42 protein-coding genes (1 of these 42 running past the window's edge) are annotated in these 57,671 nt (G+C 50.4%); 20 read left to right on the forward strand and 22 right to left on the reverse strand.

Features of this window, described 5'->3' with window-relative positions; all coding sequences use genetic code 11:
• From carB to pyrG, 3 genes are all read right to left on the reverse strand, one after another.
• A partial coding sequence (carB, locus tag B7992_RS01185) for a carbamoyl-phosphate synthase large subunit (protein WP_088665415.1) occupies positions 1 to 1,966 on the reverse strand: 1,966 nt, incomplete at its 3' end.
• 18 nt (positions 1,967 to 1,984) lie between these two features.
• Positions 1,985 to 2,206, reverse strand: coding sequence for a hypothetical protein (locus B7992_RS01190; protein WP_073156554.1), 222 nt, complete (start codon positions 2,204 to 2,206; stop codon positions 1,985 to 1,987).
• 170 nt (positions 2,207 to 2,376) lie between these two features.
• The gene (gene pyrG / locus B7992_RS01195; RefSeq protein WP_073156558.1) at positions 2,377 to 4,047 is read right to left on the reverse strand and encodes a glutamine hydrolyzing CTP synthase; all 1,671 of its coding nucleotides are present in this window, start codon (positions 4,045 to 4,047) and stop codon (positions 2,377 to 2,379) included.
• A gap of 462 nt (positions 4,048 to 4,509) precedes the next feature.
• Between pyrG and B7992_RS01200 the strand changes: the two genes are divergently transcribed.
• Positions 4,510 to 6,279 (forward strand): S8 family serine peptidase, encoded by a 1,770-nt coding sequence (locus tag B7992_RS01200; RefSeq protein ID WP_176421814.1) that lies wholly within the window; start codon positions 4,510 to 4,512, stop codon positions 6,277 to 6,279.
• A gap of 106 nt (positions 6,280 to 6,385) precedes the next feature.
• Here the strand turns inward: B7992_RS01200 and B7992_RS01205 are convergent, their stop codons facing one another.
• Positions 6,386 to 7,423 (reverse strand): FISUMP domain-containing protein, encoded by a 1,038-nt coding sequence (locus tag B7992_RS01205; protein WP_073156564.1) that lies wholly within the window; start codon positions 7,421 to 7,423, stop codon positions 6,386 to 6,388.
• 213 nt (positions 7,424 to 7,636) lie between these two features.
• The gene (locus B7992_RS01210; protein ID WP_369680971.1) at positions 7,637 to 9,694 is read right to left on the reverse strand and encodes a glutamine synthetase III; all 2,058 of its coding nucleotides are present in this window, start codon (positions 9,692 to 9,694) and stop codon (positions 7,637 to 7,639) included.
• 592 nt (positions 9,695 to 10,286) lie between these two features.
• Between B7992_RS01210 and gltB the strand changes: the two genes are divergently transcribed.
• The gene (gltB, locus tag B7992_RS01215) at positions 10,287 to 14,708 is read left to right on the forward strand and encodes a glutamate synthase large subunit (protein ID WP_088665418.1); all 4,422 of its coding nucleotides are present in this window, start codon (positions 10,287 to 10,289) and stop codon (positions 14,706 to 14,708) included.
• A 142-nt stretch (positions 14,709 to 14,850) separates the two neighbouring features.
• Positions 14,851 to 16,191 (forward strand): glutamate synthase subunit beta, encoded by a 1,341-nt coding sequence (locus B7992_RS01220; RefSeq protein WP_088665419.1) that lies wholly within the window; start codon positions 14,851 to 14,853, stop codon positions 16,189 to 16,191.
• A 389-nt stretch (positions 16,192 to 16,580) separates the two neighbouring features.
• Here the strand turns inward: B7992_RS01220 and B7992_RS01225 are convergent, their stop codons facing one another.
• The 10 genes from B7992_RS01225 to B7992_RS01270 form a co-directional block, all read right to left on the reverse strand.
• Positions 16,581 to 17,342: an SDR family oxidoreductase gene (locus tag B7992_RS01225; RefSeq protein ID WP_088665420.1), complete on the reverse strand. Its 762-nt coding sequence runs from the start codon at positions 17,340 to 17,342 to the stop codon at positions 16,581 to 16,583.
• Between the two features lie 12 nt (positions 17,343 to 17,354).
• The gene (locus B7992_RS01230) at positions 17,355 to 20,696 is read right to left on the reverse strand and encodes a DEAD/DEAH box helicase family protein (RefSeq protein ID WP_088665421.1); all 3,342 of its coding nucleotides are present in this window, start codon (positions 20,694 to 20,696) and stop codon (positions 17,355 to 17,357) included.
• Between the two features lie 5 nt (positions 20,697 to 20,701).
• Positions 20,702 to 21,955 (reverse strand): hypothetical protein, encoded by a 1,254-nt coding sequence (locus B7992_RS01235; protein ID WP_088658686.1) that lies wholly within the window; start codon positions 21,953 to 21,955, stop codon positions 20,702 to 20,704.
• A gap of 40 nt (positions 21,956 to 21,995) precedes the next feature.
• Positions 21,996 to 22,187 carry a DUF3791 domain-containing protein gene (locus B7992_RS01240; RefSeq protein WP_088658687.1) on the reverse strand — a complete coding sequence of 64 codons (192 nt, stop codon included), beginning with the start codon at positions 22,185 to 22,187 and terminating at the stop codon, positions 21,996 to 21,998.
• Positions 22,184 to 22,672 (reverse strand): DUF3990 domain-containing protein, encoded by a 489-nt coding sequence (locus tag B7992_RS01245; RefSeq protein ID WP_088658688.1) that lies wholly within the window; start codon positions 22,670 to 22,672, stop codon positions 22,184 to 22,186. Before B7992_RS01245 ends, B7992_RS01240 begins: the two co-directional genes overlap by 4 nt.
• A complete protein-coding gene (locus B7992_RS01250; RefSeq protein ID WP_088658689.1) occupies positions 22,669 to 22,908 on the reverse strand; it encodes a DUF3791 domain-containing protein in 240 nt (79 codons plus the stop codon). The genes B7992_RS01245 and B7992_RS01250 overlap by 4 nt, the downstream gene beginning before the upstream one ends.
• Before the next feature lie 87 nt (positions 22,909 to 22,995).
• Entirely contained in the window at positions 22,996 to 23,694 is a 699-nt protein-coding gene (locus tag B7992_RS01255) for a DUF3800 domain-containing protein (RefSeq protein WP_170932282.1), read from the reverse strand.
• Between the two features lie 134 nt (positions 23,695 to 23,828).
• On the reverse strand, positions 23,829 to 24,935 hold the full coding sequence (locus tag B7992_RS01260; RefSeq protein WP_088665422.1) for a restriction endonuclease subunit S: 1,107 nt from the start codon (positions 24,933 to 24,935) through the stop codon (positions 23,829 to 23,831).
• An 11-nt stretch (positions 24,936 to 24,946) separates the two neighbouring features.
• Positions 24,947 to 26,440: a class I SAM-dependent DNA methyltransferase gene (locus tag B7992_RS01265; protein WP_088665423.1), complete on the reverse strand. Its 1,494-nt coding sequence runs from the start codon at positions 26,438 to 26,440 to the stop codon at positions 24,947 to 24,949.
• 65 nt (positions 26,441 to 26,505) lie between these two features.
• Positions 26,506 to 27,426, reverse strand: coding sequence for a hypothetical protein (locus B7992_RS01270; protein ID WP_088665424.1), 921 nt, complete (start codon positions 27,424 to 27,426; stop codon positions 26,506 to 26,508).
• 301 nt (positions 27,427 to 27,727) lie between these two features.
• On the opposite strand from B7992_RS01270, the gene dapF reads away from it, so the two are divergent.
• From dapF to B7992_RS01300, 6 genes are all read left to right on the forward strand, one after another.
• Positions 27,728 to 28,618 carry a diaminopimelate epimerase gene (gene dapF, locus B7992_RS01275; protein WP_088665425.1) on the forward strand — a complete coding sequence of 297 codons (891 nt, stop codon included), beginning with the start codon at positions 27,728 to 27,730 and terminating at the stop codon, positions 28,616 to 28,618.
• 154 nt (positions 28,619 to 28,772) lie between these two features.
• Positions 28,773 to 29,981: an LL-diaminopimelate aminotransferase gene (locus B7992_RS01280; RefSeq protein ID WP_088665426.1), complete on the forward strand. Its 1,209-nt coding sequence runs from the start codon at positions 28,773 to 28,775 to the stop codon at positions 29,979 to 29,981.
• Positions 29,982 to 30,147: 166 nt separating this feature from the next.
• Positions 30,148 to 31,665, forward strand: coding sequence for a sigma-54-dependent Fis family transcriptional regulator (locus B7992_RS01285; RefSeq protein WP_073233798.1), 1,518 nt, complete (start codon positions 30,148 to 30,150; stop codon positions 31,663 to 31,665).
• Positions 31,666 to 31,748: 83 nt separating this feature from the next.
• Complete coding sequence (locus B7992_RS01290) at positions 31,749 to 33,788, forward strand: NAD(+) synthase (protein ID WP_088665427.1); 2,040 nt, start codon at positions 31,749 to 31,751, stop codon at positions 33,786 to 33,788.
• A 36-nt stretch (positions 33,789 to 33,824) separates the two neighbouring features.
• The gene (locus B7992_RS01295; protein WP_088665428.1) at positions 33,825 to 35,069 is read left to right on the forward strand and encodes a fibrobacter succinogenes major paralogous domain-containing protein; all 1,245 of its coding nucleotides are present in this window, start codon (positions 33,825 to 33,827) and stop codon (positions 35,067 to 35,069) included.
• Positions 35,070 to 35,191: 122 nt separating this feature from the next.
• Entirely contained in the window at positions 35,192 to 35,404 is a 213-nt protein-coding gene (locus B7992_RS01300; RefSeq protein ID WP_073156592.1) for a hypothetical protein, read from the forward strand.
• A gap of 252 nt (positions 35,405 to 35,656) precedes the next feature.
• Here B7992_RS01300 and B7992_RS01305 read toward each other — a convergent pair whose 3' ends face one another.
• Together B7992_RS01305 and B7992_RS01310 are read right to left on the reverse strand one after the other, a co-directional pair.
• Positions 35,657 to 38,269: a DNA gyrase/topoisomerase IV subunit A gene (locus B7992_RS01305; protein WP_073233789.1), complete on the reverse strand. Its 2,613-nt coding sequence runs from the start codon at positions 38,267 to 38,269 to the stop codon at positions 35,657 to 35,659.
• 32 nt (positions 38,270 to 38,301) lie between these two features.
• Positions 38,302 to 38,916: a hypothetical protein gene (locus B7992_RS01310; protein WP_088665429.1), complete on the reverse strand. Its 615-nt coding sequence runs from the start codon at positions 38,914 to 38,916 to the stop codon at positions 38,302 to 38,304.
• 221 nt (positions 38,917 to 39,137) lie between these two features.
• On the opposite strand from B7992_RS01310, the gene B7992_RS01315 reads away from it, so the two are divergent.
• From B7992_RS01315 to B7992_RS01345, 7 genes are all read left to right on the forward strand, one after another.
• On the forward strand, positions 39,138 to 39,575 hold the full coding sequence (locus tag B7992_RS01315; protein WP_088665430.1) for a hypothetical protein: 438 nt from the start codon (positions 39,138 to 39,140) through the stop codon (positions 39,573 to 39,575).
• 45 nt (positions 39,576 to 39,620) lie between these two features.
• Positions 39,621 to 40,652: an NAD-dependent epimerase/dehydratase family protein gene (locus tag B7992_RS01320; protein ID WP_254917574.1), complete on the forward strand. Its 1,032-nt coding sequence runs from the start codon at positions 39,621 to 39,623 to the stop codon at positions 40,650 to 40,652.
• Positions 40,652 to 41,479 carry a glycosyltransferase family 2 protein gene (locus B7992_RS01325; RefSeq protein WP_073284700.1) on the forward strand — a complete coding sequence of 276 codons (828 nt, stop codon included), beginning with the start codon at positions 40,652 to 40,654 and terminating at the stop codon, positions 41,477 to 41,479. The genes B7992_RS01320 and B7992_RS01325 overlap by 1 nt, the downstream gene beginning before the upstream one ends.
• A gap of 270 nt (positions 41,480 to 41,749) precedes the next feature.
• Complete coding sequence (locus B7992_RS01330; RefSeq protein ID WP_073233780.1) at positions 41,750 to 42,661, forward strand: MoxR family ATPase; 912 nt, start codon at positions 41,750 to 41,752, stop codon at positions 42,659 to 42,661.
• 380 nt (positions 42,662 to 43,041) lie between these two features.
• Positions 43,042 to 44,262 carry a DUF58 domain-containing protein gene (locus B7992_RS01335; protein ID WP_176421815.1) on the forward strand — a complete coding sequence of 407 codons (1,221 nt, stop codon included), beginning with the start codon at positions 43,042 to 43,044 and terminating at the stop codon, positions 44,260 to 44,262.
• The gene (locus B7992_RS01340) at positions 44,259 to 46,286 is read left to right on the forward strand and encodes a transglutaminase domain-containing protein (protein WP_088665432.1); all 2,028 of its coding nucleotides are present in this window, start codon (positions 44,259 to 44,261) and stop codon (positions 46,284 to 46,286) included. The genes B7992_RS01335 and B7992_RS01340 overlap by 4 nt, the downstream gene beginning before the upstream one ends.
• Before the next feature lie 54 nt (positions 46,287 to 46,340).
• Complete coding sequence (locus B7992_RS01345; RefSeq protein WP_088665433.1) at positions 46,341 to 47,495, forward strand: phosphoglycerate mutase family protein; 1,155 nt, start codon at positions 46,341 to 46,343, stop codon at positions 47,493 to 47,495.
• 169 nt (positions 47,496 to 47,664) lie between these two features.
• On the opposite strand, the gene putP is transcribed toward B7992_RS01345, so the two are convergent.
• Positions 47,665 to 49,206: a sodium/proline symporter PutP gene (gene putP / locus B7992_RS01350; RefSeq protein ID WP_088658702.1), complete on the reverse strand. Its 1,542-nt coding sequence runs from the start codon at positions 49,204 to 49,206 to the stop codon at positions 47,665 to 47,667.
• A gap of 87 nt (positions 49,207 to 49,293) precedes the next feature.
• On the opposite strand from putP, the gene tsaA reads away from it, so the two are divergent.
• The gene (gene tsaA / locus B7992_RS01355) at positions 49,294 to 50,028 is read left to right on the forward strand and encodes a tRNA (N6-threonylcarbamoyladenosine(37)-N6)-methyltransferase TrmO (protein ID WP_073233772.1); all 735 of its coding nucleotides are present in this window, start codon (positions 49,294 to 49,296) and stop codon (positions 50,026 to 50,028) included.
• 18 nt (positions 50,029 to 50,046) lie between these two features.
• On the opposite strand, the gene B7992_RS01360 is transcribed toward tsaA, so the two are convergent.
• Positions 50,047 to 50,364, reverse strand: a complete 318-nt coding sequence (locus tag B7992_RS01360) for a T9SS type A sorting domain-containing protein (RefSeq protein WP_158236587.1) — start codon at positions 50,362 to 50,364, stop codon at positions 50,047 to 50,049.
• 236 nt (positions 50,365 to 50,600) lie between these two features.
• Between B7992_RS01360 and B7992_RS01365 the strand changes: the two genes are divergently transcribed.
• A complete protein-coding gene (locus B7992_RS01365; protein ID WP_073156622.1) occupies positions 50,601 to 51,131 on the forward strand; it encodes a hypothetical protein in 531 nt (176 codons plus the stop codon).
• Between the two features lie 74 nt (positions 51,132 to 51,205).
• Here B7992_RS01365 and B7992_RS01370 read toward each other — a convergent pair whose 3' ends face one another.
• From B7992_RS01370 to B7992_RS01380, 3 genes are all read right to left on the reverse strand, one after another.
• Positions 51,206 to 53,818 carry a T9SS type A sorting domain-containing protein gene (locus tag B7992_RS01370; RefSeq protein WP_073233770.1) on the reverse strand — a complete coding sequence of 871 codons (2,613 nt, stop codon included), beginning with the start codon at positions 53,816 to 53,818 and terminating at the stop codon, positions 51,206 to 51,208.
• A 160-nt stretch (positions 53,819 to 53,978) separates the two neighbouring features.
• Positions 53,979 to 54,740, reverse strand: a complete 762-nt coding sequence (locus tag B7992_RS01375; RefSeq protein WP_254794857.1) for a hypothetical protein — start codon at positions 54,738 to 54,740, stop codon at positions 53,979 to 53,981.
• 280 nt (positions 54,741 to 55,020) lie between these two features.
• Positions 55,021 to 55,650 (reverse strand): lytic transglycosylase domain-containing protein, encoded by a 630-nt coding sequence (locus tag B7992_RS01380; RefSeq protein ID WP_073156630.1) that lies wholly within the window; start codon positions 55,648 to 55,650, stop codon positions 55,021 to 55,023.
• 297 nt (positions 55,651 to 55,947) lie between these two features.
• Between B7992_RS01380 and rpsO the strand changes: the two genes are divergently transcribed.
• Both rpsO and pnp read left to right on the forward strand, forming a co-directional pair.
• The gene (gene rpsO, locus B7992_RS01385) at positions 55,948 to 56,220 is read left to right on the forward strand and encodes a 30S ribosomal protein S15 (protein ID WP_073156633.1); all 273 of its coding nucleotides are present in this window, start codon (positions 55,948 to 55,950) and stop codon (positions 56,218 to 56,220) included.
• Positions 56,221 to 56,282: 62 nt separating this feature from the next.
• Positions 56,283 to 57,671, forward strand: partial view of a polyribonucleotide nucleotidyltransferase gene (pnp, locus tag B7992_RS01390; RefSeq protein ID WP_369680972.1) — the 5' portion only. Its footprint extends 843 nt past the window's final position; only the first 1,389 of its 2,232 coding nucleotides appear in the window; the start codon lies at positions 56,283 to 56,285; its stop codon lies beyond the right edge, outside the window.

The following is a 57,671-nucleotide window of genomic DNA, read 5'->3' on the forward strand; positions in this document are numbered from 1 at the left end:
TACCGAGAATCTTCACGCCTTCGTCGCTGAGTGCGCGGGCGATGTTCAGCGGAGTCTGGCCACCGAACTGCACGATAACGCCAGCGGGCTGTTCCTTCTTGTAAATCTGGAGAACGTCTTCGAGGGTAACCGGTTCGAAGTACAGCTTGTCGGAAGTATCGTAGTCGGTAGAAACGGTTTCCGGGTTGCAGTTCACCATGATGGTTTCGTAACCCATTTCGCGGAGAGCCATTGCAGCGTGGCAGCAGCAATAGTCGAATTCGATACCCTGACCGATTCTGTTCGGGCCACCGCCCAGGATCATGATCTTCTTCGGGTTGTTGGTGGCGGTAGATTCGTCCTTGCAGTTGTAGGTAGAGTAGTAGTAGTACTGGTCCTTCACGCCGCTAACAGGCACTGCGCACCAGCCTTCAACCATGCCAAGTTCGATACGCTTTGCACGAACGTCCTTTTCACGGATGCCGAGGATCTTTGCGATGTACTTATCGCCGAAGCCGTCCTTCTTGGCCTGGATCAGGAGTTCGTCAGAAGGCATGCGACCCGGAGTCTTGAGCATCTTTTCTTCAAGTTCAACCAGTTCGCGCATCTGCTGCACGAAGTAAGCCTTTTCGTAAGTAGCTGCGAAAACTTCTTCGTCAGTTGCACCCTTACGGATGGCTTCGTACATCTGGAAGTGACGTTCAGAAGAAGCGGTCTTCATCATGTCGAGAAGTTCTTCCTTGGTCTTCTTGTTAAAGTCCTTAGCAAAGCCAAGACCTGCACGGCCGTTTTCCAGACCGCGGATTGCCTTCTGGAGGGTTTCCTTATAGGTCTTACCGATTGCCATGACTTCGCCCACAGCCTTCATCTGGGTGCCGAGGCAGTCATCAACGCCGCGGAACTTTTCGAATGCCCAGCGAGCAAACTTCAGCACAACGTAGTCACCGCTGGGAGTATACTTTTCGAGGGTGCCGTCGCGCCAGTAGTCCATCTGGTCCAGAGTCATGCCAGCAGCGAGCTTTGCAGAAACCAGAGCGATGGGGAAACCGGTTGCCTTGGAAGCAAGAGCGGAAGAACGGGAGGTACGGGGGTTGATTTCGATAATCACCACGCGGCCAGTCTTCGGGTCGTGTGCGAACTGAACGTTGGTACCGCCAATCACGCCGATAGCTTCAACAATCTTGAAGGCGTCGGTCTTCAGCTTTTCTTCGAGCTTCTTGTCGATGGTGAGGAACGGGGCTGCGCAGAAGGAGTCGCCAGTATGAACGCCCACCGGGTCAATGTTTTCGATGAAGCAGATAGCGATCATCTGGTTCTTGGAGTCGCGAACCACTTCAACTTCCAGTTCTTCCCAACCGAGAATGGATTCTTCGATGAGGCACTGGTGAGTCATGGAAAGTTCAAGACCGTTACCGCAAATGGTACGGAGTTCTTCAACGTTGTAGCAGAAGCCGCCACCAGCACCACCCATGGTGTATGCCGGACGAACCACAACGGGGTAGCCGATTTCAGCAACGATCTTTTCGGCTTCTTCAACAGAGTGGCAAATGCCGGAGCGCGGGGTGTCGATGCCCAGCTGCTGCATGGTAGCCTTGAAGATTTCACGGTCTTCGCCGCGTTCGATAGCGTCCAGGTTCACGCCAATGACCTTCATGCCGTACTTGTCCAGAATGCCAGCCTTGTTCAGGGCAGAAGACAGGTTCAAGCCAGTCTGACCGCCGAGGTTCGGGAGCAATGCCTGGGGACGTTCCTTGGCAATGATCTGTTCCAAGCGTTCGAGGTTCAGCGGTTCGATGTAAGTTGCATCGGCCATGACCGGGTCGGTCATGATGGTTGCCGGGTTAGAGTTCACCAGCACGATCTTGTAACCCTGTTCGCGCAGTGCCTTACAGGCCTGGGTGCCAGAGTAGTCGAATTCGCAAGCCTGGCCAATGACAATAGGACCAGAGCCGATGATGAGAACCTTATCGATACCTTCGATCTTCATTTTTTATCTCCGTTTGATTTAACTAATAAATGCCGGATCCTTCGCTCCGCTCAGGATGACGCGGTGGGAGCCGATCAAGATGACACGGGGCGAGGATAAATAAAACGCCGAACTAACAAGTCCGGCACTAATAAAATCAACAGTCTTGGAAATAATGGAAATAGCAACGGCGGAACAATGAATGGCGGAAGCAGCACCGTGGGTGCCAGTTCGCTTCATCATCTTTACATTTTTTGCCATTTTAGCCAATCGCTTATTTCACAAGGGTTAAACTTGTATAAATATAGCTTTAATTACAAAAAATGAAAGGCCTTTTTGGAATATGGGGACATCAAAAAAGTACCGCAGACTTGGGGGGTAAACCTGCGGTATCTTTACGTTATTGGCGTAACTTATTGAACGTCAGTGTGTTACGTGCGTTCGTCTGCGGCCTTCAGCAAGTTCAGGAACAGCGGGGCCGGATGAATCAGGGAAGACTTCAGTTCAGGGTGGCACTGGCAAGCCATGAAGTAGGGGTGGTCTGTCAGTTCCATGATCTGCATGATGTCTTCGCCGGAAGCCTTTCCTGAGAAGATAAGCTTCTGCGGGTTTGCGCCAGTGGGGTCGCCCTGTTCAATCTGCTGAACATACTGCGGGTTCACTTCGTAGCGGTGGCGGAAACGTTCGCGGGCGACGTTGGAACCATAAATTTCTTGAGCCTTGCTGCCTTCCTTGATCAGGATGTCGTGACCGCCCAGACGCATGGTGGCTCCCATATCCTTGATATGTTCCTGGCCGGGCAGGTAGGCGATAACCGGATGTTCCACGTGGTAGGTGTCGCTTTCCATTTCCACGGTGCCGGCTCCCTTCATGCCGCAGACGTGGCGTGCAAATTCCACCACGGAAAGCTGCATGCCGTAGCAAATGCCCAGGAAGGGAATCTTGTTTTCGCGGACATATTGGATGACCATGATCTTGCCTTCGATACCGCGGCTGCCGAAGCCACCGGGAACGATAACGGCGTCGACGCCTTTCAATGCGGATTCTACGGAAACGGCACCTGTTTCAATCTTTTCTGTGTCCACCCAGCGGATGTCTGCGCGCAGGTCCAGGTGAGCGGAAGCGTGACGGATGGATTCCACCACAGAAGCGTAGGAATCTTCCAGAGCCATGTACTTACCGCAGATGGCGACCGTCAAAGTCTTGCGGGGCGTTACGGAATTGCGCTTCAGGGATTCCACCAGCTTGCTCCACTGATCCAGTTTGGGCGGGGCGTAAATGTTCAGGCGCTTGGCGAGAATTTCGGGAATGCCTTCGGCGTCATAAACCAGCGGACATTCGTAAACGTGCTGTACGTCCACACCAGAAATCACGTGGTCTGCAGGCAGGTTGCAGAACAGACCGATCTTTTCTTTCAGATGGGGCTTGATATATTCTTCGCAACGGCCGATAACGATTTCCGGATAGATACCCAGGCGGTTCAAGTCATGGACGGACATCTGGGTGGGCTTGGACTTCTGTTCGTTAACGCCAGAAGGAATAGGCACGTAAGTCAGGTGTACGAACATGGCGTTGGTGCGGCCCACGTCGTGGCTCAGCTGACGGGCGGCTTCGATGTAGAACTGATTTTCCAAGTCACCGACGGTACCGCCGATTTCAATCAAGAGAACGTCTGCCTTTTCCTGGTCGGCGATGCGGTAGAACTGTTCCTTGATCAGATCGGTAACGTGGGGGATGAACTGGACGGTATGTCCCAGGTAATCGCCGCGACGTTCCTTGTCGAGAATCATCTTGAAGATGCGGCCCATGGTGAGGCTCCAGTCCTTCTTGGCGGTCACGTTCAAAAAGCGTTCGTAGTGGCCGAAGTCCATATCGCACTCGCCACCGTCGTCCAACACGAAAACTTCGCCGTGTTCGGTGGGGTTCATGGTACCCGGGTCTGTATTCAGGTAGCCGTCACATTTTACGGGAACCACCTTCATTCTAGCAGAAAGCAGCGCCCCGATGGACGCTGCCGCTACCCCTTTGCCAAGTCCGGAGATGACACCCCCGGTCACGATAATGAATTTCGTCTTTCCGTTGTAATTGTACTGCAATGCCATAATAAAACCTTTTTCGTGTGCTGTTCTAGGCCCAGCATCACGTCCCTTGTGTTTACACTTTGTGTAATTTCAACGCCTATATACGCAATAAGTGTGCCAAGGAAGAGTAACTGCATATTTTGGGGTTTAAAGCAGGAATTGTAAAAGCTTAACTTTACAAAAAACGAAAAATTAAGTCTGTGTTTTACAGTTTTTGTATAATAATGACTGGTGGTATAATCCCCCGTTTGCAAGTCAAAACGGTCCTGTTTTGGAAAGCTGATTTTCGAGGGTGTTGAGAATTGGTGTTGTGCTCGTACTGCGTGTATATGGCACTTGTTTATACGTCTGCTATACCTTAGTGAGCGGTAATTTTTCCGTAATGATTTTGTAATGCAAATTATTTTTGAAATCTTACGTTATATGTTTAATTTTTGATAAATTGCCTTTCTGCGCTAGTTTGTATAAGCGCAGGAGATGTTAATGATGAACAATAAGATGATTACGGCTTTGGTCCTGGCAGGTGGTGTTGCCTCCTGGGCCCAGCTGCTTTACGAAAAACCTGTTGACGAAAAGGTTGATCGCGTTTCTTTGGAACGTCCTTCCCGCATGGGAGAGAGCGTGAAGAAATTCGTGGATACCCAGAAGGCTTCTAAAAAGGTTAAGAAGGTTTCTGTGAAATCTGACCTTTTGGGCCGCAGCCGCAATAGCACGCTCACCTATGAAGTCGACGTGGCTTCTCAGCAGAAAATGAAGGTTTTGGTCAACGATGTCATGGTTGAACATGCCAGCCTTGAAACTGAATCGGGTTCTTTTGATTACAGCGCCTCTGCCGATTCCAAGAACTACGAACTGAACGGCGTAAAAATGTCCGAATCGCAGTTCCAGAAAAAGGCTGACAACAGTCGCAAGAAACTTCGCAAGAACAGAAGGAAGTTTAAGGCCCCTCGTGTAGAGTACATGACTGCAAGTGAAATTGAACAGGAAATTTCTTCGAACGAGAACGTTTATGTTTCCGAATATAAAGGCGTGAAGTATGATGGTCTCGATTTTGGCGAAGACACCTATCTGGAAGACTTCTATATCCGCACTAAGTCTGGTATTGATACTTACGCCTGGAATAAGGGCTACTATGGCCAGGGTGTGGGTATTTACTATAGCGAAGGTGGTTGCGTTCCCGATAACTATGTAAACCACAATTACTTTACGCAGATGAATAACTGCCCCAACGGCGTTTCTAGCCATGCAATTGGTGTGGCCCGTGTTCTGCAGTCTTCTACCGGCGAATCTCACATTTATGGATCTGCTGAGGTTATTTATCCCGAGGATCCCGATAAGTATCCTGTACCTATTTATATCGGTTCCCAGTCTTGGGGCTATGTGTACGATTACCCCTATTATTGCTCCGCTGACGCCATCATGGATAACTACATCTATGAATATGGTGTAGCCCAGTTCGTTGCTGCAGGAAACGATTACCGCTATTCCTATGTGTCGACTCCTGCAAGATCTATGAATGCTGTGGCTGTTGGAGCCGTTTCTCCCATCGATTACAAGTACATGGTCTATTCTTCCTCTAGAAATGGATATGCCCATAATGATAAGCCTGAAGTGGCCAACTTTACCAACTTCTATTTCCGCAGGGATCTTCATTACAGTGACGAGAATGGATCTTACAATGGCCGATTCAATGGAACCAGTGCTGCAACCCCTTATACGGCAGGCATGGCTGCACTCCTGTTGTCTAAGTACCCGTCTTTGAAATGGCATCCTGAAATGCTGAAGGCGGTAATGTTGGTGGGAAGTACTCGTGATGTGGGCAATACGGACTATGATTATGATGGCATCAGAACATTCAAGGCTGGCATTCCCATGCTTGACAGGCTGACTACTTCTCCCTTGTTCAAGAATCGGTACTGGTATGGCGCGAACAACACCAATTTTGACAAAAATGGAAGAATCAGTTTTACTGAATCTAATATTCAGAAGGGCAAGCGTTACCGTGCCGCTATTTCATGGCTGTCTTCGGGTGAGTACGTGATGAATAATCAGAGACTCCCTCAGGATATTGACCTGGTGGTCAGGCAGAATGGGACAATCATCGCTTCGTCTGCTTCGTCGTACAATCCCTTTGAGTTGGTTGATTTTGTTGCTCCCAACTCTGGCGAAATCGAGGTGGTCATTACCCGCTATAGAAACAGCTCTGCATCCGAAAACGTGAAGCTTGGCTTTAGCATTCTGCAGGTGGACTAACCCCCCTCCTAAAACCACCATCTGCTGATGCGAAAAATCCTCAGTCCGAAAGGGCTGAGGATTACTTTTTTTTGAAAGATTTCTGAGTTGTATGGACCCGAAAATGTTAGGGCTCGTCTGCGAATGGGTCGGGAATGTCGAAGTACTGATCGGTTTCCTTGCTTTCGACGCAGCGTACGGGTGTCCAGATTTCTCGATCCTGACTGATGATGCTTGCCTTGTCGGAATCGTTTTGCAGAAGGAGAACAGTTAACTCGTGGTTGTCTTCGTAATCGCTAGAAAGAATGACTCCCTTTATTCCCTGGTCGTAATAACGTGTGCGGAATTCCTTGGCGTCGTGGTCGTAATGGTAGGGGTCTGCCAAACCTGTGGCGAACATGGAAAATCCCAGGAGGTCTGTGGCGGGGGAGGCATTGTCGTCGGGTGTCCAGCTGGTTGTTGCCTTCAGGTTCATTCCGGCCTGATTTGCGCCGCCGGCGATTTCAATCAATTCGGCGAAGTCGTTCTTGTTAGGCAAACGCCAACCTTTGGGGCAGATGCCGCGAATGGCACCCTGGGCCTCGCAGTAGTTGTCGGTGCCGCATCTTCTTCCGTTGGAACTGAAGACGGCCGAAGAGTCCATGGCCGTGCCCAGAGAGTAGAAACGTCCGAATTTAGCGCAATTCTCTTCGTCATTGTTGGGACAGGAGTTGCCGTAATTGTCGTTGAAATTGTAATTCAGGTTCTGGGCCATCCAGTTGGTGGTCCCGATTTTAACCGTCTTGTATGTCTGATTATCGCGGGTATCGATCAAGACGCCTGTTTCAAAAGGCTGTTCGCTGGAAGAGCTGATGTCTTCGCTGGAAGAAGAAATTTCTTCGCTAGAAGATGAAATGTCTTCGCTGGAGGAAGATTCCGGTTCGTCAGAGGAACTGGAAGTTTCTTCGGAAGAGCTGGAAACCTTTTCTGAAGAACTGGATTTTTCTTTAGAAGAACTGGAAGTGTCCTTGGAAGAGCTGGACGAGGGCTGATCTTTGCTTGTGGAGGACTGAATTTCGCTGGTGCTGGAGGCGGGATCGTCTTCCGGGCTGGTGGAATCGTTACCGCAGGCGCATAACGTGAGCGCGATTGCCGAAGCAACCAATTTGAAGATTTTCTTGTTCATTTTAACTCCTAATAAGTTCAAAATAAATATAACAAGAGTTTATATGTTGATTGCTTTTGGGGATGTTAAAAAAAGAAAACGCGAATCTTTCGATCCGCGCCTTCATTATGAGGTTCGATTTTTAATGGTGCGTGCAGTTTCGCTCGCGCTGTTCATTAGTAAATAAAGTGACATTGGGCCACCCACCTTCGACGGGTGGCCATGCTTTTTATCTTAATAGATAAAAAGCATTTCACGATACTTGGGCAGAGGCCACTGTTCGTCGCTGATGATGCCTTCCAGCTTGTCCACAACCTTGCGGAGGGAAACCATAGCTTCCAGCTTCAGCTGATGCTTGCCGGCGATAGCCTTTTCCATGACTGCGATTTCTTCGACGAGGGCCTTGTAGCCTTCGCCAAGTTCCTTGGCGTAAGCGTCGACAGAAACCAGACCCTGGTTCACAGCCATTTCGTTGACCTTGAGAGCTTCGGAGTAAGCCTTGATGACCTGCGGGAGGACGATGCTCTTGGCCATGTCGTAAGCGACCTTGGCTTCGATGTCAACACGCTTGTGGTAGTCTTCCAGGTTGACTTCGTAGCGGGATTCCAGTTCCACCTTGTTGAACACGCCGTACTTCTTGAAGAGAGCAACGTTTTCCTTCTTGGTGAGAGCGGAAAGTGCTTCCATGGTGGTGCGGATGTTGGGGAGGCCGCGCTTTTCAGCTTCAGCAACCCATTCGTCGGTGTAGCCGTTACCGTTGAAGATAACGCGCTTGTGTTCCTTGATGATGGACTGCAGGAGCTTCTGGAGTTCCTTGTGGAAGTTGGCCTTAGAAACCTTTTCCATCTTGTCGGCGATCATGTCGAATGCTTCGGCAACGATGGTGTTCAGGATAACGTTGGGTTCAGAGCAGGACTGGCTGGAACCCGGTGCACGGAATTCGAACTTGTTGCCGGTGAATGCGAACGGAGAAGTACGGTTACGGTCGGTAGCGTCGCGGGGGAGCGGCGGCAGGATGTCGGAACCGAGCTTCATGGCACCGCCCTGCTTGCTGGACTTGGGTTCGCCCTTTTCCAGCTGTTCGACGACGTCAGCAAGCTGGTCGCCGAGGTACATGGAGATGATTGCCGGAGGAGCTTCGTTGGCACCGAGACGATGGTCGTTGCCAGCGCCAGAAACGGACATTCTCAGCAAGTCGGCGTGGGTGTCAACTGCATAGACAACGGCGCAGAGGGTGGTGAGGAAGATTGCGTTCTGGTGAGGATCCTTACCCGGGTTCAAGAGGTTGGTCTTACCGTAGTTCACGGACCAGTTGTTGTGCTTGCCGGAACCGTTGATGCCTGCAAACGGCTTTTCGTGGAGGAGGCAGACGAGGCCGTTCTTGTCGGCAACGTTGCGGAGCACTTCCATAATCTGCATGTTGTGGTCGCAAGCCAGGTTCACTTCTTCAAACATCGGAGCAAGTTCGAACTGTGCGGGAGCCACTTCGTTATGACGAGTCTTTGCCGGGATGCCCAGCTTCCACAGCTGATCTTCAACTTCGTGCATGAAGTTCAGGATGCGAGCCGGAATAGAACCGAAGTAATGGTCTTCCATCTGCTGGTGCTTAGCGGAAGCAGCACCGAAGAGGGTGCGGCCAGCCTGGTAAAGGTCCGGACGCTGGAGGTAGAACTTCTTGTCCACCAGGAAATATTCCTGTTCTGCACCGAGAGTGACGGTGACCTTCTGCTTTTCGACGCCGAAGAGGCCCATGAGGCGGTCAGCGGACTTCTGGAGAGCCTGGATGGAGCGGAGAAGCGGAGTCTTCTTGTCGAGAGCTTCGCCAGTGTAGGAGCAGAATGCGGTAGGAATGCAAAGGGTTGCACCGTTGCCGTGACGCTTGATGAAAGCGGGAGAGGTCGGGTCCCAAGCGGTGTAGCCGCGGGCTTCGAAAGTAGAGCGGATGCCGCCGGAGGGGAAGGAAGATGCGTCCGGTTCACCAACGATGAGGTTCTTGCCGGAGAAGGCCATGATAGCCTTGTCGCCTTCCGGTTCCAGGAAGGAGTCGTGCTTTTCTGCGGTAGAGCCGGTGAGGGGCTGGAACCAGTGAGTAAAGTGAGTTGCGCCGCGGTCCATTGCCCACTTCTTCATGGCGTGAGCCACTTCGCCAGCGATGCTGGGGTCAAGTGCTACGCCATTTTCGATGGTAGCGAAAAGCTTCTTGCAAACATCCTTGGGGAGGTATGCCTTCATGGCTTCGGAGTTGAATACGTCCTCGCCGTAAAAGTCAACGTTTGCCGGGCTTGCAGCCATGATGCCTGCTGCCGGTGCTTCTGCAATTTCGGTAATTGCATTCATTCTATACTGGTTGCTCATAATGAACTCCTATTTGTTTTGTTTTCGGCGTCCATTATGCAAAAGCCGTGCCAACTTTTACGGATTTGGAAAAAGTGGCGGAAATAGCTTGTTTTTAGGATATATAAGATAGTACGGGTACTTTATGAACTAAGGAATCGTTTAGAGCTTTTGATTCGTGTCTTTACAGAAAATGAAATAAACTGTGCCGTGAAAGGGGGTGCTCTAGGTTCTCTGGTATGGGGCGGGACTTTCGACCCGCTCTTTTTCTTGTTGGTCGTTTTGCGTTTACTGCCGTTTTTGATCAAATTTAGAAGATTTTTACATTCTACGTAAAATTAAATCGTGTTTTTACAAAATGCGTAATCGCCTTTGGGGTGGAATTAAAGCGAAAAGGACTGCAAACCTTTTTATTTCATTAAAAAATTAAAGGTTTTTCCAAAAATGTAAAGATTTTCAATTTTTGTTCGTTTCTTGTGTGGGATTTAAAAATTTTGGCACGCATTTTGCAATAAAGCCGCGGAAAAAATAAAACACAAGGAATAATACAATGAAAGCTCAAGCTCTTTATAATCCGGCTAACGAACATGACGCCTGCGGCGTGGGTCTCGTAGCCAATATCAATAATGTGGCATCGCACCAGATTGTGCTTCAGGGCATTACTGTTCTGAAGCGTTTGATGCATCGTGGTGCGGCTGGTGGCGACCCGGAAACGGGTGATGGCGCTGGCCTTTTGCTTTCTATGCCCCACAAGTTCTTCAAGAAAATCTACAGCGACCTTCCTGAAAAGTACGGTGTGGCCATGGTTTTTGTAGACAACTCCGTTGCCGCTGATTCCTACGACGAAAAGATTAAGGAACTTGCTGCAGCCGAAGGTTGCCCTGTTCTCCATGTTCGTGAAGTTCCGGTAGACCCCAACGCTATTGGTCGTACCGCTCGCGAAACTCTTCCCCATATCCGTCAGTACATTTTCGACGCTTCCAAGCCGGAAAATGCTGAAATCAAGCTCTTTGTGCTGCGCCGTCAGATTGAAAAGGCCTGCGAAAGCCTGTACATCTGCTCCTGCTCCAGCAAGACTATCGTTTATAAGGGTCTTCTCCTTGCTATTCAGATCGAAGCCTTCTATAAGGATCTGAATGACGTTGATTTCGAAAGCCCCATCGCTCTCGTTCATCAGCGCTACTCCACCAATACTTTCCCCACCTGGCCTCTGGCTCATCCGTTCCGCTACCTGGCTCACAACGGTGAAATCAATACCCTCCGCGGTAACTTGAACAGCCTGAAGGCTCGTGAACCCCACCTGAAGAGCGAACGCATTGGCGACGATCTCCAGAAGTGCTTGCCGCTGATTGCCGGCGGCCAGAGTGACTCCGCTAGCCTCGATAACATGTTTGAATTGCTGGTGGCTGCAGGCCGTAGCCTCCCGCACGCTATCCTCATGATGATGCCGCAGGCTTGGGGTGCTAAGCATTATATGGGCCGCGACGTCCGTGGCTTCTTCGAATATGAATCCATGCTCATGGAACCGTGGGATGGTCCCGCTGCAGTCGCATTCTCTGACGGTGTAAACGCAGGTGCAATCCTGGACCGTAACGGTCTTCGTCCCGCACGTTATACCCTCTGCAAGGATGGCCTCTTCGTGATGGCTTCCGAAACTGGCGTTCTCGATATTAACGATGACGAAGTAGAAGAAAAGGGCCGTCTGAAACCCGGTGAAATTATCTACCTGGATATCGAAAACCATCGTATCTTGAAGAATGCCGAAATGAAGGCCTTTGTTGCTCGTAGCAAGCCCTACCGTCGTTGGGTTGCTGAAAACAAGATGAGCGTCCGTGGCCTCTTCAGCGAAATTAATCCGTCTGACGTACCTGATGATTTGCTGATCCAGCAGAAGCGTTTCGGCTACTCTGCCGAAGATCTGAGTGTCATTTTGCAGCCCATGGCCAAGAATGGTCAGGAACCTATCGGTTCTATGGGTAACGACGCTGCTCTGGCTGTCCTTTCCGATAAGCCCCAGCCCCTGTTCAACTACTTCAAGCAGCTCTTCGCTCAGGTCACCAATCCGCCTATCGACCCGATCCGTGAAGAACTGGTCATGAGTCTTACCACTTACATCGGTAACCATGGTAACATTCTGGAAGAAACTCCGGAACAGGCTCACCTCATTAAGATTCCTCGTCCCATTGTTACTGAAGACGAAATCAAGCACTTCGAAAACATTGGCGATAAGAGCTTCAAGGCCAAGGTGCTCAAGATGCAGTTCCCCATGGGTGGTAACGGCGAAGTTCTTGAAGCAGCCTTGCAGAACCTGGCTGGCGACGCTGTCCGCGCTGTTCAGGAAGGTTTCAACATTATCGTTCTTTCTGATAAGAACGTGGATTGGGGCTATGTTCCCATGCCGTCTCTCCTGGCAACCGCAGCTGTAAACCGTACCTTGGTTGAAGCAGGTGTCCGTCCGGAAATCGGTTTGATCGTCCAGTCCGGTGAAGTTCGCGAAGTCATGCACTTTGCACTCCTCCTGGGCTACGGCGCAACCGTCATCAACCCGTATCTGGCATTCCAGAGCATCACCAACATGTGCCACACCGGCGAACTGGATGTGGGTCCTGTCACCGCCGCTGCCAACTACGTGAAGGCTGTGGACAAGGGTCTTCTGAAGATCATGTCCAAGATGGGTATCTCAACTCTCCGTAGCTACCGTAGCGCACAGATCTTTGAAGCTGTTGGTCTGAACCACGAAATTATCGAAAAATTCCTCCCGGGTACTGCAAGCCGCATCGAAGGTATCGGTCTTGCTGAAATCGCCCAGGAAGTGGAACAGCGCAACAACATTTCCCTGAAGGACGCTAGCCCGATCCTGAAGGAAGGTGGTCAGTACAAGTTCCGCAAGGATGGCGAAATGCACTTGTGGACCCCCCAGTCTCTGGGCGCATTCCGTCAGGCTGTTCAGCTGGGTGACTACTCCAAGTTCAAGACTTACTCCAAGCTCGTTGACGATCAGTCACAGCGCTTGGCAACTCTCCGCGGTCTCTTCAAGTTCAAGGAAACTACTCCCATCGATATTTCCGAAGTGGAATCCCGCGAATCTATCATCAAACACTTTGTTGCTGGCGCAATGAGCCTTGGTTCCTTGAGCCCGGAAGCTCACGAAGCTATCGCTATTGCTATGAACCGTAACGGTGCCATGAGCAACTGCGGTGAAGGTGGTGAAGATCCGGATCGCGATACTCCGGCTCCTAACGGCGATATCCGTAGCAGCGCTATCCGTCAGATCGCTTCTGGTCGTTTCGGTGTGACCATCGATTACCTCCGCAAGGCAAAGGATTTGCAGATCAAGATGGCTCAGGGTGCAAAGCCCGGTGAAGGTGGCCAGCTGCCTGCCCACAAGGTGAACGAATTTGTGGCTCGCATCCGTCACTCCATCCCGAATGTGTCCCTCATTTCTCCTCCGCCGCATCACGATATTTACTCTATCGAAGACTTGGCTCAGTTGATCTATGACCTCCGTAACTCCAACCCCAAGGCTCGCGTTTCTGTGAAGTTGGTTTCTGAAGTGGGTGTGGGTACGGTTGCTGCAGGTGTTGCCAAGGCTCATGCTGACGTGGTCCTTATCTCCGGCCACGATGGCGGTACCGGTGCATCTCCGCTGACTTCTATCAAGCATGCCGGTCTTCCTTGGGAATTGGGTATTGCCGAAGCTGAACAGACCCTCGTTCTTAACGACCTCCGCGGCCGCGTCAAGCTCCAGGTGGATGGTCAGTTGAAGACTGGTCGTGACGTTGTGATCGCTGCCCTCCTTGGTGCAGAAGAATTCGGTTTTGCAACCAACCTGTTGGCAAGCCTTGGCTGTATTATGGACCGTAAGTGCCATACCAACCAGTGCCCCATGGGTCTCGCAACCCAGGATCCGGAACTCCGTAAGCACTTCAAGGGCAAGCCGGAATACGTTGAAAACTTCCTGTTCTTCATCGCTGACGAAGTTCGTGAAATTCTCGCAAGCCTTGGCCTCAAGAGCTTGGACGAAGCCTGCGGCCGTAACGATCTCCTTGACATGAATTCTGCAATTGAATTCTACAAGGCAAAGAAGCTGGACTTCAGCAAGATCTTCGCTTCTGTGGATGCAGGCAACGGTAAGGAGCAGATCAAGAAACACGACCCGAACTTCGTTCCTGAAGAACTGGTGAACTTCGACCGTCGCGAACTCCTGCCTTTCGTACAGGATACCCTGAAGACCGGCAAACCGGTAGAAATTTCCGCCATGATACACAACGTGGACCGTACCGTGGGTACTGAACTTTCTGGTGAAGTGGCTGAACACTTTGGTGCAAAGGGCCTGCCGGAAGATACCATCAAGGTTCACCTGCAGGGTGTGGCTGGCCAGAGCTTTGGCGCCTTCCTCGCACCGGGTGTAACCCTCGATATCGAAGGTGAAGTCAACGACTTTATGGGCAAGGGCCTTAGCGGTGGTAAGATCATCGTTCGCCCGTCCAAGAACGCAACCTTCAAGGCTGAAGACAACGTTATCGCCGGTAACGTGATCGGCTACGGTGGTACTAGCGGTAAGGTGTTCATCAACGGTCTTGCTGGCGAACGCTTTGGTATCCGTAACTCCGGTATGCTTCTCGTTACCGAAGGCGTGGGTGACCATGGTTGCGAATACATGACTGGTGGCCGCGTGGTTGTGCTGGGTCGTGTAGGCGTGAACTTCGCAGCAGGTATGACTGGTGGCTTCGCTTACGTCTATGACGAAACCGGTCACTTCGACTTGAGCTGCAACGTGGATTCCGTTGACTTGGAAAGCGTTCTTCCGGGTACCGAAAGCGAAACCGAATTGCTGGACATCATCAAGCAGCATGTGGAAGCTACCGGCTCTGAAAAGGGTAAGCGCATTCTCGAAGACTGGAACAACTCTCGTCCGAAGTTCGTGAAGGTCTTCCCGGTGGAATACCGCAACGCTCTTGCCAAGTTGTAGTTTAAAGCTTATAGGATAAAGTTTAAAGGTTGAAGGAGTTTCTTTAACCTTTAAACTTTCCGCTTTACGCTAAATAGAACTTTCCGCTTTACACTACTTTAACCTTTAACCTTTCCGCTTTACGCTAAATAAGGAACATTATATGGCATTAGTACAGAGAATCCAGGACGTGTACCGCCCCGTAGAAGAACGCGTTAAGGACTTGAAGGAAGTTGAACGCCTCTTCACAGAAGAAGAAATTAAGGCACAGGCAGGCCGCTGTGCTGATTGCGGCATCCCTTTCTGCCATGGTGCAGGCTGCCCTCTGGGTAACCTGATTCCCGAATTTAATACCGCCGTAGCTGCAGGCGACATCCGCAAGGGCTACGACATTATCAGCAAGACCGCTTTCTTCCCGGAATTCACGGGCCGTGTTTGCCCCGCCCTCTGCGAAGCAAGTTGCACCCGCCAATTGAACGATGACGCCGTCATGGTTCGCCAGGTGGAAAAGTTTATGATCGAAACCGCCTTCAAGGAAGGCTGGGTGGAACTGCCCGAAGCTGCTCCCAACGGCAAGACTGTGGCTGTGATCGGTTCTGGTCCTGCAGGCCTCTTTGCTGCAGAAAGCCTCCGCCGCAAGGGTTACGCAGTAACCGTCTACGAAAAGAAGCCCAAGGTTGGCGGCCTCCTCCGTTACGGCATTCCTAACTGGAAGCTGGAAAAGGAAGTCATCGACCGTCGTGTTGCCCTCATGGAAAAGGCTGGCATCAAGTTTGTCTGCAATTGCGAAATCGGCAAGGACATTTCTGCTGAATACATCCGCAAGAATTTCGATTACCTGTTCCTGGCTATCGGTACTCCCAACGCTCGCGATTTGAACATTCCTGGACGCGATGCAGAAGGTATCTACCTGGCTCTGGACTTCCTTCATGGTGAAGGTGAAAAGTATAATGCCAAGGGCAAGAAGGTCTTGATCATTGGCGGTGGCGACACCGGTAACGACTGCGTGGGCAAATCCCTCCGTGAAGGCTGCAAGAGCGTTCTCCAGGTGGAATTTATGCCTCAGCCCCCTGAAGGCCGTTCCCCGTCTACTCCGTGGCCGGATTGGCCGTACATGCTGCGCACCAGCTATGCTCACCACGAAGGTGGCGAACGTCGCTGGAATGTGTCTTCCAAGCAGTTCATTGTGAAGGACGGCAAGGTGGCTGGCGTGGAAGCCGTGAAGGTTGAATGGGAAATGGCTCCCAACGGTCGTCCCATCAAGCCTAATGAAGTTCCCAATTCTACAGAAATCATTGACGCTGATTTGGTGGTTCTGGCTATGGGCTTTACCGGCGTTCCGGCTGAAGGTATTGTGAAGGACCTGGGCCTTGAATTGACTCCGCGTACTGCAATCATTCAGGATCCGTCCCGCAACATCTACGCTGTAGGTGACTGCGCTAACGGAGCTAGCCTGGTTGTAAGAGCCATGGCCGACGCAAAGGCTAAGGTCAAGAGCTTATAGGATAAAGGTTAAAGGATAAAGGGTAATGTCTTTACGCTTTAAACTTTCCGCTTTACGCTAATAGAGTTCCTTGTGTAACAACACGGGTCGCTGGTGGGTAAAACTGCTGGCGGCCCATTTTTTATAGTCCGGCGTGGAATGTTTTTTTGGGATTAAACGTTCCATTTTGATTAAAAAAAAAAGGTCTAGAATGTATCACTTAACACACTTTTAATAGTTTGATTTTTTGTTATCTGACTCACCCACCAAAAAGTTTGTATCTTATTTCCTGTAAAGATGAATATCGCTGAAAAAGCGAATCAAAGGATCCTCCTAACCCCCAAAAAAATCCAGTCTCCTTCGGGAGGCTGGATTTTGTTTTTTTAGAAATCTTTTGGATGTCTGGCGTTTTATGCCTTGCCCAACTTCTTTTTCTGCTGGGTGCCGGCCACCTTAGAGGCGACGTAGCGGGGGAGGAGTTTTCCTGCTATGGTGGCAAGTTTCATGAAGTGGCTGGGAACGATGATGGTCTTCTTCTTGAACATCTGCTTGAGGGCGTAACTGGCGCAGAACTTGGGGGAGATTCCCGGCAGGGCGAACTGTACGTTGGCCACGTCGTTGAATTCCGTCTTTACGGGGCCCGGGCAGAGAACGCTGGCGGATACGTTAGACCTTGATTCCTGAAGTTCCATGGCGATGGCCTGGGTGAGGCTGACCACGTAGGCCTTGGTGGCGTAGTAGGTGGCCATGTAGGGGCCGGAAGGCATCAGGCCTGCGCTGGAGCCTACGTTCAAGAGGTGGCCGCCGTTCTTGGCCAGAATGCGGACCGCCAATTTCGAAAGCAGATGCAGCGCAATCACGTTCACGTTGATCATGCGCAGTTCCTTGTTCAGGTCTGTTTCGGCGAAGGCGCCGCAGTCGCCGAAGCCTGCGTTGTTGATGAACACGCCCACGTCGAATTTCTCCAGGAATTCTCCCAGGCGTTCGCATTCGCTTTGGCTGGAAAGGTCTGCAGTGAAAACTTCTGCGGGGGTACCTAATTCGGAGGCCAGTGCGCGCAATCGATCCTCACGGCGAGCTACAAGAATAAGACTATAACCGCGGGCAGACAAATCCTTTGCGAATTCCGCGCCGATGCCCGAGCTGGCGCCTGTGATTACTGCGTATTTCATAGGGAAAATATTCTATCCTTGCATTCCTGGATTTACCACTCCGTGAACTTCATTCACATAATGAGTTAACGGAATCATCTTGTCCTCAAAAATCTCTAGGACAACCTCTCCGAAGGGGTCTTCATTCACAACGATATCCGTGGTAATATCCCCGTTCTCGCAGACATACGAAATGACATCCATCAGGAATTCTTCCTGATCAGAGTTGAGTTGGCTGCCTGACAAAAACTTGTTGAATCGTTCTAGAGCAACACCTCGATCGACACCGATAAGCGAGCGGATAAGGATAGCAACATTCTCGCTACCCGCCATGCCCTCGGAAAACTTTTCGTAGTCTTCCTTGGAACCCAATTCCTTCCACATGACTCGCTCTAGCTCGATGATGTCGTCATTGGAGAGCTGTTCCAAGTTGTAAATCTTGCGCAGGACCGGATTATTGTCCTTTGAGGCCAAGTAGTCCATAACGCGCTGCTTGTATGTTACCTGTGTCTGCACACCGGTACTTTCGCCGTCATCGACTAAAACATCCCCGATATCCAGGGTAAAGGTTTTTCCGCCGTCACCTACGAGGAACTTGATGAGGTCGCGAAGTTCCAGACGCACTTTTTCCAGCCAGCAAAGGGAAAGATTTTCCCATGCGACAGGATTTACTACCTCCTTGATGGTGTCCATTTTGGCAACCACTTGCGGAATGGACGCCTTAGTCATGAGGCGTTCTGCCAGCTTCTGTACATGAACAATGGGCTTGCTAGCATTAAATTCACTGTTCACATAGCCCAGTTCAATGGCGAGCACCAGCACATCAAACTTCTTGGCGTTCTCGTCCTGGGTGTTGCGGGACAGTAGCGGAGCTATATCGCACTTAAGGGTCTCCACATTGGCTGCGGTCAAACAAACCCAAGCCTCATCGTTCTTGAAATGGCTTACGGCATCCCAACGGTGGCGAACGGAAATGTGGCTATCCGAAAGAACGCCAACCTGATTTTTCATGACGGTCTTCAGTTCGTCATGGAGTTCCTTGCAGAACTCGTCTTCTTGATACTTCTGATGTTGCAGGTAGAACGCAATTTCTGCACGGAGGCCAAACAGATGCTCCGTAAGGGATACATTCTGCTTAACAACATTACCGTCGGGATTCTTTTCGAAGAACTCAAAGTTACGGCACCAGTCAAAGATGTAAAAACATTCCTTGTCCTTGCCGGGTCCGAAAATGTCCTGAGAAAGGCGGGTGCCGCGTCCAATCATCTGCATAAACTTGATCTTGGATTTTACAACCTTGAAAAACACCAGGTTCAAGACATCGGGAATGTCGATGCCGGTATCCAGCATATCTACAGATACGGCTATCTGTGGGTCCTTATCGCGAACTTCCATCTTGTCGATCAGGTCTTGAGAGTAAGTGACGTAATTGTCGATAAGGGCGCAGAATTCGGAACCGTATGTCGGATACATCAAATTAAATCGTTCTACGATCAGCTCTGCGTGCTTGTGGTTGTAAGCGAAGATGATGGACTTGCCGATGCGTTCCCCGCTCTGAACCTTCAAGCCGTTTTCCATAAGGTCCTGGAGAACCAAATCAATGGTATCCTCGTTATAGATGTACTTGAAAATTTCGTCACTGCGAATATCTCGGCCACGCACATTGGCACCGGAGTTCAGTTCCTGCAAGGTCTCTTCATAGTCCCACACCTTTTCCAGCTGATCCTTTTCCTGGGCAGAGAGGCTGCTGTACTTTATGCCGTCTTTAAGAATCATGGAACCGCGCTTGAAGCCCCGGTAATTCACCAGAAATCCGTCGGCCACGGCATCTTCCAGTTCGTAAGCGAAATTCGGCGCACCGTCTTCCATTCCAAACAAGTCGTATGTGCTCTTGTCCACTTCGTTACGAGGCGTTGCGGTAAGACCCAGCAGCAGACTGTCAAAGTAATTGAAAATGGCTCCATATTTACCGAAGACACTGCGGTGGGCTTCGTCAATAATGACCAGGTCAAATCGGCCAACGGAGAACGGCTTGTCTTCGGAGTCGATATAGTTGATCATGGTCTGGTAAGTACTGAAAACGATACGGGCGTTTGGATCGATACCGGCCTTGTTGCTCTGGTCGCTCAATACGGTAATGGTGGCGTTCGGCAAGAGTTTCGCAAAATTCTTCTTGGCTTGGGTAACAAGTGAAGTTCGGTCTGCCAAGAACAGCACGTTCTTCACCCAGTCGTTTCGCATGAGAACGTCAACCATGGAAATGGAAACGCGTGTCTTGCCGGTACCGGTTGCCATTACCAGAAGACCGCGGCGGTGCTTTTGATTGTACCACTCGCAAACAGACTTGATTGCCATTTTTTGATAGTGGCGGTCGGTAATGTTCGGATTCACGGAAAAGTCGCTAATATCCTTGCGGCCACGCTTTTGTATGAGGCGAACAAGATCGTCTTCGGAATGGAAACCATAAAGGCGGCGTGGAGGATAGCCAAGGCCGTCTATAACGTTGGTTTCGAAACCGTTGGTGTAATAAATTACCGGACGCACCCCGTAGCGTTTTTCTAGGCAGTCTGCATACAGTTCTGCCTGGTGTTTTCCTTTCAGCGGAGATACGGAAGTCTTCTTGGCTTCTACGACGGCCAGGGGCAGGCCGTTGGCGCCGAACAAGACATAATCGGCATAACCGATGCCATGCTCATTGGGCATGCCTTCAACTTCGACTTCGATGCAGGCCTTAGACGGCTTTACGGTACCCTCTACATCCAACACATTCCAGCCTGCTTCCCTGAGCATCAAGTCGATGTAGAGCTTGCGGGTCTCGGCTTCGGAAATGTCGCTAGGCATTTCCATTTCGGGAACAGCAACTTCGCTAGAAACAGATTCCTTATCAACATTTGCAACGAGAGGATCGTCAGCCTTGACTTCTATTTTGGGAACTTCGATTGCGGGCGCAAACTTTGAATCCGGGATTAAAGCCTTGTCAAAAACGGCAACGGACTTGACAACTTGCAACTTGATGAGGACCGATGCAACTACATTATAAAGATTCAGCAGGCAAAAGAAGGATTCCTTTTTGCTGACGCTGCCCTCGTGGGTTCCCGCATTGCCAACTTTACGAACATAATGCACGGCCCGCATTACTTTTTCATCGTTAATGAAGGTCCTGAACGCTTCACCGTCGATAAGTTCAAACAGGGATGTCCGTTCCGAGAAAGCCACCTGTTTCATGGCATAAATGGATTTGACCACATATTCCAAAGCACGCCTGGCGTTAATGGCGCTAAGGTCCGGATGATTGACCTGATTATCTTCTGCTGCGGCACAGAGATTGTGCAAACGAATCAATTCACATGTCTGCAAGTAGTCGAAATTCTTCATGGGCTCTACTCACATAGCAAAGGCTGACCATTATGGTATTGAATGAAATAGGTCGGAGACAATTCAGACAATACAGGAACAACACTTTGTTCATACGATATAAAGCGACTTTTAACATCGCTATACATCGCTCTGACATCATCTGCGCCACTAATAGCAGATGACGCCAACAATCTAAGGTTTTCACATACGATAGTCTTCACTTCATGATACTTCGGTTCGTACGAAGCCATGAAATTATTATCAATACGCTTGGACCAACCTTCAACCTTACCATAGTCTGGTTCATCTTTTGCAAGTTCCCACTTGATCAACATAACAGATGTTGAATAAAAGAGGTATTCAGCATCAAAAGCCAATTCCATATACTTCAGAAAACGCGAGTCATCAAGAGCTTTGACCCAATCCTCAGCCTCGTTCTTATCGCGAATCCAACTACGGCTAACTTCTTCCAGCGAACAATTTAAAGTGATGGCCTTGTATTTGTCTCGCAATTCACCAGCTATGCGGTTAAGCTCCCTTAGCGCAATAGAATCTTCCATAGACGGCCTATTGGCCATAGATAATACAGACAGATCGGAAAAAGCATTAGTAATCTTTGCTTTATCACCTTCTTCCATTAAGTCAAGAATTTGATCTACCCTCTTTGATATACTGTTTAGCTGGGTGGTGATGATATGCTGGTAATACTGCCCTGTTACAAATGACGCCACCTGAAACACTAGCATTGGCGTACAAATAGATGATACTTCTGTAAACTTTGCCTGTTCCGCTATGCGCCCCTCAGACATAGTGAAACCACGTAAAAAGCCGTCTTTCGAATGTGCCAACTTTGAAATATCAATATTACATCGCAATAATCCAGAAAAGGATTCTGCTACAAGCCCTTGACTCACTGCCGCTTGCAATAAACTCGAAGCGAGAGACTGGGCCTCATCCGAACAAACTTTGAGCTTTCGGTCATAACTAAACTCATTAGAATATACAGGAGCCAGTTCATTACATGTTTTTTCATTTAACGCTTTTGCTACGGCGTTTTCACGCAGTTTCTTTTCTTTCCACCTGTCAATTTCCATTGCAGTAGGCATCCCGAGTACGCCTAGCGCAGCCCTAGAAGCAACATACCCAACCAAATTCAATCTGAGTGCAGATTCTTCTAAATTGCCAATACCAACTGTAGAATCGTCATTACGTTGTTCAATTTCTTTTTCAGGTTCAGGAACCACAAGTCCATCCCTATCAATAACGTAATCGGCCATAACAAACCTCCTCCATATTGGCGGAAAAAATTCAGTAACATTATTGCATCATGAATTCGTCAACGATATACCTGTCGCTCATGAGCTGCAAACCTGTTTCGGGATTGTGCAGCTGCATGCAGACCTTGCTTTCATAAAAAATAAGAAGGGCCTGCGATTGACTTACATTCAAACGAACAGCAAGTTCTGCTATAACTCTTGCGATTTTGTGCTGCAATGTATAGTCTTTCATAGAGAGTATGACCTAATGAAATTCAAATATTGTTCAATAATTTCTTGATTTATAATAGCAATTTGGTTGTTCGGCTTGTGATAGCGCAACTGACCAAGAGCAAAATCAGCGGATATGATTCCATCCATATAGGCTTCGACGGTGTCAATGACCTTGTCGTTGGCAACTCCGCCTTCTACGATGTCAAAAGACCTGTATGAACCGCCACCTTTTCTGTTGTCAACTACAAAATCCAACCAGGCTTGATTGTATTCTTCAAAACGCAAATAGCGGAAGTTCTTTTTTACAGATTCAATATCAAGGGAATACACAGAAACAATCGGAGTTCCAGATTCCTTTCGCGTGAAAATGATTTTAGACCAGTTCTCAGCCTGATCTTTAATGTCCGTTGTGTAAAAAGCCTTGCCAAAATCCAGGTTTGCACGACCGAGAGAGACAAGCGGTTTTGACACCTCAATATTTGAACCGTGGAAAACAGTGATCATAGAGAACCTGCTTTTGACTCTCGGGCTTCTAGGGATTCTATGAGATCGTCAGCGACATAGTCGCGGCTCTGGGTATGGAGCATGTCGTAAAATCTCCAAAGACGGCCTTCGATAAGGTCGTACTTTTGCAATCGGGCTGTCAGTGCCGTGGTACTTACTCCGAGCTTTTTAGCGGCGGTTTCTATGGCGATAACAGCAAACTGAAGCTGGTCTGAAACTTTTGCAGGCTGGTCCATACGATGAATATAATAAAAATTACCAAATACGTGAACTAAATCAAATTGATACAGGATACTTTCTATCTGAAAAGTTTTCCTGTAATTTCAAGTTGTTTTCACATATAATCCGTAATCTTGACCATTGTCTTTGTCAAAGCACCCTTTGATAATTGAATAATATGAGTCATCTTCAAATTCAAATTTTCGATAAACAGCATAAGCGATTATATCGGCAATCTGAATCAACTTTGACATCTTGGAATCAAGGAATAGAGGAACCTCCGCAAAGTTGCACAATGTGTTACCCCAATGATCTCCTTCAATTTGAAAAACTTGCGACCACTGCTGAAATTTTTGTTCCGATGTAGACTTGTCAAATATGGCAATTCCCCGTTCAGGAACCTTATTCCTTGCAAAGCGCCTTTTTAGAAACTTGTCAAAGCGGCTTGTCACCTGGGTGAAAAGTTCTTCATCATACGGAACTTTTAAATCAACATTTTTGTTTAAGACAGCACCAAAAAGAATAAAGTAAGATGGATAGTGACCTGCTATATATTGCAAAATTTCTTTAAGTAAATTTTCTCTGGTTTCCTTTGGAATACGACGCCATTCACCTTTTCCCGTTCTCATGCATGTTCCGTGTAATTCCAAATTTTTACAATTGGGATATTTATCCAATATTCGCTCTATATCTTGTTGGACAAAGAATGTTTTCGTGTCGCGAATAGCCAAACCTGCCAATACACAGTGCTTACAATTTTTATCCGTTGAAAGTCCAGAGTCATCTATGTAAAGCAGATACATACCCCCTCCTTCAAAAAAAAGAGAGTCAGGCGGAATAAAATCCAACATACAGCAAAAAGGCCGTACTACCTAACTCTTATATAAAGAATATACAAAAAAAATATAAAAAGTCAAGTGAACAAGTCTTAACAACCTTACCCGAAGTATTTGTCCATGGTGTAGTCCAAGAGTTTCTGCGTCTCGGCGATGGACTGGTTGATGGAGGCCTTCTGCTTCTCGATAGAGGCAATCTTGTCGGCGAAGACTTGCTGCAGAGAAAGGGGCGGGAGGATTATGGAAAAATTACGAATGGAATTTAGTCCCACGGTTTTTTGAGCAATTCCTGTAGCAACCTTATCTGCCTCAGCTTTTACAGAAGCGCACAAGGCCCAATAACATAAAAACTGTGCAACCAAATCTGGTCCTAGTTTAATTAGCGCAATATGTCGTTGAAAACAAAAAATACGATTTTCTTTAACGAGAATCGGTATCCCATAGGAACCCGTAACGGTATATAAGACATCTCCGACTTCGGCTTTTCTATTCTCTTTTATCTTATCGTAGTATTCTTGCGGAACATAATAGGTTGAAGAAAAATCTATCGATCTGCTGTCTTTATCCACATCAGATATGGTTATAAACGGAATACCAGACTTCGATTTGGGAGGAGGCATATGGTCTCCATCAGTTATAGATCTTGACACATCTCCAAGTTTTCTTTCCTCCCAGCCTTTGGAATTTTCGATGGGGTCGCCGAACATATCGTAGAAAATGGACTGAGCCAAGGTATCCAATTCCTTCAGCTGGGCCTTCTGTTTCTCCAGCACACCATTCAGCAAATCCAACTCCGCCACAATCCGCTCCTGCTCATCCTTCGGCGGTACCGGCAATTCGCACTTGCCGTAGTCCTTAAAGTAAATGTGAGGAATAGCCACACCGGACGCAAACGAAGCCAGGTTCAAACTTTTCAACGCGTATGCAATATAGCGAATATCATTTCCGTTCTTCGGCAGAACATACTGCATCGTACCTAACAGAGAGGAGTACGCAGGATACAAATTGACCCTTCCAACACCGGAGCCGTCTTTCACAATGCCGATATATTCCGAGTCCCTATGATAAAAGTCGGCATTTTGCACGAAGCCGCTTGCCCCAAAGACCGGATAATCTCCAGTAATCCCTTCAAGCTTATTTTGCGCTATATTAGAGGACGCTTTCTCACAAATGTCCTCTATTCGCTTAACAATCCACTTTTGCTTCATACAGCACCGCCCTACAGGAACTTCTCGCGGAATTCATCCATGGCGGCGTTAATCTCGCCCTGCAATTTCTGAATACGTTTGAATACGACCTTTGGGTTCTCGTACTCCACCTTGACCTTCTCCACTTCCTTGTACTTGTTGATGGACAGGTCGTAGTCATTGGCAACAATCTCATCCACAGGAACAAAAAAGGACTGATCCTTGCGAGTGCGGTCCGTTTCGGCATCCAGGTTCTTCCAACGGGCAATAATGTCAGGGATGTCGTTCTCGGCACATTCCGTGCGCTTCTGGTCCAGGGTGTAGCCGTCGGCCTTCATGTCGTAGAACCAAACCTTGTCAGTGCCGCCTGCATTGGTCTTGGTGAAAACGAGAATCGCAGTTGAAACACCGCTATACGGCTGGAACACGCCGCTGGGCATACTGATGACTGCCTGCAAACGCTGATTCTCGATAAGTTCCTTGCGTATGGCCTTGTGGCCCGAACTGTTGCCGAACAGTACACCATCGGGCACAATGGAGGCGCAGCGTCCGCCCAGGCGAAGCATTCGCACGAACAACGCCAAGAACAGCAACTCCGTTTTCTTGGTCTTGGTAATGGCGAGCAGGTTCTTGTTGATGGACTCGTAGTCGAGCGACCCTGCAAACGGAGGGTTGGCAAGGCACAGGGAATACCGGTTCTCGTCGGTATTGTCGGTGCTAAGACTGTCGCGATACGCAATGTCCGGATTGTCGGCACCGTGCAGCATCAGGTTCATGGCGCCAATGCGGAGCATGGTCTGGTCCGTGTCAAAGCCATGGAACATTTCGTTGCGGTAATGGTCAGACTTATCCTTTTTCAGCAAATCCTTCTTATGGTGTTCCTGCACGAACTTCGCGGCTTCAACGATAAAGCCCGCAGAACCCATGGCCGGGTCGCATACCGTATCGTCCAGGTTCGGCTCCATCATGTCAACCATCATGCGGATGATGTGGCGGGGAGTACGGAACTGTCCGTTGTTGCCGCTGGCTGCCATCTTGCCCAAGACATACTCATACACGTCACCCATGGTGTCGCGGTTGTTCATGTCTAGGCCATCGATACCTTCGACAATCTTTACCAGGGTTCGGGCGCTCTGAATCAGGAAGGTGGCGCTGTCCATGAACCTGCTGTAGGCGGATTCCTTGCCGTCGTTCAGCGTCTTGATGAAAATGAACACGTCCTTGGACACCAGGCGGTACATGGCCTCGGCTTCCTTGTTCTTGAAATTGCTCCAGCGGAGGTCTGTGTATGGAACATCCCTGTCGGTTTCGGGGTTGTGCCAGTTGCCGGCCTTGAATACAGGTTCCTTCACCTTGGCGCCCATGGCGTTGGCGGCGGCCTCCTTCTTCATCTGGGCATCATCCAGCATCTTCATAAAGAACAGGTAGGTCATCTGCTCCAGGATCGTAATGGAATTGGTAATGCCCCCAGTCCAAAAAGTATCCCAGATTGCGTCAATACGGTTCTTGATTTCGCCTGTTATCATGTGGAAAATCCTGTTCGTTGTTTATGCTAAATATAATCTAAATCGGGTCTGGCCAATTTTCCAATTCACTTCAAATTGACGCTTTTGGATTTGTAGGAAATGAGCCTACCCCATCCACCCAAATTTTCCATGTAAGGGCCTGCCATCTTACCGCAAACTCCGTAAACATCGCCCTTGCCTGATAGAAGACCACTCACTCCTACTTCTATATAATACTGCCCCGCAGAGGTGTAAGAAAACGTATCCGTTAAAACACTATCCTTGAAAGCTTTTTCAGATCGTATACAATCACCACCATATTTGCAAAATTCAACAAAAGAATACAGCCCGTCCGGCAGGTTGATTCTTGCCGTAACCTGAACCTTGGAACTATCCAGTTTCTTGATTTCTGCCTTGGGCCTAACATCAATGGAATTCGGATTTTGATAAATCTTGGTTGTCTTTGCTTTCTTGGAGAAATTGCCCATATTTACGAGTTCACCATCCAGGTAATATTTCCCGTTCTTTGAATAAAAGCCCAGCTCACCTAAATTCTGGTACAAGACCGCATCTGTTTCAGCCTCGGTATAGGCGGTACCGCCTTCCATCATGGCGTCTTCAACCAAAATGCGGTTCAGCTTTACCAAGTTCATCTTGTATCGCCTTGCCGTTGCGACCATGGCGTGGGCATACCCTTGCAGTTCCCAGGGATAACGCTCGTTAAAGGATTCCAAAATTCCATTGAAAAAGAGTGACGCATCGTGTTTTGGAAGCTTGCTTTTCTTTACCGCCTGGACAACCTCATTGGACGCTTCTTCAATGGCATCGGTCAAGTCGTCGTCTAGTTCGTCTATCGCATATTTAATGTTGCGTGTATTTTCTTCGGTCTGCCTTTCTGCGGATCGATAGCCTGCCGTATTTCTACCAAACAGGAACAGATTCATCAGGTCCCCTGCAAAGGATACAGAGACGCACAGGGACAGCGCTATCACGATTCTAGGAAACATTTTGTGCATTTGGACCTCTGTTAGGGTGCTTTTTAAATATATATCCTTCTATTTGACATATTATGACAATTGGGATTGTCCGGTATTGTGTTTTGTAATGAAGTCTATTTTCTATTCTGTTCTTTTACATAAAATGTAAAAGAAATGAGTGTATTTTACATATTGTGTAAACTCTTTCGAATCATGAAACTTTGAACGCCGGTGAAAATCGGCGTTTTTCTTGTTTTTAGCTCGTTTTACCAAAAATGTAAAAATGGCACGTTTTTTGCTTTAATAGGGGCGAAAATAAGGATTACAATTTATGTCTCTCAAATTCTCTAAATGGACTGGTCTCGGCAACGACTTCGTGCTCGTTGAACCGGGTGAAGCTTTTGATATGACTCCGGGTGCAGCCCTGGACCAGCGCGTGATTGAACTGTGCGACCGTCGTTTTGGCATTGGTGCCGATGGCGTGGTGGTGGTGACTCCGCTTTCTAGCTCCGAAGAATATGTGGTGGGCGAGAAGGATGTCCGTGCCGGCTACGACTGGAACAAGAAAGGCAATGGTGTAGATTTCGAAATGCGCATTTTTAATGCTGACGGTTCCGAAGCCGCCATGTGCGGAAACGCCACCCGTTGCGTTGCAAAGTTTATTGTGTCTCGTGGCCTGGGCAACGGGACCTCTTTTGTTCTGCACACCAAGAGCGGTCTGATTAAACCGAGTATTTTGGGTTCCGCAGCAAGTGCCGCAGACCTAGAAAAAATGCAGGTTTGCGTAGACATGGGTGCTCCCCGTGATTTCCTGGGCACCATCAAGCTCTCTGCAGGCTCCTTTGATTTTACCGGTGAAACGGTCTCTATGGGCAATCCCCATACCGTGATTTTTGTAGACGATATCGAAAAGATCCAGCTTGAAAACTGGGGCGTTGTCCTGGAACACGATAAGCAGTTCCCGGACCGCTGCAACATTGAATTTGCTCAGGTGGTGGCTCCCGGCAAGATCCGTATGCGCGTGTGGGAACGCGGCTGTGGCGTGACCATGGCTTGCGGTACCGGCAGTTGCGCCACTCTGGTGGCTGCCCAGCGCACCGGTCGCGTTGGCCTGGAATCCGACGTGGTCCTGGATGGCGGAACCCTCCACATCAAGCACGAAGAAGGCGGCCCGGTTTTGATGACCGGCCCCGCGAAGGAATGTTTCAGAGGCGAGGTTTAGCTCGCCGCCATGCGTCAAAAAGGTGAAATTTAAACAAAGTAAACAGTGGTTAGTTGACAGTTCTTTTTTAGAGTGGCGAGCTGGTGCTCGCAAAAAAGATAAGGGCTTCGCCCGTTCACTAACCACTAACCACTAATCACTAACCACTTTTATTATGAACGAATCTATCATTAATCCATTTTACGATCGTCTTCCTGGCAGCTACCTTTTCTCTACTATCGCCAAGAAGATCAAGGAATACCAGGGCACCCACGCCAATGCCGACATTATCCGTCTGGGTATCGGTGACGTGACCACTCCCATTATCCCCGCAGCCATCGAAGCCATGCACAAGGCCGTAGACGAAATGGCATGCAAGAACACCTTCCGCGGTTACGGTCCGGAACAGGGTTATGACTTTTTGCGCGAAGCCATCATCCGTGGCGAATACACTCCCCGCGGCGTTGAAATGGATCCGGACGATGTGTTCGTCAGTGACGGTTCCAAGTGCGACGTAGCCAACATTCAGGAACTTTTTGCTGCCGACGTGAAGATTGCCATTCCCGATCCGGTTTATCCTGTTTACCTGGATTCCAACGTGATGGCTGGCCGTACCGGCTTTATGCAGGAAGATGGCCACTTCTCCGAAGTGACTTACCTGGCTTCTACCGCCGAAAACAACTTCCAGCCGGACCTTCCCAAGAATCCTGTTCACCTGATTTACCTGTGCAGCCCCAATAACCCCACCGGTACCGTTCTTTCCCGCGAAACTCTCCAGAAGTTCGTGGATTACGCCAACGAAACCGGTGCCATCATCCTCTTCGATGGTGCTTACAACTGCTACATCCAGGATGAATCCCTGCCTCACTCCATTTACGAAATCCCCGGTGCCCGCACATGCGCTATCGAGTTCCGCAGCTTCAGTAAGACTGCTGGCTTTACCGGCGTCCGTTGCGCCTACACCATCGTTCCTCACGAACTGGGCAAGCTCCGCGCCATGTGGAATCGCCGTCAGTGCACCAAGTTTAACGGCGTGAACTACGTTGTGCAGCGCGCTGCCGAATCCATCTACAGCCCCGTAGGTTGGGAACAGACCAAGGCTGTGATCAAGGGCTACATGGATACCGCTTTCATGATCCGCTCTGAATTGACTGCTGCCGGCTACACCGTCTTTGGTGGCGAACATGCTCCCTACATCTGGTGGAAACTTGAAAACGGCGAAAAGTCCTTCGACTTCTTCGATCGCCTCCTTGGCACTTGCGAAGTGGTGGGTACTCCGGGTAGTGGCTTTGGCCCCTGCGGCGAAGGTTATTTCCGCTTGACCGCCTTCGGTGACCACGAACAGACCAAGGTTGCCCTGAAGCGTATTAAGGAAAAATTGTAAAAATTAGCACGGAATTTGCAAAATCCTATGTAGAATTTGTGAAAATCTTACATTTCATGTAAAATCGAATGTATTTTATAAAGGATTCTTATAAGGATTGCTGACAGGCCCCGCAATTTTTATAAAAACAAGAGTGCCTGAAAAAGACCCGAACCTAGAGACTATTATGAAACAGCCCATCGGTCCAGAAATATCTGTCATCCAGAAAATCAGCGCTGCCATTATCCATGAACGCGACGCTGAAAAGCTGCTGAGCAACGTTCTTGCCATTCTGGACACAGAACTTGGCATGTTGCGCGGTACTTTCACGTTGCGTTTTGGCGATACCCTGAAGATTGAAGCCTCCCATGGCATGACTGAAGCTGAAAAGCAGCTGGGCCAGTATCATATCGGTGAAGGTATTACTGGACATGTGGCTGAAACTCGCCGTAGCCATGTCATTCCCGACCTGCGCAAGGATTCCAGATTCCTGAACCGCACTGGCTCTCGTAATTACGATAGCCAGGTGGCCTTTATTTGCGTGCCCCTGATTCATGACGAGGAGCTGATTGGAACCCTTTCTGTGGACCGTCCGGTGGATGTGAACACGGACTTGGACCACGATGTGGCCTTGCTGGAAATTATCGCCAACATTACGGGTGATGCAGCCAATGAATGCCAGGAAGTCCATTCTGAACATGCCGCCTTGCTGGAAGAAAACCAGAAACTCCGTGACATGTTGTCTGGCAATCCCACGGAACTGGTGGGTAACTGCCGCGAAATGCAGATTGTGTACGAACAGGTTCGCCAGGTGGCTCCTTCCGATGCTACCGTTTTGATTCGTGGTGGTAGCGGTACCGGTAAGGAAATGATCGCCCGCGCTATCGTGAACCTGTCTGCCCGTAAGGACAAGCCGTTCATTACCCTGAACTGTGCCGCCCTTCCCGAAAACCTTGTAGAAAGCGAACTCTTCGGTCACGAAAAGGGTGCCTTTACTGGCGCCGTGAACCGCCGTATCGGTCGTGCAGAAGCAGCCAATGGCGGCACTCTGTTCCTGGACGAAATTGGCGATCTCACCATGCAGACCCAGGTGAAGCTGCTCCGCTTCCTGCAGGAAAAGACTTTCAGCCGCGTGGGTAGTAACGAAGAGCTTCATTCCGATGTCCGCTTCCTGGCTGCAACTAGCCGCAACCTGGAAGAACTGATGGAAAAGAAGCTGTTCCGCGAAGACTTGTTCTACCGTCTGAACATTTTCCCGATTTCCATGCCGGATCTGGCCAAGCGCCAGAGCGATATCATCTTGCTGGCAGAACACTTCATCGAAAAGATGAACCTGCGCTACAACAAGAAGGTCGCTCGTTTGTCTACAACGGCCATCAACTTGCTCATGAGCTACCACTGGCCGGGTAACGTCCGTGAACTTGAAAACTGCATGGAGCGTGCTGTTCTCACTGCCGCTGACGATTGCATCCACAGCTACAACCTGCCGCCTTCGCTGCAGACCAGCCTTAGCACCGGCTCCATCATTTCTGCCGAAATGAAGAGCGCCCCGCTGGATGTGATGATGAATAACTACGAACGCGAATTGATTACCGAAGCCATCAAGCGCCACAACGGAAACATTTCTGCTGCTGGCCGCGAACTGGGCGTAAGCCCCCGCATGATGAACTACCGCATGAACAAGCTGGGGCTGAATTCTAAATAATCGGCTTGGCAAGTTCGCGGAACTAGATGTTATTTGAGTGAAGAAGGGTCTCCCTGCGGGGAGACCTTTTTTATATTTAAACTATGTTCGGATTTTATCGATTTGCTTCTGTCTGCCCCAACCTGAAGGTTGCGGACACTGCTTTTAATACTACTGAAATTATCCGTTGCGGTAAGCTTGCCCAGGCTGAGGGGGCTGCGGTAACGGTGTTCCCGGAACTTTGCATTACGGGTTATACTTGCAGTGACTTGTTCCACCAGGAACTGTTGCTGAAGAACGCTTATGCCAGCTTGCAGAAGATTGCAGAAGCATTTGCCGATACCGATATGATTGTGGCGGTGGGTTTGCCCTTGCGCATGTTTGGCCGCCTCTATAACTGTGCTGCCTTTGTGCAACGCGGAAACCTGATTGCGGTGACTCCGAAAATCCATTTGCCCAACCAGCGTGAATTCTACGAAAAGCGCCACTTTAATAGCGGACGCGACTTGCTGAATTCTGCAGATCGTATTTCCTGGGATTTCCCCGGCTTTGGAGAAGTACCGGTAACCAACTTTATCCGCACGGGTTGTCTGGACGGTTCCGAGGTTTGCTTTGGCGTAGAACTCTGCGAAGACTTGTGGACTCCTATGCCTCCCAGCGGTGAACTGGCCTTGGCCGGTGCAAATGTAATCCTGAATCTTTCTGCCAGCGACGCCTTGGTGGGGAAGGGCGATTACCGCCGAAACCTGGTCATGAACCAGTCGGCCCGTTGCATGGCCGCTTATGTCTATTCTTCTGCAGGTGTGCAGGAATCTACTACGGACATGGTGTTCAGCGGTCACTTGATGATTTCTGAAAACGGAAGTATGCTGGCCGAAAGCAAGACCTATGGCCGCGACTCCGAAATCATTTACGCCGACGTGGATGTGCAGCGCCTGAATATGCAGCGCTTGAGCGAAGGTTCCTTCCAGGACTTCGATTCTACTCCCTATTTTGCGACTGCTGCAGAATTCGGCCCTCTGCCAGAAATTTCCTTTGACGAATCGGGTTCTGCAGACGCTCTCAAGTATCGCTATGTTTGTCCCACGCCTTTTGTTCCGGGTAACATCGAAACTCGTGATGCCAACTGCAAGGAAATCTTTAACATTCAGTGTGCGGGCTTGGCCAAGCGTATCGAGGCTTCCCGCTCCAAGCGTGTTGTTGTTGGCCTGAGCGGTGGCCTGGATTCCACCTTGGCTTTGCTGGTCATTGCCGAAACTTTCAAACTGTTGAAGCGCCCCGCCTCTGAAATCCTGGTACTGACCATGCCTGGCTTTGGTACGACCAACCGCACCAAGAACAATGCGGTGGAAATGGCAAACCTTTTGGGCGTTGAACTGCGCACTGTGTCCATCAAGGACGCCTGTATGCAGCACTTCAGCGACATCGGCCACGATCCTGCTGTGCTGAACGTAACCTACGAAAATGTCCAGGCCCGCGAACGCACCCAGATCTTGATGGATGTAGCCAACAAGGAAGGCGGTATCGTGGTAGGTACCGGCGACCTTTCTGAAATCGCTCTGGGCTGGAGCACCTATAACGCTGACCATATGTCCATGTACGCCGTGAACTGCGACATTCCCAAGACCTTGGTCCGTCATGTGGTGGCTTGGTACGCCGACCGCGCCCGCAATTTCTTTGCCGCAGATGTAGCCGCTGGCTCCGCCGACGAGACTGCTGCTTTCAAGTCCGCCGATGCGCTTTCCGCAGTGCTTCGCGACATTTTGGATACTCCCGTTTCTCCGGAACTTCTGCCTGCCGACGCCAACGGCCAGATTGCCCAGAAGACCGAATCCATCCTTGGCGCCTACGAAATTCACGATTTCTATCTGTACCATTTTGCAAAGTACGGTGCAGAACCTGCAAAGATGCTGTTCCTGGCAAAGCATGCCTTCGCCGGTCTTTATCCCGACGAAGAACTGGAACGCTGCCTTACTTTGTTTGTACGCCGCTTCTTTACCCAGCAGTTCAAGCGCAGCTGCATTCCCGACGGCCCCAAGGTGGGTACCATCTCCCTGTCGCCTCGTGCCGACTGGAGAATGCCCAGCGACGCAAGCTTTGGTGACTGGCTCGCCAATTCCCTGAACGCAAGCTTTAGGGAATAACGGGAAACCTGCGCAAGTTGCAAGGAGGTGTTTTCAATGAACAAGAAATTTTTTGGAAAGAAAGTGGTAAAGTTTGGCTTTGTAGCCTTTGCTCTGGCTTTGGGCCTTGCCGCATGTGGTGATGGCGGCTCTTCAAACGGACCGGCTAATAACCATGAGGACACAAACATTTCTTCTGTTGAGTCTGAAGAAAATTTGCCCAGCTGTACAGAAAGCGGGGAAGGTTTCGTTAACTTTATTAATGGGACAAAGGAAGGTTTCATTTGCAAGGATCGTAAGTGGGTCCATTACGATATGATTGCGGACGTTGAAGAAAATCTGCCTGGCTGCACGGGGTCAAGAGAAGGCCTGTCAGCTTACCTTTATGAAGAAGACCGCGAGTTGAATTGCGTGGAAGGCTCCTGGGATGTTGTTGGCGAGGTTGCAAGTAGTTCTTCCACCAGTGTTCCTGGCACATCTTCCAGTGTCATTCCGGGCACTGACCCGGAATCTTCATCCGACGAAGCCGTTGATCTTTCTTACGCTACAAAATGCCCTGTGGGCCATACATGCACTTACGCACCTACCGAATACTTGAATCCGAAGGTCACCTATGGCGAACTTCTGGATGAGCGTGACTACCAGATGTACAAGACGGTAGAAATCTGCGACGATAAGAATGAAAATTGCCAGACCTGGATGGCCCAGAACCTGAACTATGCTTACACCGGAGTGGCTTTTGACAACGGCTATTATACCTCCGACTCCATCAGCTGGTGCTATGACGATGATCCAAGTAATTGCGCAACCTATGGTCGCCTATATACCTGGGCAGCCGCGGTTGACTCTGTTGCTATTTACAAGAATTACGGTGAGGAATGTGGCTATGGCAAGTCTTGTACCCGTTTCAGTGCCTCTGCATTGGCTACGGCGCCTGTTCGTGGCGTTTGCCCCAGCGGCTGGCACCTGCCGAGCAATGCTGAATGGGGTGCTCTCTATACGAATGTGGGCGGGGCCAGCTATGCCGGTCAGAAGCTGAAGGCGAACACCAGCCTGTGGACCTCTTATAGTGGAGTGACTAATGATGATTCTTTTGGATTCTCGGTTCTCCCTGCCGGTAACCGCGGCTACTACGGTGATTTCTACGGTCAAGGCCGCCTCGCCTTCTTCTGGAGTTCTACTGAGTACAAGTACAACGGCTCCGATGCGTGGAGCCAGTACTTCAGCTACGACTACGCGGACCAGGGCATCTACGACAAGGACTACGCGCTCTCCGTCCGTTGCCTTAAGGACTCTTTCTAACCAAGGTGCCGTAGGCGCCTCAAAAAAAAAGGCGGCGCGAGCCGTCCTCCCCCTAAAAAAAAAGGAGCCACCAGGGCGTAAGCCCCAAGGCTCCTTTTTTGTTGCAAGACAAAGGAAACCAAATGGAAGAAAAACAAGCTGCACTCTACACAAATTCTAGAGTGCTAGAAAATGAAACAGGCAACACCAGCTCCATACACATGTACCTTCGCAGGGCCCACTACCACGTCTTTGAACGGAGCGCAAGCCTGTTTCAACAATATATCGCCAAGTACAAGGTAGTGCTTACAGTTCCAAAGAATGTAGGCCGCGAAGTGGACCATGCAGGAGTTTAATAAGAGGGTAGCATTGAACTGACCCCCAAAAGGAAAAACAATGGCAAAAATCAACTACAACTCCGAGACCAGGGAACTGGAGAAACTCTTGAAGAAACTTGTTTGTTTTCGGCGTTAGGCAGAAGCTTAACGGAAATAAGAGATAGTGCATGAAAATGCAAAAAAAATCCCGGCGTTCACACTGAAACGTCGGGATTTTTTGTTTAAGGGGTATGCTGGGATTGTCGCGGAACTGGTCCGCGATGTTCCTAGTTACTTGAACAGGTCGTTGTCGCCGTCGTCCTCGCCTTCGGAATCCGAAGTGCCGTCATCGAAAGTGTCCGGCGGAGAAATGCGGCTGGCGCGCTTGACCTTCTTGGCGGTAAACTTGCTGCCCAGAGCCTTGTAGCCCTTGACTTCTGCAATTTCCGTCAGGTCCAGCTCTTCCTTCTGGACTTCGCGGCCCACCTGATATTCCATCAGTTCGCGGGCGTCGTCAGTGGCGAAGAATTCGATCATCTGGGTGTCCTTATGATCGCTGACCAGGCTGAATTCCGTAGTCATGGGGCAGCCTTCAAGATTGAAGCGCTTGACCATGTAGTTGAAGTTTCCGCCTTCGAAGTACAGCACCGTAAAGACCTGTGCAGGATCGTACTTGTGAATGTACTTGATGCCTGTACCCACGAGAATGGGATCTGCCATGTCGTGGACGCGGGCGGTTCCGTTTTCCTTGACGATAAGGACCTTGTCCTTTTCGCCGAATTCGCCGATACGGTCACCCTTCTTCTGGGTGCTGATGATACCGCTGGGGGCGTCAAAGTACAGCACGCGGGCGCCCAAGGTACTTACACCCTTGCGCAGGCGCTTGATGCTCTTGACCGGGTACTTGGTAACGATATTGCCCATGGCGCCACGGCCCTTCACTTCGATGGTGCTGAAGTCCACTTCAAAGTTCAGCTTGGTGCGGGGGCGAGGCTTCAGGGTGACTTCGACAACTTCGGCTTCGCCGTTCAGGTTGCTGGACATGTAGAGAATCTTGCTGCCCGGCTTGCCCTTGCCCATGAAGTAGTCCTTGTCGCGGGTAACGCCACCCACGTTAAAGCGCTTGATGTAGTAGGCGCCGTCCTTGCCATCAAGGTGAATCACGTTATAGATATGGCGGTCGTCATCCTTCTTGAACTTTTCGACTAGGATAATATCCTTACCTACGAAGTCCTTGTCGCTGACCTTGACCACCTTGAAGCTTCCGTCGGCCTTGAATACGATCAGGTCGTCGTATTCAGAAACGTCGAAGAGGTATTCTTCCTTCTTCATACTGGTGCCCAGGAAGCCTTCCTTGCGGTTGACATACAGCTTCTGGTTGGCGATGGCCACATGTACAGCGTTCACCTTGCCGAATTCTGCAATCTGGGACTTACGTTCCTTGCCTTCGCCATACTTCTTGAGGATATTCTTGAAGTGGTTGATGGTGTAGTCGGTAATATGTTCCTGGTTGAACTTGTTTTCGGCAATCTTTGCATCCAGTTCTGCCAACAGTTCGTCGGCCTTCTTGCGGTCGAAACGGCTGATGCGGCGGATAGGAATTTCTGCAAGCTTCAGGATTTCTTCTTCGGTGACCTCGCGGCGGAGCATCTTCTTGACGTAGGGCTTCAGGCCTTCATCAATGAGCTGGACCATTTCTTCGCGGCTCTTGGCATTCTCGATAACCTGGTAGACCTTCTTTTCTATGAAGATCTTTTCGAGGCTGGTCATGTGCCACTTGTCTTCAAGGTGCTTCAGTTCGTTCTGAAGTTCCCACTGCAGCAGGTGAACCGTATGTTCGGTGTTCATGCGCAGGATTTCGGACACGCCCAGGAATTTGGGGTGCTTGTCTACAATGACGCAAGTGCAGGGGGACAGGCTCTTTTCGCAGTCGGTAAAGGCGTAGAGGGCGTCCATGGCCACCTGGGGATCGGTACCGGCCTGCAGGTGGATCAGAATTTCCACATCGCGGCTGGTGTTGTCGTCCACATGCTTGATCTTGATCTTGCCCTTGTCGTTGGCCTTGACGATGCTGTCGATCAAACTTGAAGTTGTGGTGCCGTAGGGGATTTCGCGGATGGCCAAAGTCTTGTTGTCGACCTTTTCGATCTTGGCGCGCACACGCACGCGACCGCCACGCTGACCGTCGTTATATTCGCTAACATCGATAATGCCGCCGGTAAAGAAGTCGGGATAGAGTTCGAACTTCTTGCCCCTGAGGATGGCGATACTGCATTCGCAAAGTTCGCGGAAGTTGTGGGGGAGAATGGAGGTGCTGAGACCCACGGCAATGCCGTCGACGCCCTGAGCCAAAAGCAGGGGGAACTTGACAGGCAAGGTTACCGGTTCTTCGCTACGTCCGTCGTAGCTGGGCACCCATTCGGTGGTTTCGCCGTTAAAGACCACGTCTACGGCAAAAGGTGTCAGACGTCCTTCGATGTAACGGGGGGCTGCAGCGCGGTCGCCGGTCAGCGGGTTACCCCAGTTACCCTGGGTATCGATGAGCAGGCCCTTCTGGCCCAGGCCCACCAGGGCATCACCGATGGATGCGTCACCGTGGGGGTGGTAAGCCATGGTACGACCGACGATGGTTGCCACCTTCTGGTAACGGCCGTCGTGATTTTCGAACAGGGAGTGCAAGATACGACGTTGCACCGGCTTCAAGCCGTCTTCGTAATACGGAACGGCGCGGTCCAGAATTACATAGCTGGCGTAATCAAGGAACCAGCCGTCATACAGTTTTTCTAGGTGGTGTACATTGGACAGGCCCAGAGTAGTATCCTGGTGCTCACCCACCTTAACATCGTTAAAAGATTCTTTGGAAGTTTCTACTTCGTTTTCGTTATCGTTGTTCATGTCGCTCATAAGTCGTGTAGAAATAGAATAATGTCGTACGTTCAAAAATCAGTTTTGGGGCTTAATGTAGAAAAAATTTCTGACAGTAAAGTGACATTGCTACACCTACGGTGTTCCCCAGTTCCCGCTACAGCGACTGACATGTGTTGTGCAGCCATCTGTAACCCGACTCGATAATGTTCTGCAATGGTGTAGCCCAAATTAAGGGTGTATCCGACAGTTGACGCGGAAATCCACTCATCACTGGTTGAAGATCGGCCATTCAATTCCACTTCTGCGCTCATTATGGAACCGCCCACAAAAAAGTGAGAAAGGCTTTCGCTTTCGTTCGCCCAAATCATTAATTGTCCGCACACATCTATTTGACTGGATTTCAGATAAGTGCGACTTGCTAACGAACTGGTATTTGTCCCTTTTTCAACACGAACATTAAATGTGTCAATGGTGATTATAAAGGGTTCCCCAGGGTCGATGCTGTAAAGGATTTCATCTTTCAATCGGGCGTTCAGCGAACTTTCATAAACATCGTTTTTCGATCCCGAAAGAACGTAGTTCCAATTCGATCCTCCAACACCATACATATCAACGAGATCTGGCCTGATCAAACCGAAAGCTTCATACAAGGAGTCAAGACCTGCAAAGTTTCCCGTAGTCACGACTTCACGCGATACAAAGGTGAATGAGGAGTCCTTACGGATACACAGTTCCTTGCATGTACTTGAAGGGATGACGACCTCATGGGTATCTTCGATAAGATTGTTGACATAACCTCAATACCTAACAATTATAGGACGGTAATATAGCATCTTTTTATGGTATTATAGTTCTTGAAGGCATTCAAATTTTATATATTCCGTTTAGTAATTGGAGGTTTTTTATGAAATTTTCCCGTGTGATTTCCCTGGCCGCTCTGTTTGCTGCATCTTTCGGCTTTGTCGCCTGTGATGATTCCTCTTCTGCTTCTAGCGACGAAAAGGCTGGCTACGACTGCTCCGTTAAAGGAGGCGTAAAGGTCGTCTACCCGGCCGGTGGCGAAAAGTTCAAGATGGGCGAAACCATTACCGTTATTTACGGCTCCGACATTCAGGGAACGGGTTTCCGTTTCGTGTACAAGGTCGACAAGGATGACCTGGGCGACGATATGTTCGAAGAATCCATGGGCCCGGAACATCCGGATGGCAAGACTTGCTACGAACAGAAGGTCGTTCTCGATAGCGATTATTCTGAACCTTCCGATGAAGCTATCATCCGCGTGATTCCTTACGAAAATACCAGTAAGGCCGGTAATTCCGGTACTTTCAAGGTTTCTAAGTAATCCTTGAGAATCCCGCACTTAAATCCTAAAGACAATTCGATCACCGTGGCCATTGTCGGCTGCGGTGGTTTTATTGGTAGTCACCTGCTTAAAGCTTTGCTGCAGCGTACCTGCTGGCGGGTGTTTGCCGTAGACCTTGAATCTTACAGGATCCAGCAGCACTTGGCTGACCCGCGGGTGGAATTCTACTGCGGCGATCTGGCGAACCCTTCCGTGGTGCAGCGCATTGCACAGTTCCCCGTGGTGGTGAACTTGGCTGCCATTTGCGTGCCTAGCCGTTATATGTCCGAGGCGGCAACCGTCATTCGCAGCAATTACGATCACCCGGCCCGCCTGGCCGACGCCTGCGCCAAGAGCGGCTCCTGGCTAATCCATTTTTCTACCTCCGAAATTTATGGAAAGACCGCGGCGGATTCCGGCCTGCTGGAAGAAGATTCTGCAGACCTTGTCTTTGGGTCGGTGGCTGCAAGTCGCTGGAGCTACGCTACCGCAAAACTTCTGGCGGAACGCTATATGGCAGGGCTTACGAACCTGCAATGGACCGTGGTGCGCCCCTTCAACTTTGTGGGCCCCTACATGGATTTTATGCCCGGCGTCGATGGGGAAGGAATCCCCCGGGTGCTGGCGAATTTTTCTACGGCCCTGGTGCGGGGCGAACCCATTAAGCTTGTGAATGGCGGACTTGCCCGACGGACCTTTACCTCGGTTCATGACGCCATTGATTTTATCTTCTGCCTCTTTGAAAATCCTGCGGCTGCAAAGGGCCAGGCCTTTAACGTTGGAAATCCTGGCAACGAAATTTCCATTGCGGAACTGGCACGGATCATGACCGAAATCTATGCCGATGTAAAGCACATTCCCGTAGAAGAAATCCCTGGGGCACAGATTGTGGACGGCGTTGAATACTATGGCGTTGGCTACGAAGATTCCCTCCGCCGCATGCCCAGTGTCGAAAAGGCGGAACGGCTGGTAGGCTTTAAGGCTTCGACACCCTTGCGTGAAGTCTTGCGGGAATCGCTGACCTGGTTTGCGGAACATTACAGCACTTCGGATTGCCTTGAAAAGTTGGCGGAATAATGCCCGCGGAATTCAACACCTTTATTTTTGTGCCGGCCTACAATGTGGAAAAGACCTTGGCCGGTGTGCTGGATAAAATTCCCCAAAGCGTGTGGCGCAAATCCAAGATTCTTGTGATAGATGATGGATCGCAGGACGGGACCCGCAAACAGTTTGATAAATATGTAGAAGGTTTTCGGGAAGGTCCCGCTGAAAAATCGCAGGAAGGGACTGTTGAAAAATCTCGGAACGGTTCCGCCCCCCGCCTCGAATATTTTCGTTTTGAAAAGAACAGCGGCTATGGCGCTGTCGTCAAAAAGGGCTTAAGCGAAGGACTCTCCTCGGGCGCCAAGTTCATCGTCTGCCTTCACGGCGACGGACAGTACCCCGCTGATTTGCTGGACCAGTTTCTAGACCATCTGGAAAATTTCAGAACCGTAGATGGCCACGGTAACGAGTCTGCGCTCGCTCTATTGCAGGGCTCTCGCCACGCAGTGACCGGTGGCGCCAAGGCTGGGAACATGCCCCTGCACAAGAGAATTGGCGGAGCCTTCTTGACCGCCCTAGAAAATCTGGTGTTCCGTCAGAAGCTGACTGATCGCCACAGCGGATTCATTCTTTACTCCGCCGACTTCTTGCGCACCGTGGAACTATCTCGCCTGAGCCCCTCCTTTGACATCGACCTGGAGCTGATTTCCATTGCGGATGCCCGTGGCTTTGCCATAGGTGAACTTCCCATTCCCACTGTTTACGCCGAAGAAAAATCCAACCTGAACGTAGTGACCTACGGCCTTCGCTGTTTAAGACAAATTGCTAGAAGATTTTGCTTTACGTTAAAAGTGAAATAAAAATTCTATACCTATTGCGTTAATAAAAAATCTTTTTTGCATTTTCCTCATACCACATACCACATACCACATACCACATACCACATACCACATACCACATACCTCATACCTCATACCACATACCTCATATCTCATACCTCATATCTCATACCTCATACCTCATACCTCATACCTCATACCTCATAACTGGTATCTGATTCTCGCGCATGAATTCTCATTTATTTTTCCCCTGGTTAGCGCTTTTCTCTCTGACTTACATATATTTAAAGTATGATTAAGTCTTTGATTTCTGCTTTAAATGGGGTGTTGCTGGGGAAGTCCGATACGGTGGAACTTCTAGTGATGGCATTGCTGGCCGATGGCCATGTGCTGATTGAAGATGTGCCGGGTACGGGTAAGACGACTTTGAGTAAGGCCCTGGCGGCGGCTGTGGGGGCGGAATTTTCCCGAATCCAGTTTACGCCGGACTTGTTGCCTGCCGATGTGACGGGTGGCGCGGTTTATAATGCCAAGACCGGTGAATTCGATATTAAGAAGGGTCCGGTTTTTACCCAGGTTTTGCTGGCCGACGAAATTAACCGTGCGTCGCCACGAACTCAGTCTTCGCTTTTGGAAGCCATGGAAGAACGTCAGGTTTCGCTGGAAGGTGAACGCCACAAGTTGCCGGAATTATTCATGGTTCTGGCCACCGAAAATCCGGTGGAATTCCACGGGGTGTTCCCTTTGCCCGAGGCTCAGATGGATCGTTTTATGGTTCGCATTTCTGTAGGTTACCCCACCGAAGAAACGGAGCTTGATATTCTGCGCAGCCATCGTGAAGGTCGGCCTGTAGACAAGGTGGTGGCGGTGACTTCGCCGGTGGATATTCTCGAAGCCCGCAAACAGGTTTTCAAGATTCATATTGATGAGGCGTTGGAACGTTATATCGTTTCTCTTGTGCAGGCGACTCGTAGTGACGGGGGCGTACGTCTGGCGGCAAGTCCTCGCGCTGGTTTGAACTTGGTCCGAATGGCTCAGGCCTGTGCCTTTGTGGCTGGTCGCGATTTCGTGAATCCCGATGATATTCAGCGGGTGTTCTTCCCGGTCATGGAACATCGCGTGTTTGCCAAGGACAGCGCCAATCCAGAAGCCAGCAAGAACATCCTGCAAAGCATCCTGAAAAAAGTTAAAGTACCGAAGTGAGGTTAGTAATGAGTGATGTGCTGCGAGTGATGAGCAGTGTGCTAAAAGTAAGGCGCCTTTGGCGCGACTATAAAAAACTCATAGCTCACAACTGAAAACTCACCGCTGGTAAGGGCGCCTTTGGCGCAACAATGATAACTCATAACTCATATTTGGTTTCTGATATCTTGATTTGCTAGATCCTTCGACTTCGTCGCTTTGCGACTACGCTCAGGATGACACTCTCCCCTTCCTACCACCTACCACCTACCACCTACCACCTACCACCTACCGTCTACCACCTACCACCTACTCCCTACTCCCTACTCCCTACTCCCATGTCTTTCTTCTCCTGGTTTGTTCGTAGTGTTCCTCGTGCGCCTCGGCGGGCGGGTGTTCTGATGCACGCGTTCTACCTGTGGCAGGAATATTTTACTCCGGCGGGGAAGGCGGCTGCCGCATTGATGCCCTTGTCTATGGCGGTGGGCATGGTCCCTGGATTCTGGGCGGCCTGGGTGTTTTGCGGTCTGGATTTCTTGCTGTTCCTGGGAATGATTCTTTCCCTGTTCTGTTCCAGCAAGCTGAATTACGTTTCTATGGAAAATGTGGTGGTGACTCCCGCTTACGAGGGGGAGGTGGCTACCATCTGGGCCGATGTGGGCGTTGGGGGCGAAGATGCCATAAATGCCATCGGTCGTAAACGTTCTTCTAATCTGCTGTTGCGATTGTTTGGTCGCGGAGGCGGATCTGCTGATCGTCTGGATTCGGTGCAGTTGGCATCTTACCGTATGGACCCGAGCTTGACTTGGCTTGAATCCGAGATGGTTCAGATTAATGCCGCTGACGGTTTTAAGAAACTGGAATGCAAAATTCAGACGAAGAACCGCGGCGCTTTTCCGCTGAAAAAGATTGCGGCCAACGTTCCCGAAATCATGGGACTTTTGCAGTGGCCTTTTGAATATCGCGGTTCTGCGGAATTGCTGGTTTATCCGAATCCTATAAAGGTGGGTGAATTCCCGTTCTTAACCTCGGGGGCTAGCGGCATGGTGTTTGCCCCGCTGTTGATGCCTAGCCTAAATCGCGGAATGAATTTTGTGGGCGTCCGCGAGTACCGGGAAGGAGATGCTCTTCGAGACTTGCACCACAAGGCTTTTGCCCGCTACGGCAAGCCCTTTACCAAGGAATTTGAAACGGAACGCGGGGCCGGTGCCATTCTGGTTCTGGATACGGCAGCTCCCTCCTTTGGAGAACGTCAGCATCTGGAATTTGCCATCCGCTTGACGGCGGGAATTGGCCTGTGGCTTCTGGAACGGAACATCCTTGGGCGATTCTTTATTGACGATGAAGAAATTCCGCTGGCTGGTAGTGGTGCCGCCCAAGGGGAACGTCGCAAGAACTTGATGGACGCGCTGGCCCGAATTCCTGCGGCGAACTTGATTTCGGCGAGAAAGCCAGGACCTTGGTCTCCTGCGGCACGGCCCATGGATCCGGTGCTTCGGGTAGGACTGTACGCCAAGGAAGAACCTCTGGTCCACAAGCATATTGTGGTGGGCCGTGATCCATCTTCGGATAAGTGCCTGTTCGTGGAGCCCGCTTCCATAAAGTCGGGGGTGTCGCTGTGAAAAAAGAAATAGTAGACATCCGTTATGTAGCCAAATGCCTGTTCTTGATGACAGCCTCCTTTAGCTTGGGGCATACTTTCGAGGCGACTTGGCTGGGCCTGCTTTTTGCGATTTACTTTGCCGTGACGGGATTCTTGAACGCCACCAGCCGCAAGGAATTTTCCAAGCGCCCCAAGTACAACAAGATTCCTGCCTATGGGGCCATTGTGCCGCTGGCCTTGTATTGGGTGGTGACTCCCGGTGTGGAGAACGGTGTGAACCCCATGATGATTTTCTTGCCGGGATTGTATTTGCTGTTCTTGGCGGCGTTGCAGGAACGCAGTCGCGGTAATGGCGGCTTTGAAGCTTTCGTGGCTTTTGACGGTGTGGCGGCCTTGCTGTTTGGCATGTTCATGGTGCCTAAGGGTTGGGCTGTTGCTGGTATTGTAGGGTTGCTGCTTTGCCTGTTTGCCTACAGCCGACGGGGAACGGCCTGGTACAAGTATCTTTTGTTTGTGCTGCTGGTGGTTGCCTTGGGCGGAATCGCTTTTGGCGGGTGGCGTTATTGGCGGGCGCATCGCTACGAAAAAGGGGCGCGGTGGGCCGAGGATTATTACCAGCGTGAACGGGTCATGGGCTTTGACCAGGTGGCGGCACTGGGAAGTTTTGGCAGCAATTACAACGGCAAGTATAATAGTCAGGTGGTGCTCCGCGTGTGGGATTCGTTGCCTTCCAATTATCTGAAGGCGGCCAGTTACGAAAAGTACGTGGCGGGAATCTGGAAACTTCCTACGGAACAAGTAAAGACTTTGACGCCGGCCTATTACCAGGTGGACTACGCGGTGATGGAAGTGATGGATTCTGTTACTTCGATGGGGGAGACTCCGGCAGGTTCCGCTAACCATGGAGTACGACAGGTTTGGGTACAGTCCTCCGTAAAGAATTTTGGTTTTGTATTTGCTCCCTATGGTGCGGTGGGCTATGCCGCAAAGGACGTGGATTCATTACAGTATTTTGCCGGGGGCATGGTCCGCGGGCTAGATCAGAACGGCAAACGTTCGGACTGGTACTACTTCGTTTGCGATGCTCAGGAGAATGGCGATGCTCAAGGCGTTGGTGGCTCCCAGAGAAATTGCGTCATCCCGGATTCCCTGCTGGCGTACAGCGAAGGGGACCTGCATGTTGGTGCCCGCTATGAAGCGCTTATGGATTCCGTAGTGGCCGAGATGGGACTGGTCCGTAGCGACAGCATTTCCGGTGAAAATTCCGATGCAGAAAATCTTCAGCGTGTTCTGGCTTATTTCAAGAATCATTTTACTTATTCTTTGCAGATTCCGGGACTGGAACGTTGGCGCAGTGGCGGGAATGTGACCCGGGATCCTCTGTCTGTTTTCTGGCATGCCAAGCAGGGCTTCTGTGAATACTACGCTACCTTGGCGGCTCTCGCTTTGCGCCGCGTTGGAATTCCTGCCCGCTATGCTACCGGCTTTGCTCACCCCGAAGTGGTGGAGGGCCGCCCCTATGCGGTGTTCCGTCGTAAGCATGCCCATTCCTGGGTCGAAGTTTTTGTGGATGGTCATTGGGCTATTTTTGACCCCACGCCTCCTATGTTTTCTCCCTTGGGCTCCGAGCCTAGCTGGTTCAGCGTAAAGTGGGAAGGAATCCGCGGTCGCGCCGCCCGCATCATGCATTTCTTAAAGGAAGGTGAATGGAGACGTTCCGTAGACAGCTGGCAGAACTACACCCAGAGCTTTATAGATAGCGGAATCCCTTACCTGCTTCTCGTTTTATTGTCAGCGTTCCTTGTTGCGATCAAAACCCGTGGAGCCCTTAGGGCTCGTCAAAAGCGAATCGTGTCTACGTCGGCCAAGGCGATTCTCTGGGCAAAAAAGTTGGATGCAGCCGAAAAGGAACTGGCTCGTGCAGGCTTCCACCGAGAACCTGGTGAAACGGTGGGCGACTTTTTGAGGCGTGTAGAAGGGCACGAACCTGCCGATGCTGTGGAAATATTGCGGGAATACGAAAGGAATCGCTGGTGTTCGTAGACCCTTTCCTAAAATTTACTTGTCATTTTGGCCCTTTTTGTTAGATTAGAGTCTATGAAAAAACAATTCCTGATTTTGCCTGTCCTGTGCTCATCCCTGTTCTGGGCTTGTGGCGACAGTAGTTCTGCAACAGAACCTTCTAACGATCCTAATCCTCCTGCATCAGAAATCCTTTCTTCCGATTCCGGCATGTCTCCTGAACCGGGTGCGCAGTCTTCGGCCTCTGCCGATCCGTCTGATCCGACTGTTGACCCCACAGTGGATCCGTCTGTAGATCCGTCTAATCCTACTTTGGATCCGTCTCAGCCTGAATCTTCTAGCGGTGTTGAAGGTCCGACGGAGAATCCCAATGCGGACCCCTATGCTGTTGGAACCGATATCGATGAACCCTCTTATGTACCCGAGGGCTGCGAAGTCAAACCTCTTGACAATGGCAAGGGTAACGGCGTCTATTGCCTGGATTCTCTTGGAACGTCCTCTTTTAAGGGAACGCTCTTTGCTGATCCCGATGCCGACGTGGCATACGATCCGGCCAATCCGGACCTGACGACTTTCACTAGTGTAGAAAAGGTGTTCAAGGCCCTGCAGCCCGATGAAAAGGTGGTCTTTGTTCTGCGCCATGCCGAACGTAATTCCAGTTCTGGAAAAACTTCTCACCTGACGGAATTCGGTATTTTCTCTGCTCAGTCCGTGGGCCAGAAAATCGCAAGCGAAGATCCGGCCTACTACGCTCATTCTGAATATGTCCGTACCCGCGAAACGTTGGAGAATATCGCCAAGGGTCGTGGTGAAACTGGATTCAACCACGATGCTTATGGCGTGTTGAATGGTGGCTGGTTCATCAAGAATGACTCCGCTTTCAATGCTTATGCAGCCTTGTCTACCGATGGAAACTATGTGGCTACAACGGACTGGGCTTTCAATGGCGGTTATGAAGATGCCTTCTATGACCTGGACTCTCGTGCCAAGCAGTTCATTGATGAATTCCTGGTGGGCGTGATTTCCAAGAAGGCTCGTGTAAGCGTGGTGAATACCCACGACATGTTCCTGGCTCCTTTGACAATTTATGCCTCTGGCCGTCAGATTGACCTTAGATACTACGAAAATCGCAGCTGGATTACTTACCTGGCCGGTATTGCCGTGGTGATCGGTGCCGATGGTTCTGTAAAGGTTCTTCCTGTGAAGGGTCTGGAATCTGGAACGACTTAGTTCTGTTAATCTAGAACGTTAGACTATAAAAAAAGAAACCCGGACTTAAAAAGTCTGGGTTTCTTTTTGCTGAAGATTAAATTGAATTCTGCAAATCTTCATTCCGATTTTTTCGGAATCTCACGACATGAGAAATCCATATCTCATATCGTGTATCTGATATCTAATCTTACAGCTTCATATCGCTCAAGCGGGTGTGTTCCACCTGGTCGAATTCGTCCTGGATTTCCTTGGAGGGGGCCTTGGTCAAAAGGCTTACCACGATGATGGTAACCATGCTGAATACAAAGCCCGGAACCAGTTCGTAAATCTGGAAGATTTCACCGCTGAGGCCGGAGAGGTAGAACTTCCAGACGAAAGTGGTGATGCCACCAACCAGCATACCGGCAACGGCTGCGGGCAGGGTGGTGCGCTTCCAGAAGAGGGCCAACAGAACCAGCGGACCGAAGGTTGCACCGAAGCCACCCCAGGCGAAGCTGACCAGACTCATGACCACGTCAAGGAAGCTCTTGCCTTCCTTAGCGGCACCAGCGGAAGGTGCGCCCTGGAGTGCCACGAGAACAGCGATAATAGCGATAACGGCAACCACAACGCGGCTCACCCACATCAGTTCCTTGTTGGAGGCGTTCTTGCGGAAGAGGTGCTTGTACATGTCGTTACTGAAAGCGGAAGCAGAAACCAGGAGCTGGGAGTCTGCGGTACTCATGATAGCGGCGAGAATGGCGGCCATGAGGATAGAGGCGATAGCCGGATGGCAGAGGGCCTGGCAGAGGACCATGAAGATTCTTTCAGGGTCCTGGACAGTGAGACCGTTAGCGCTTACATAATAGCGGCCAAGGAGACCGATCATGATCACAGCACCGAGGCAGATGATGACCCAAGTCATGGCGATGCGGCGAGAATGCTTGATTTCTTCAGCGTTCTTGATGGACATGAAACGGACCAGGATGTGGGGCATACCGAAGTAGCCGAGACCCCAGGCCAGGCTGGAAATCAGGGAGATGAAACCGATGGCCTTGCCGGTAGAGGCGTTGGTGAAGAGGCTCATGAGGTAGGGATTCTGTACGTTCACTGCATCCATGGTTGCAGCGAAGCCGCCACCGGAAACGCAGATGATGGTGGGAATCACCAGCACGGCAATGAGCATCATGGAAGCCTGGATGAAGTCGGTCCAGCAAACAGCGAAGAAGCCGCCCATGAAGGTGTAGCTAACAACCACGACGGCACCGATGATCAGGCCGGTGGTGTAGTCAAGACCGAAGATGGTGCCGAAGAGCTTTGCGGAAGCCACGAAGCCGGAAACGGTGTAGAACAGGAAGAATGCCAGGATGAAGAAGGATGCGATCACGCGGATGATGCCCTTCTTGTCGCGGAAACGGTTAGAGAGGAAGTCGGGGAGGGTAATGGAGTCGCCGCAGAAGTGAGAGTACTTGCGGAGACGGCGGCCAACGATCTTCCAGTTGAAATAGGTACCGATCACGAGACCGATGCCGATCCATGCTTCGGAGAAACCGCTGAGGTAGATGGCGCCGGGGAGACCCATGAGCATCCAGCCACTCATATCGGAAGCCTGGGCGGACATAGCCACCACCCACTTGTTCATGCCACGATCGCCCAGGTAGTAGGCGTTGAGGCTATTTGCCTTGCGAGAGAAGTAGGCACCGATGCCTAGCATCATCAACAAGTAAAGAATAAAGACGACTACGGTCATTTGTTCCTCTTCTATGTTGCGGCGAAAAAACATTCGCCTGAGTTAAATCATCGGTGGGGCAAGATAGAAATTTTTATATATGGCTCTGTGAACCCAGACTGCGAAACCCCATCTCATTTCCCCTTTAAGGTCATTGCCAGAATCCGGAGTGACTTTCCCGATAAGTTCGGCATTCCCCGCCAGAGTGGATTGCTAAAGGAATTGCGTTCCTCCATTCGCTTTGAACCTGAGTTTCGAGTGGCCGACGCCTTGCGCGGTCTCGAGGGTTTTAGCCACCTGTGGGTCCTCTGGATTTTTTCAGAAAATGTAAGGGTGGGCGAGAACGGCGAAAATCGCTGGAGCCCTACGGTGCGCCCGCCCCGCCTCGGAGGCAACAAGCGTCTGGGAGTTTTTGCCACCCGCAGCAGTTTCCGCCCTAATCCCGTGGCCATGAGCTGCGTAAAAATCGAGGAAATCCGCCTGAACGTGGTTGACGGGGATTATTGCGGCCCCGAAATTATCGTTAGCGGCGCCGACATGATGGATGGAACTCCCATTGTAGACATCAAGCCCTATTTGCCTTATGCCGATTCCGTGCCCGATGCACTGGGCGGCTTTGCGGAACCCCTCCGCGAAAAAAGCCTGAAGGTGGAATTCTCCGTGGACCTTGGGGAGTTTCCGGCAGAAAAATTGGATACCCTCCGCGAAATTCTGGCTGAGGATCCCCGCCCGGCTTACCAGAAGGATGCCGACCGAGTTTACGGCTTTAAGTTTGCTGGCTTTGAAGTCAAATTTAAAGTCCAGGACGAAGTGCTTTCGGTCCTGGACTTGATTAAGATTTAGTATAGAGTCGGGTTTAGACTATCTAACATTGATAATGGAACTGCGGTCGGTTCCGTTTGCCCTGATATTGATCACGTAGCGGCCTGAGGGGAGATTCTGGCTGCATGCCTTGGTAGCTTCGAAGTAGGTGGTGTTCTTACCTAAGGTTAGAACTTCCTTGCCCAACATGGAATAAACCTTGACGCTTGCCTGGTAATTCTTTTCGGCGTGGGTGAGGCTAGGGCTCCCCATATTAGAATCACCCAGCAAGTTGACCTGGAAGTTTGTGCTTGGGGCTGCTTCACTGAGCGACATCAGTGAAGTAGCCAAAACTGCTGCTGTCAGATATCTCTTCATTCTACTATAACTCCACTCGTCTGCTGTTGTTAAGTCGCAGACCTCTCCAAACACGGGCCAAAAATAGCTATTCCTGACCTGTCTGTACATATAAATGGGGGGATTTCTGTTGTTCTTTTTTACAACATTATGCTTTTTTGCGTAAAAAAGCCATTGTCTTTTGGTAAAATAAAATCAATAAAAAAAAATGTTCGCCACTTTTTCTTATATTCAACCACAAATAACAGAGGTTTTATATGAAAAAGTTTTCTTTGATCGCCCTGGCTGGCGTTTGCTCCCTGGGTCTCCTGTCTGCCTGTAGCGATGATAGCACTCCGGATCCGACCCGTGCAGAACTTTGCGCTAACGGCATTTCCGATGACTGCCTGAATGGTGCATGGAACGCCAATGGTATGGCCAACAAGGCTTCTGGTGAAATGCATTCCATGTTCAATTACACCGCAGCTCCGGGCACGCTGACTTTCGACAAGAATACTCATGAATTCCAGTTTGACGCTCCTGCCCTGGCAGCAGACATTGCTACCGCAGACTGCAATCCTGTTTACGGCGAATGGTCTGTTGCCGCTGGCGTCTTGCACATGAGGTCTTTTACCAACACCATGTGCATGGGACCCAAGACTGTTGAATTGGCCGCCACTGTCGCTCTTGACGAAACCGGTACCCTCGTGACCTTGAATCTGGGTCAGCTGTACTTTATGTACAATTTGACCGATGAAATGGCTATCAAGAACTCCTACACTGAATCTTTCAGTGCTCTCGCCAAGTAATTTTCCCAAAAAATTGCATAAGAAAGGCCCCCGGTTCTAAAAACCGAGGGCTTTCTTTTCTTGCTCCTTAAAGCTTACTTGACCAGGATGGCCTTGGAAAGCAGATTGTTTCCGTTGGCGTTGGTCAATCGGGCGATGTACTTACCCATGGGAATTCTGTTCAGGCTGACGTTTGCATTGCCGCCAACTTGCTGAGAAAGGACAATCTTTCCGTTTGCGGAATACAGCTTGAGAACGGCTCCCTCGGGGGCTGCGATCTGGAGGCTGCGTCCTTGCTGGTTCATGCTGGCGGAACGTCCGATGTTGATGATTCTGGGGTTGTTCATGACAATGTTGGTTCCTTCCGGTGCGCCAACAATCAGGCCACGGCCAACGGTACTCATATACACCACGCCGTAGTTGTTCATGTCGCCCTGGACGAACTTGCCGTTACCCGGACCACCGAACTGATGCATGTCATCGTTGATGCGTTCGAAAGTCTTGCACTTGTCGGTACTGCGGTAGAGGCCGACGGTGGAGTACTTGTATTCCTTGCCGCCCCATTGGCCTTCGCCTACATATTCCCTGGTGCCGCCCCAGATGTAGATGGTTTCGTAGTCGGCGCCTTCTTTTGCCTTACCGATACCTACTGCAACGGCGGTACCTACGATGTCGCAATCATTCCAGGTCTTGCCACCGTCTTCGGTATAGCTGAGACCGTTATGAGTGTAACCGTCTTTCTGCCAGATCTGATTCTGGTCGCGAGCCACCCAGATGTGGCCTTCTCTGCCGGGAACGGTACGGATGGGGTTACCATCGCCAGAGAAGTTTTCGTTGGTCTTGAGAGATGTTACCTGCTTGAAGGTTTCGCCGGCGTCATTGGAAACGATCACTTCTCCGTTATCGCCGATGACGTAGAATACCTTCGGGTTCACGGGGTCAGAAGCCATACGGCCGTTGCCGCTACCGGTCTTTACTTCTTTCCATGTCTTGCCGTTGTCAACGGAGCGATAGAAGCTGGATCCGTTTTCCGGCTTGTGCATGATGACCTTGCCGTCTGCGGAGAGAGTCAGGTGGCCCTTACGCATGTTCTCCATGGTGCTTGTGGTGTCCATGGGCATCTCGTCCCAGGTTTTGCCCAAGTCGTCGGAACGGTACATCTTCTTGTAGCTCTTGGAATCGTACTGGCCGTAGACCGTTACGATACCGGTACGCATCAAGGTGCCGGTGAGGGCTGCGTAGCCGATGCTTTCGGTAGAACCTACGATGGGGAAGTGGCGCTTGACGGGTGCGTTAATGTCGGTGTAGACTCCACCATCATAGTCGCCGATGGCCGTAACCAGGGGACCGCCCGGAATGCTGACAATATCCAGGGGAACGGTTTCTTCTACGCCCTTGGATTCAAACTTCCAGACAGGAACCTTGGCGGTGATGTCGTCGGTAGTGAAAATACCGTTACCGCTGGTGACCCAGACCTTCTTGTTGTTGAACGGGTCAAATTCCAGGGAGCCTGCCCAGTGGATGGCATTACCCGGAATCCAGTCGGTACCGTTGGCGTCGATATTGGGTACGTCGCCGTAATGCTGACCATGGACCCAGTTCTTGCCGCCGTCTGTGGTAACGTAAATGCGGTCGCCGTAGTTATCCTTTTCGTCCTTGGTTACGTGACGGCCGGTGTACTTGCCCAGGGTAGAAACTACAATGTGATTCTTGTCCTTGGGGTCGATGGCGATGCCGCCGTAGGAACTTTCGTTCTTCTTGTGCTGAACGGTGCCGCCTTCGTCTTCTTCATCATCATACGGGGTGATGTCGGTCCAGGTGCCGGACTTGAGATTCAGCTTCATCACGGCGCCGCCGCTAATGTTATGGGGGCCGGGGCCATCGGCGTAGGTGATGTACATATCGCCATCTACGATCTTGGCGCGGTGGGGCATGTACTTGGAGGGGCCGCCTTCGATAGTCTTCCAGGTCTTACCGCCATCCTTAGAAACTTGCAGATTGTCCTTGGTGTCGGAAATACCGATGTAAATGGTGGCGGTGCTGCCGTCGGCTAGCTTGCCCTGGGATTCGTCGAACATGACGAAGGCGACACCATTTACGCCGCTCAGGCTGTTTCCCGAGGCGCTAGAAATAGCCACCTTGTAGAGGCTGCTCCAGGTTTTACCATAGTCTTCACTCTTGTAAACGCCTGCAGTACGGCTACCGCAAAGAATAATGTTGGGCATGTTGGGGTCTACGGCCAGCTTTTCGCCAGTTTGGCGGCCCATGCCGTTACCGTGGGCGAGAATACCTTCGCCTTCCTTGTTGCCTACATAAGTGGTGTCCCAGGTGGTACCGTAGTCTTCGGAGCGGAGCACGGCAGTGCGTCCCCAGCTAAAATAGCCGGTACCTGCCAAAACGTAAATGCGCTTGGGATCGGTGGGGTCCAGGGCGAAAGATTCGGTGCCGTAAAGACCCTTGTCTTCTTCGCTGAACTGGTCCATAAGAGGAATCCAGTAGGACTTGGTTGCATCCCAGCGGTAGATGCCGCCCACGTCGGTACGGGCGTAAATCAAATCTTTCTGATAGGGGCTGGGGAGGATGGCGCTCATGAATCCGCCACCATCGAAACGGACGTTACCCCAGTCGTAAGCTTCAGCGTTGGACTGTGTTACACCGGTGGCAACAATGGCTGCCATAATGCCAATCGCCTTGATTTTTCCAAACATATATTCTCCAGATTTCACCAGCGGCACCCTAAATTGTATGAAGTGCCAAATTACCATTATATAAGATATTTCCACATAGCGAAAAAGGACGCCTTTGGGGCGTCCTTGTTGTTAAAAACGTTTATTTAATCACAACAGCTTGGAATATGCCTATGGGGAACTATTCCTGGGGGTTGTTGTAGTTACAGGCGTTCCTTCGTTTCAGTTCATTGTTCAGGGGAACGTAAATCACGCTGAAGATAATGTAGCCGCTAAGCAGTACCAGCCAATGGTTTAGGCCCAGGCGGGTCTCGATAAAGTGCATCTCCAGGAACATAAAGGGGCCTGCAATCAGGAACAGGGGCAGCTGACGGCACTGGTCACCCAATGAAAAACGGCTTTCGTAGCTGACGATGGAGTTCATCATGGGGAAGCTGGTGCAGAATCCGCCCATGAGTCGCTTGATGAACATGAGGCCACTGACCACGCCGGCAATGGCGGGGGCCTTGATGTAGATGGGCAGGGGTGTCTTGTAGCGGACACCGGCCTTGTATTTTTGCTTCTGGAACATGATGAGGCCAACGATAAAGTCGAAGGCACAGACCCCTACGAAAAAGGCTTCGTTGTCGGGGATGCGGGGCATAAGGAAGGTGCCCATGGCCACGAAACAGGCTAGGCCTATAATGATGGACAGCACGATAGGCACTTTAGCCTTGTAATGGAGGATGCGGACGATGTTCGCATACAGCATGCACATGAATCCGGAAATGGCGTTTGCGGCCCCGATGGGGAGGCCCACGGCGATGTAGGCGAAACCGAAGGGGATGGGAATGGTGGCCGTAACCGCCTTCAGCTGCGGGTCCTTCAGGTAAGCACTCAAGGTTCCAAGCGCAGTCACCATGGCTACCAGCAGGTAGTCGTAGAAGGAAAAGTGAAAATTCAAGGACTCGAACATTTGCGGCCAAAGATAGCAATTGAAAATGAGGTTCGCTACGCTAGAGGTTTCAGGTCGGTTGCTTCGCAACCTAGAGGGGGGGATAGTGAACAGTGGGGACTGTCCCTCTGAACATCCGCAAACTGTCATTCTGAACTTGTTTCAGAATCCCGTGAACGCACAAGATCCTGAGATTCCTCAGGGTGACGTCAGGTCCCTTTGGCGCGATTATCTAACTCATTGCTCAAGGCTCATAGCTCATCGCTGAAAGGAGCCGTAGGCGACCACCTCATACCTCGTCGCGGGAGATTTTTCGGTAGTTGGTCTTTACTTTTTTCACGTAATTAAAGGTCTCGTACTGCATGGTTATCAGGCGTAAAAATTCAAAATACCTGAATGCCTTGTACAGTTCCGCCTGCCTGTATCCGCCATTGTAGTGGGCCAACATCAGGTTTATATCGCCCTTGTACTCGCTGCGGAGCATCGACAGGAACTTTACGCCAATCTGGATATTGTCTTTCGGGTTCAACAAACTGTACTTGGAAAGCTTCAACTTTTGAGCGACATTTTTCCCGGTGGTTGGCATGATCTGCATAAGACCCAAAGCCCCGACGCGACTTTTGGCGTTGACCTTGAACCTGCTTTCCTGAGCGATAATGGCTGCCACCAACTTGTAATCCATATCATACTGTTTTGAGTAGGTCAGGATGTATCCGGCAAAACGATCCACGTCGGCAACGCTCAAATTTCGGTTCACCGAAACGATGAACTTCTTTAGCTTTTCAGGGGAATCTTTCTTGTTGAAGAAGGTGAGAACTTCCTTACTGTTTGCGATTTCGTCAAGATAATCTTCCACCGCAGGGAGTACGCCCCCGCACAAGAATACAATCGCAAAAATGACCAGTAAAACCTTCTTCAAAATTTATCTAAACCCTTCGCCAACAATGATAGAAAAAACAGTTGTCTTAATTATGAATTACGAAATATGAATTACGAGTTTTTAAAATCAGTCGCAAACACCCCTTTTGGCCCCTTTTTTCCCTCTTTTCTCTCGTTTCCCGTCTTTCGTCTCTCTTCTTTTTACCTATATTATTCCTCAACGTCATTTCACCTTGGTATTCCCGACCAGTTAATTCCACTGGGAGTTCAAGTAGAATACTCGGGTGCAAACGTGTAAATAAGTAAAACAAACAAACCAAAAGGAACAGGTAGTAAAATGGCTACTATTACTAAAGAAAAGGCTGCAGAAATCACCGCTAAGTTTGGCGCAAACGAAAAGGACACCGGTAACGTCCGCGTTCAGATCGCTCTCCTGACTGAAAAGATCAAGAACCTCACCGAACACGCCAAGCAGCACAAGAAGGACCACCACTCTCTGCGCGGTCTGTCTATGATGGTTGCAAAGCGCAAGACTCTCCTCAAGTACTACGGCGAAAAGGACATTGTCGCTCAGCGTGCTCTTATCAAGGAATTGGGTCTCCGCGGCTAATTTCTGTGGACTGGAGATAATCTATGTCTATTGATGCTTACAAAGAAAAGTACGGCAAGATGCTGGACCCGAAGGAAGTGTCTGTAACACTTCCCGATGGTCGTGTCATCTCTTTCGAAACCGGCCGTATTGCCAAGCAGGCTCGTGGCGCTGCTGTTGCCAAGATGGGCGACGCATTCGTTCTGTCCACTGTCTGCTACGGCGAAGAAAAGGAAGGTGACTTCTTTCCCCTGACGGTTGAATACCGCGAAAAGGCCTACGCTGCTGGTCGCCTCCCGGGTGGCTATTCCAAGCGTGAAGCTGGTCGTCCGTCTGACGAAGAAACCCTCTCTGCTCGTATTATCGACCGACCGATCCGCCCCATGTTCCCGGAAAACTTCACTCGTGAAGTCCAGGTCATCGTGCAGGTCATGTCTGCCGACAAGAAGTTCGCTCCCGACGTTCTCGGCGTGAGCGCTGCTTCTCTCTCCATTGGTCTCTCTGACCTCCCGTTCGAACAGCAGGTTGCTGCAGTTCGCGTGGCCGTCGTTGACGGTCAGAACGTTGTGATGCCCACTTATGATCAGATTGCATGCGCCGATCTGGACATGGTGGTCGCCGGTACCGAAGACTCCGTCTGCATGGTGGAAGGTGGCGCTTATGAAGTGTCCGAAGACACCATGATCAACGCTATCCTCGCCGGTCACGAAGTCATCAAGCAGCTTTGCATTGCTCAGCAGAAGCTTGTTGACCAGTGCGGTAAGATGCCGAAGATGATCCTCGCTCCGAAGGATCTTGGCGAAGCTCACGAAAAGCTGCTCACCACCGTTAAGGAAGTTGTGAATGACGAACTCCAGAAGGACGTTCATTCCAACATGGTCAAGACCGACTTCTATCCTGCTATGGCAGACCTCTGCAAGCGTATGACTGAAGATCCGCGTATCCTCGCTATCATTGGCGAAGGCGACGCTCAGGACGCAGCTCTCCTTGCTGATGCCAAGGCAATCTTCGGCGATCTGGAACGCACCGCAATGCGCGAAATGATCCTGAACGAACACGTCCGCTTGGACGGCCGTACCACTACCGAAATCCGCCCCATCGAAATCGATATGGGCGTTCTCCCCAGCGCTCATGGCTCTGCCATCTTCCAGCGCGGTGAAACTCAGGGTTTCGTTGTATGTACTCTCGGCACCAAGGCTGACGAACAACGTTATGAAAGCCTTCAGGGCGAAGGCGCAAAGAGCTACATGCTGCATTACAACTTCCCGCCGTACAGCGTGGGTGAATGCAAGCGTCTCGGCACCAGCCGCCGCGAAATCGGTCACGGCCACCTCGCCGAACGTTCTCTGGCTGCAGTTCTTCCGCTGCCCGAAGACTTCCCGTACACCATCCGCGTGGTTTCCGAAATTCAGGAATCCAACGGTTCTTCTTCCATGGCTTCCGTTTGCGGTGGCTGCTTGAGCTTGATGGAC

This window comes from Fibrobacter sp. UWH1 (genome assembly GCF_002210365.1).
In the GTDB taxonomy this organism is placed as follows: Bacteria; Fibrobacterota; Fibrobacteria; order Fibrobacterales; family Fibrobacteraceae; genus Fibrobacter.

Excerpts from the sequence above, each read along its gene's own strand:
- B7992_RS01190 (WP_073156554.1), bottom strand. The coding sequence starts at position 2,206 with ATGGCAAAAAATGTAAAGATGATGAAGCGAACTGGCACCCACGGTGCT.
- pyrG (WP_073156558.1), bottom strand. The coding sequence starts at position 4,047 with ATGGCATTGCAGTACAATTACAACGGAAAGACGAAATTCATTATCGTG.
- B7992_RS01200 (WP_176421814.1), top strand. The coding sequence starts at position 4,510 with ATGATGAACAATAAGATGATTACGGCTTTGGTCCTGGCAGGTGGTGTT.
- B7992_RS01205 (WP_073156564.1), bottom strand. The coding sequence starts at position 7,423 with ATGAACAAGAAAATCTTCAAATTGGTTGCTTCGGCAATCGCGCTCACG.
- B7992_RS01210 (WP_369680971.1), bottom strand. The coding sequence starts at position 9,694 with ATGGCTGCAAGCCCGGCAAACGTTGACTTTTACGGCGAGGACGTATTC.
- gltB (WP_088665418.1), top strand. The coding sequence starts at position 10,287 with ATGAAAGCTCAAGCTCTTTATAATCCGGCTAACGAACATGACGCCTGC.
- B7992_RS01220 (WP_088665419.1), top strand. The coding sequence starts at position 14,851 with ATGGCATTAGTACAGAGAATCCAGGACGTGTACCGCCCCGTAGAAGAA.
- B7992_RS01225 (WP_088665420.1), bottom strand. The coding sequence starts at position 17,342 with ATGAAATACGCAGTAATCACAGGCGCCAGCTCGGGCATCGGCGCGGAA.
- B7992_RS01230 (WP_088665421.1), bottom strand. The coding sequence starts at position 20,696 with ATGAAGAATTTCGACTACTTGCAGACATGTGAATTGATTCGTTTGCAC.
- B7992_RS01235 (WP_088658686.1), bottom strand. The coding sequence starts at position 21,955 with ATGGCCGATTACGTTATTGATAGGGATGGACTTGTGGTTCCTGAACCT.
- B7992_RS01240 (WP_088658687.1), bottom strand. The coding sequence starts at position 22,187 with ATGAAAGACTATACATTGCAGCACAAAATCGCAAGAGTTATAGCAGAA.
- B7992_RS01245 (WP_088658688.1), bottom strand. The coding sequence starts at position 22,672 with ATGATCACTGTTTTCCACGGTTCAAATATTGAGGTGTCAAAACCGCTT.
- B7992_RS01250 (WP_088658689.1), bottom strand. The coding sequence starts at position 22,908 with ATGGACCAGCCTGCAAAAGTTTCAGACCAGCTTCAGTTTGCTGTTATC.
- B7992_RS01255 (WP_170932282.1), bottom strand. The coding sequence starts at position 23,694 with ATGTATCTGCTTTACATAGATGACTCTGGACTTTCAACGGATAAAAAT.
- B7992_RS01260 (WP_088665422.1), bottom strand. The coding sequence starts at position 24,935 with ATGAAGCAAAAGTGGATTGTTAAGCGAATAGAGGACATTTGTGAGAAA.
- B7992_RS01265 (WP_088665423.1), bottom strand. The coding sequence starts at position 26,440 with ATGATAACAGGCGAAATCAAGAACCGTATTGACGCAATCTGGGATACT.
- B7992_RS01270 (WP_088665424.1), bottom strand. The coding sequence starts at position 27,426 with ATGTTTCCTAGAATCGTGATAGCGCTGTCCCTGTGCGTCTCTGTATCC.
- dapF (WP_088665425.1), top strand. The coding sequence starts at position 27,728 with ATGTCTCTCAAATTCTCTAAATGGACTGGTCTCGGCAACGACTTCGTG.
- B7992_RS01280 (WP_088665426.1), top strand. The coding sequence starts at position 28,773 with ATGAACGAATCTATCATTAATCCATTTTACGATCGTCTTCCTGGCAGC.
- B7992_RS01285 (WP_073233798.1), top strand. The coding sequence starts at position 30,148 with ATGAAACAGCCCATCGGTCCAGAAATATCTGTCATCCAGAAAATCAGC.
- B7992_RS01290 (WP_088665427.1), top strand. The coding sequence starts at position 31,749 with ATGTTCGGATTTTATCGATTTGCTTCTGTCTGCCCCAACCTGAAGGTT.
- B7992_RS01295 (WP_088665428.1), top strand. The coding sequence starts at position 33,825 with ATGAACAAGAAATTTTTTGGAAAGAAAGTGGTAAAGTTTGGCTTTGTA.
- B7992_RS01300 (WP_073156592.1), top strand. The coding sequence starts at position 35,192 with ATGGAAGAAAAACAAGCTGCACTCTACACAAATTCTAGAGTGCTAGAA.
- B7992_RS01305 (WP_073233789.1), bottom strand. The coding sequence starts at position 38,269 with ATGAGCGACATGAACAACGATAACGAAAACGAAGTAGAAACTTCCAAA.
- B7992_RS01315 (WP_088665430.1), top strand. The coding sequence starts at position 39,138 with ATGAAATTTTCCCGTGTGATTTCCCTGGCCGCTCTGTTTGCTGCATCT.
- B7992_RS01325 (WP_073284700.1), top strand. The coding sequence starts at position 40,652 with ATGCCCGCGGAATTCAACACCTTTATTTTTGTGCCGGCCTACAATGTG.
- B7992_RS01330 (WP_073233780.1), top strand. The coding sequence starts at position 41,750 with ATGATTAAGTCTTTGATTTCTGCTTTAAATGGGGTGTTGCTGGGGAAG.
- B7992_RS01335 (WP_176421815.1), top strand. The coding sequence starts at position 43,042 with ATGCACGCGTTCTACCTGTGGCAGGAATATTTTACTCCGGCGGGGAAG.
- B7992_RS01345 (WP_088665433.1), top strand. The coding sequence starts at position 46,341 with ATGAAAAAACAATTCCTGATTTTGCCTGTCCTGTGCTCATCCCTGTTC.
- putP (WP_088658702.1), bottom strand. The coding sequence starts at position 49,206 with ATGACCGTAGTCGTCTTTATTCTTTACTTGTTGATGATGCTAGGCATC.
- B7992_RS01360 (WP_158236587.1), bottom strand. The coding sequence starts at position 50,364 with ATGAAGAGATATCTGACAGCAGCAGTTTTGGCTACTTCACTGATGTCG.
- B7992_RS01365 (WP_073156622.1), top strand. The coding sequence starts at position 50,601 with ATGAAAAAGTTTTCTTTGATCGCCCTGGCTGGCGTTTGCTCCCTGGGT.
- B7992_RS01370 (WP_073233770.1), bottom strand. The coding sequence starts at position 53,818 with ATGTTTGGAAAAATCAAGGCGATTGGCATTATGGCAGCCATTGTTGCC.
- rpsO (WP_073156633.1), top strand. The coding sequence starts at position 55,948 with ATGGCTACTATTACTAAAGAAAAGGCTGCAGAAATCACCGCTAAGTTT.